The organism is Streptomyces sp. NPDC036813 (assembly GCF_055609245.1).
Genome location: NZ_JBVJPV010000002.1, coordinates 167,865 through 224,232 on the forward strand (window position 1 = coordinate 167,865; position 56,368 = coordinate 224,232).

Consider the following 56,368-nt stretch of genomic DNA (forward strand, 5'->3'; position numbering starts at 1 on the left):
GAGCGGCCGGCGAGGTGCAGGACGTCGAACAGGACGAGGTGGACGGGCTGTTCGGCCGCCTTGCGCGCCGCGCGTGCCGGGGCGTGGGCGAGCCCCATCCGGGACTGCAGCAGCTGGAAGTCCGCCCGGCCCCGCGCGTCCAGGGCCAGCACCTCTCCGTCCAGCACGGCCGGAGTGCCGCCGAGCGCGTCGCCCAGCGCGTGCAGCTCCGGGTAGGCGGCGGTGATGACCTCACCGGAGCGGGCCCGCAGCACCACGGTGCCGTCCCCGGCCAGGTATGCCACGACACGCTGCCCGTCCTGCTTCGTTTCGTACGCCCACCGGGAGTCCTGGGAGGCGGGCGGCAGGGTGCCGGGTGTGGCGAGCATGGGAATGATCAGTGGCAGGGTCACGTCCTGAAAGGTGGACGCGGGGACCGGGCGTCACGCGCGGGGCGCGGCGGATTCGCCTGAACGGGTCGGCGGGCGGCTCCCCGGAGCGCAGGGAGCCGGCCCGGCTGGGAATTACTTGAGTTACGCAACGATATGGTAGCGTGGGTCCATGGCAACATCACCGCTTCCCGCCGCCCCCGCTGCCTCCCCGGAAGTCGCCGAGATCGAGCGCGCTCTGAACCGGATCACCTACCTCAGCACCCGGGCGCGGCAGCACGAGCGGCTGATGGCCCTGGCGGGCGTCCCGCTGGACCGGGCCGCGGTGGCCCTGCTGCGCCAGGTCGCCGACTCCGAGCCCCTGCGCTCCGGGGAGCTGGCCAACCGGCTCGGCGTGGAAGCCTCGCACGTCACGCGTACCGTGCAGCAGCTGCAGAAGTCCGGGTACGTCACGCGCGTGCCCGATCCCGACGACGGGCGCGCGCAGCGTATTCAGCTGACGGAGGCGGGGCGCAGTGCGGTGGACGCCGTCCGGGACGCGGGGGCGCGCGGTATGCAGCTCGCGTTGGCCGAGTGGTCCACGGAGGATCTGCGACAGCTCGCCACGCTGTTTCATCGCATGGTGGACGACTTTCTGGCGCGGGCCGCAGTGGTGGAGGCGGAGGGGGACGGCGCCTGACCTGTGCCTGCGGGCGGCTTGGGCGGGTGCGCCTGCGGCGGCGTGTGCGGGCGGCGCCGCGGCTGGTCGCGACCACGGGGCGGAGCCGCAGATCGACGCAGCCCCGCGCCCCTTGAATGCCCGCGGCGGCCCGTACGGCTGAACGGTGGGCTGGCCCGTGCGGCTGAACGGTGGGCGGGTGCAGCGCCTGCGGTCCGTGGTGGAGCGGGCCCCGGTGGAGGCTGTTCGCGCGGCCCTACTAACCAGTAATATCGCGCGTCTGGTCACCCTCAGGAGGAACCGTGCCCGAACGTTCACCCCTGCTGCTCGCCGGGCTGCTGGCCGCGGCGGGTGTCGCCCACTTCGCCGCGCCCCGTTCGTTCGACGCGACCATCCCGCGTGCGCTGCCCGGACGGCCGCGCACCTGGACGTACGCCAGTGGCGCCGCCGAACTGGTCCTCGCGGCGGGTCTGGCCGTTCCGCGCACCCGGCGGACCGCCGCGCTGGCGGCGGCCGGGTTCTTCGTCGGGGTGTTCCCGGCGAATGTGAAGATGGCCGTCGACTGGCGTCGGCGTCCGGCACCGCAGCGGACCGCGGCCCTGGCGCGGCTGCCCCTTCAGGTGCCGCTCGTGCTGTGGGCGCGTGGTGTCGCGCGCGCCGCGGAGGTGCGGCCGTGATCACCGTGGGGGACCGGGTCGAGGACTTCGCCTTGCCCGATGAGACGGGCACTGTCCGGCGGCTCACCGGGCTTCTCGCCGACGGGCCGGTCGTGCTCTTCTTCTACCCGGCCGCTCTCACCCCCGGCTGCACCGCCGAGGCCTGTCACTTCCGGGATCTCGCCGCCGAGTTCGCCGCCGTCGGGGCCCGTGCGGTCGGGATCAGCGGTGACGCCGTGGACCGGCAGCAGGAGTTCGCCGCACGTCATGCGTTGGGTGTGCCGCTGCTCGCCGACGTCGACGGTGCCGTGCGGGAGCGCTTCGGCGTGAAGCGCGGGTTCTCCCTCGCGCCCACCAAACGGGTCACCTTCGTCATCGCCGAGGACCGTACCGTTCTCGAGGTCGTCCGCAGCGAACTGCGGATGAACACGCACGCGGACCGGGCGCTGGCCGCGCTGCGCAAGCACCGGGAATGACGGCTCACCCGTCCGCGGCGACCTGGGCGAGTGTCCGGCCCGTGCGGACCGAGCGGGCGCGGCGCGGATCGGGTGTGCCGCGGCCGGCCGCTGGGCGTCCGGCCTTGACCAGCAGCCAGTCGCCGTCCCGGAACCGGGTGAGCGCGTACTCGCCGCGCAGCTTGCTCCCCTTCAGCCGGAACGTGGCGTGCCCGCGCTCCAGCGACTCCGCGAAGTCGACGGGACGGCCGCGGCGGTCGTGGCTCAGGGGTTCGTAGGTCCCGGCGTCCCAGACGATCACCGTGCCGCCGCCGTACTCGCCCTTGGGGATCACTCCCTCGAAGTCCTCGTACTCCAGCGGGTGGTCCTCGGTGGGCACGGCCAGCCGCTTGTCGTGCGGGTCGCCGGACGGCCCCTTCGGCACCGACCAGGACTTCAGCACGTCGCCGACCTGCAACCGGAAGTCGAAGTGCATCCGCCGCGCGTCGTGGATCTGGACCACGAACCGGGGCTCGTCGCTCGCGGCCGAGGTGCGGCCCTGCGGCTCCGCGGTGCGGGCGAAGTCCCGTTTGGCGTGGTACTCCCGCAAGCGCTCCACGGGTTCCTCCTTCCGACGGGAGCGACGGGTACCCCGCGCGGCGGCTCAGAACTCCTCGTGGGTCTCCGGGTCGCCGCCGAGCCGGCGCGGGCCGTGGTGGTGTCCCACGGCCTCCATCTCCTCGGCGTCCAGCTCGAAGCCGAAGACGTCCAGGTTGTCCCGCCGGCGCTCGTGGTCGGCGGACTTGGGGATCGGCAGTGCGCCGAGCTGGACGTGCCAGCGCAGGACGACCTGGCCGGGCGACACCCCGTACTTCCGGGCGATGCCGGCGATCCTCGGGTCGTCCAGCAGATGGCTGCCCCTGCCGAGTGGGCTCCAGCTCTCGGTCACGATGTTCTGCTCGGCGTGGAAGGCGCGCAGCTCGCGTTGCGGGAAGAGGGGATGCAGCTCGATCTGGTTCACGCTGGGCAGGACGCCGGTCTCCTTGTGCAGGCGTGCGATGTGCTCCGGGGTGAAGTTGGAGACGCCGATCGAGCGGACCAGGCCGTCCTCCCGCAGTTTGATCATCGCCCGCCAGGAGTCGACGTACTTGTCGAGGCGGGGGAGCGGCCAGTGGATCAGATAGAGGTCCACGTGGTCGAGACCGAGACGCCGGCGGGACTCCTCGAAGGAGGCGAGGGTCTCCTCGTAGCCGTGGTGGCGGCCCGGCAGCTTCGTCGTCACCACCACGTCCTCGCGTGGCACGTCGCTGCCCGCGATGCCCCGGCCCACGCCGGTCTCGTTGCCGTAGTTCGCCGCCGTGTCCACCAGGCGGTAGCCCAGGGCGAGTGCGCCGCGCACGGCCTGCTCGGCCAGTGCGTCGTCCATCGGCCAGGTGCCGAGCCCGAGGGCCGGGATCACCATGCCGTCGTTGAGGGTGTACGTCGGGATCTCGCTCACGGGTCGGACCTTCCCCTCGGCTGTGTCGTCCTACCAGCGTCACGGATAGGGTGAGCAGTGATCAACCGGACCGGGTGGGGATGAGGGCAGCGCACGGCATGGGCGGCACCGAGGAACAGCGCCCCGCGGGCACGCGCGCCACGTCACGCGACGTGGCACGGCTCGCCGGGGTGTCGCACACCGCGGTCTCCTTCGTCTTCAACGGCCGGGCCGAGGGCAACCTCTCGCCGGCCACCCAGGAACGCATCCGGCAGGCCGCCGCCCAGCTCGGCTACCGGCCCGACCCCGTCGCCCGCGGCCTGCGCCGCCGCCGTACGGCCGTGATCGGACTGGTCACCGACGAGATCGCGTCCTCGCCGTTCGCCGGGCGGCTGCTGCGCGGCGCCATGGAGACCGCGTGGGACCGCGAGCACCTGGTCCTCACCGTCGACTCCGGCGGCGACCCGGCCAAGGAGGACGCGGCCGTCGCCGAGCTGCTCGACCGGCGCGTGGACGGCATCATCTACGCGGCGATGTCCCTGCGCCGCGTCCGCGTCCCCGAGGGCCTGCACCGGACGCACTCGGTGCTGGCCAACTGCCTGCCCGAGGACGACTCCCTGCCCGCCGTCATCCCCGCCGAACGTGCCGGCGGCCGCACGGCGGCCCGGCTGCTGCTCGACCAGGGCCACCGGCGCCTCGCGCACATCGGCGGCCTCGACGACATCGCCTCCGTCGAGCGGCTGCGCGGCTTCCGCGACACGCTGCGCGCCGAGGGCATCACGGTCCCCAAGGAGTGGGTGGTGCGCACCGGCGGGGAGATCGCCGGCGGCTACGAGGGCGCCGTCCGGCTGCTCGAGGGCGCTGCGGCCGACCGCCGCCCCACCGGGATCTTCGCCTACAACGACCGGGTCGCGGCGGGCATCCTGCACGCCGCGACCCGGCTCGGGATCGACGTCCCCGCCGACCTGTCCGTCGTCGGTTACGACGACCAGGAGCACATGGCCGCCTTCCTCACCCCCGCCCTGACGAGTGTCGCCCTGCCGCACCGGGAGATGGGCGAGGCCGCCGCCACGTTGCTGCTGGACGCGATCGGCACGGGCCGTACCCCGGCCGCGACGGTACGGCGGATCGCGTGCCCGGTGGTCAGCCGTGCGTCGGTGGGACCAGCGCCCATCCGGTGACCGTCGCCGCTTCGCCGGTGACGACCAGCTCGGGCACATCGCCGGGCCGCCGGTAGACGCGCTCGGTGACCATGGCGCGGTCGTCGGCGAACAGCTCCAGCAGGGAACCGTCGACCAGCACGCGGACCGTACGGGCCGGGGTCCGGACCACGAGGGGTGCCGAGCCCTCCCGGCCCGCACGGGGCCAGGCGGAGCGGTCGAGGGTCACGGTGCCCGCGCCGGGGTCCAGCCGGACGGTCAGCTCCTCACCGGACGGCGACCGCAGCAGCGACACGGTGACCGGCGCGCCCGCGGTGACCTCCAGGTCGTACGCCTGCGGCAGCGGTGCCCGGGCCGGAGACGTCACGAACGGCTCGGGGGCGCGCAGGACGGCCAGCTCCGGAGCGGGGGACAGGCACAGGGATCCGTCCCCGGCCACGTCGAGGACCCGGGGGGCGGTGAGCACGCCGGCCCAGCCCGCGCGCTCGGCCTCGGCCGGGTCCCGCGCCTCCCAGGACCAGCCCCACATCAGGGCGCGGCCCGGTTCCTGGAGCACGGCGGGTGCGTAGAAGTCGCGGCCGTGGTCGAGGCGGCCGCCCGCGCGGGCCTCGAACCGCAGGCCGCCCTCGGCGTCGCCCACCAGACATCCCGTCAGGTAGCCGGTGGTGCAGGGGTCGCCGTCCCACAGCGACAGCACCAGGATCCACGCGCCGTCCGGCGTGAGCGCGAGCTGCGGGCACTCCCAGCCCACCGCCTTGTCACCGAACGCGTCCGCCGCGACCGGGTCGTTGCCGTCCAGCAGCACGCCCGCGAACCGCCACGCCGTCAGGTCGTCGCAGTCGTACAGCAGGACCGAGGGCGTACCGTCGGCGTGGCCCGCGCCGACCAGCGCCCAGCGCCGGCCGGCGTGGCGGAAGACGAACGGGTCGCGGAACATCACCACGTCCAGGCCCTCGGGCGGGCCGGACAGCACCGGCTCCGGCAGGGCCCTCCACTCGGTGAGCCCGGGGTCGTCCGGGTCGGCGGCGCGGGCCAGACAGATGGCACCGAGGCCGGTGTGGTGGTGGTCGATCCCGGTGTACACGGCGGTCGGCACGCCGTCGTCGTCGACCAGGCACCCCGACCAGCAGCCCGCCTCGTCGGGGCCGCCGGGAGTGGGCGTCAGCGCGATCGGGTGGGGCGTCCAACGGGCCAGGTCGCCACTGGAGGCGTGCCCCCAGTGGATGTTGCCGTGCACCGGAGCCTCGGGGTTGTACTGGTAGAAGAGGTGGTACCGGCCGCGCCAGCGGAACGGCCCGTTGGGGTCGTTGACCCAATGGGCGGGCGGGCGGACCCGGAAGCGCGGGGCATGGGCGAGGCTCAACGGTTGACTCCTGCGGAGGTGATGCCCTCACGGAGAGGGCGCTGGCCGACGAGGAACACGGCGACGGCCGGGATCATGGAGAGCACGACTCCGGCGAGGACGACGGAGATCGAACCGGTGCCGAGGTTGCCCTGGAGGGAGACCAGGCCCAGCGGCAGCGTGTAGTTCTGGTTGGAGGTCTCCAGGATCAGCGGCCGGAAGAACTCGTTCCAGTGGTAGTTGAAGGCGAGGACGCCGACGATGGCGAGTCCGGGCGCGGCCAGGGGCGCGTAGACGGAGCGGAAGGTCCGCCACGGTCCCGCGCCGTCCAGCATCGCCGCCTCGCCCAGGTCCTTCGGCATGCCGAGGAAGTACTGGCGCATCAGGAAGGTGCCGAACGCGGTCGGGAAGGCCGGGACGATCAGGCCGAGCAGGGTGTCGGTCAGACCCATCGACTTCAGCACCAGGAAGACCGGCACGATCGTCACCTGGAGCGGCACCATCATCGTCGCCAGGACCAGGGCGAACAGCGGCTTCTTGAAGCGGAACTCCAGGCGCGCGAAGGCGTAGCCCGCCAGGCCCGCGGTGATCATCTGGCCGGCCGCGACCAGCGCGGTCACCAGCGTGGAGTTCAGCGCCAGCAGCCACACGTCGATCTGGTCGAACACCCCGCGGTACGCCTCGGCCGTGGGGTGGGCCGGAATGATCCGCGGCGGCAGGTCGAAGGACTCGGCGGGGGTGCGCAGCGAGGTGGACAGGGTCCAGATCACCGGGCCGAGCGTCAGCAGCGCGCACACCGTCAGACCGGCGATGCGCGCCCAGGGCGCGAGGGAGTGGCGGGTACGGCTCAGGGTCGGGGTCGCTTGGCTCATGTCGCTCACCGGGCTCACTGGTAGTGGACGAAACGCCGGCTGAGCCGGAACTGGAGGGCGGTGACGGCCATGATCAGCACGAACAGCAGCACGCCGACCGCGGACGCCTCACCGAAGCGCAGCTGCTCGAACGCGGTCTCGTAGATGACCATCACCACGGTGCGGGTGGAGTCGCCGGGCCCACCGTTCGTCAGCACATACGGCTGCTCGAAGACCTGGAGGGCGTTGATGATGCCCACCACGGACGCGACCAGCAGCGTCGGCGACAGCAGGGGCAGCGTGATGGCGAGGTGCTTGCGCAGGCCGGTCGCCCCGTCGAGCGAGGCCGCCTCGTGGACCTCTTTCGGGATGTTGTTCAGACCGCCCACGAACAGCAGGAACGAGAAGCCGAACTGCTGCCAGACGTAGACGAGGATCACCGCCGCCATCGCCGCGTGCTCCGACGTCAGCCACGGCACCGGGGCGATCCCGATCAGCCCGAGCGCCCAGTTCACGACACCGAAGTCCTGGTTGAACAGGTACTTCATCACCACCGAGATCGAGGCCGCGGACAGCACCAGCGGGAAGAAGAACGCCGAGCGGAACACCGAGCGCAGCCAGACGGGCATCCGGCCGTTCACCACGATCGCCAGTGCCAGCGCGATCAGCAGTTGCAGGGCGACGGCCAGCACCATGAACACCAGCGTGTTGCGGAAGGAGACCAGCACGGTGGAGTCGCCGAACACCTCCCGGTAGTTGGCCACGCCGGCGAAGCCGGGGGAGTCGATGACGTTCCAGTGGAACAGGCTCAGCACCACCGAGCCGACGATCGGCACGACCGTGAAGACGACGATGCCGACGATCGTGGGCGCGAGGAACAGCGTGGCCAGCAGCCGGGTGCCGCGCTCGCGCGGGCCCGGCCGGCCCGGGGTGACGGGCGGCGCTTTCGGGCGCGTGGCGCGCGCCGGCGGGACCTGGGTGTTCGTCATATCGCACGCTCCATGGCCTTCTCCAGGTCGCCCTGCATCCGGCGCAGTGCCGGGCGCACCGCTCGCGGGGCTGACAGGGCCGTGCCGGTGTGCTTCAGCAGCACCTGCTCCACCTCGGCGACCTGCGGCGGCGCCGGGATCGGCCCGGTGTCGGGGAACCGGTCGAGGGTGTCGTAGAAGACCCGCCAGTGCGCCGGGCCGGTCTCCCGGTAGCGGTCGGCCGTCAGCATCGAGCGGCGGGCCGGAGTCGTCTGGTTGGTGCTGAACAGCTCGGTCAGGGTGTCGCGACGGGCGGAGTACTTGATGAACTCCCACGCCTCGTCCTGCCGCCGGGAGGTGCGCAGCATGGCGTAGCCGGCCGCGCCGTACTGCATGCGGTGGGTGCGCCAGCGCGGGAAGTACTGCGTGTCGTAGCCGTCCCGCTCCACCCCGGCCAGATGCAGGCCGCCCGCCCAGAAGCCGCCCGCGGGCGTGACGCCGACCCGGCCGGTGGAGAACACACCGATCAGGTTCTGCCCGTTGCCTCCCTCGGGGCGGCTGCACAGCCCGTCGCGGACCAGGGAGGCGAGGTAGTCGTACGTCTCCTCGACCCGGTCGGAGGTGGCCTGCGGGGTTCTCCAGCGGAAGCCGCCGCCGCGCCCGCGCCGCTGTCCGGCCGGGTAGAAAGCGTTCCACAGCCAGTCGCCGCCCGGTGCCTTGGACTCGGACAGCAGGTTGGTGTCGTTCGCGAACAGCCAGGGCACGACACCGCCCCACAGCCGGTTGGTCCAGAAGTACGGCGTGAAGTGGGAGTCGCTCGCCTGCTTCATCCGGCGCAGCAGCGCGGTGAAGTCGTCCCGGGTCCATTCCGCGTCCGGGAAGTCGGCGCCGGCCCGCCGCAGCACCTGCGTGCTGAGGTACATGTCGGCGGCGTTGAACTCGACCGGCAGCTGGTACAGGCTCCCCTCGTACATCATCGACTCGACCAGCGAGGGGTGGACGTCGGCGAAGTACTCGCGCAGCTCGGCCGCGTCCCGCTTCACCCACCTGTCCAGCGCCACACCGAGGCGCTGCGCGAACAACTGCACGCCCTCGGTGGCCACATAGACCAGGTCCGGGGCGGTGCCCGCGGCGATCTGGGTGAGGATCTTGGCGAAGAAGTCCGACCAGTCCACGGCCTGTACGGCGTTGATGCGGACCTTGATGTCGGGGTGCAGCCTGCGGAAGCCGTCCAGCAGGGTGCGCACGCCGTCCGGGGAGAACGCGGAGCCGAGGGTCGCGACGACGAGAGAGCCGTCGTCGCGGCCGGGGATGTCGGCTCCGGTGAGCCGGTCCCAGCTCGCGGCGGTACCGGCGACGGCAGCGGCGGCCGTGCCGTAGGCGCCGTACCGCAGCAGTGTGCGGCGTGGGAGGTGCGGGTCGGTCATCGAGGGGCCTAACTCGTGTTAGTCGAGCAGTGATGCCCCAGATGATGAGAACCCGGTCACGCCCGTGTCAAGACTGTTGCGCGCCTTGACCTTTAACGAGTTAGGTCTACAGTCCTGGTCCACGTGAGCCGCCGTTTTTCCGACGAGAGGAACGAAGAGTGATGCGTGGCATGTCCAGAAGGGCCCTGTTCGCCGGTTCGGCCGCGGGGGCGACGGTGGCGATCCTGCCGGCCGCGGCCCCGGCGGCGGCGCGGCCGAGGCCCGCGGCGGGCTGTGCGAGCTACCGTGCCCGCTACCACTTCACCGTGCCGGACCAGTGGAAGAACGACCCGCAGCGCCCGGTCTGGATCGACGGCGAGTACCGCTACTACTACCTGTACAACGCGGACTACACCACCGGCGCCGTCGGCACGGCCTGGCGCCTGGCCACCAGCTCCGACCTGGTCTCCTTCACCGACCGGGGCGTCGCCGTGCCCAAGGACACCACCCCCAACGGTGACGTCTGGTCGGGCTCGGCGGTCGTGGACACCGACGGCACGGCGGGCTTCGGCAAGGGCGCGGTGGTCGTCCTGGTGACCATGTCACCCGACGACGGCCCGACGTCCCAGGCCCAGTTCCTCTACTTCTCGACCGACGGTGGCCGCACCTTCCGGCCGCACGGCACCACGCCCGTTCTGCCCAACCCGGGAGTGCGCGACTTCCGCGACCCGAAGGTGATCCGCGACGAGGAGCGCGGCCGCTGGGTGATGGTGCTCGCCGAGGGGGACAAGCTCGGCTTCCACCACTCACCGGACCTGCGCAGCTGGACATCCGCCGGCTCCTTCACGCACGACGGCATCGGCGTGCTGGAGTGCCCAGACCTGTTCCGCATCACCGCCGACGACGGCACACCCAAGTGGGTCCTGGGCGCGAGCGCCAACGGCAAGGGCGCGGGCCTGCCGAACACGTACGCCTACTGGACGGGAGCCTTCGACGGCGCGCACTTCACCCCCGACGCGACCGAACCGCAGTGGCTCGACCACGGCTGGGACTGGTACGCGGCGGTCACCTTCGACAAGCGCGACGCCCAGGGCACCCTCGACGAGCGGGCGCGCCACGCGCTGGGCTGGCTGAACAACTGGGACTACGCGCACACCACGCCCACCATCGACTGCGACGGCTTCAACGGCACGGACTCGATCGTCCGCGAGATCCGCCTGGTACGCGCCGGGTCGGGCGGCTACTACCTGGCCTCCAGCCCGGTGCCGGCGCTCGACCGGTACGTCTCCCGGACGGTGCGGCTGGGCGATGTGCCGGTCGACGGCACCCGGCTCCTGGACTACCGGGGCACGTCCTACGAGATCAGCTGCCGGATCACCTGGGACCGGCTCACCGGCGCCGGCCTGCAACTGCGCCGCTCACCCGACGGCGTCCGCCACATCGACGCCGGGGTCTACGGCGACCACGCCTTCCTCAACCGCCGCCCCACCGTGAACCCCGACGCCTCGTCCCGCTGGCAGGAGAGCCACAGCCCCTTCGACCCGGCGGCGCGCTCGGTACGGCTGCGCATCCTGGTGGACCGCACGAGCGTGGAGATGTTCGTCGACGACGGCCGCCACGTGCATTCGTCGTCCGTCTTCCCCTACCTTATCGACTCGGGCCTGGCCCTGTTCACGATCGGCGGCCCCGCGGTGTTCCGCGACGTGGTCGTCCGGGAGTTCACGGTGTGAGGCCGGCGTCCGGCCGCGCCTTCGGCGACCTCTGCCGGATCTCCGGCAGCCGCGCTCTCGCCCCCGTGGGCGTTCCCTGTCACGATCTTTGATGACGGGAACGCCCACGAGCACCGGAGTGCGTATGACGGCGGACAGCACGGGGACGGACGGGACGACGCCGGTGGCCGGTGTTCAGGTGCAGCCGGTCGCCGGGTACATCGGGGCCGAGATCAGCGGGGTCGATCTGGCCGGGGAACTGGACGAGGCGGTGGTCGCGGCGATCCGGGCGGCCGTGCTGCGCTGGAAAGTGGTGTTCTTCCGCGGACAGCGCCTCGACCACGCCACCCATGTCGCGTTCGCGCGCCGGTTCGGGGAGCCGGTGCTGCTCCGCAGGCGGGGCAGTGCCTCCCCGGCCGGCGCACCCGAGATCGAGACCACCGCGGACCGGCTGGAACTGGGCGGCCGGTTCGGCATGGAGCACGAAGAGTGGCTGCAGCGCCGCCGCCACACCCTGGTGCGCGGCTGGCACTGCGACCACGGCGCCCGCGTCGACCCGCCGGCCGCGACGATCCTGCGCGCCGAGACGGTACCGCCGTACGGCGGCGACACCACCTGGTCCAATCTGGCCGCCGCGTACGCAGGACTGTCCGCGCCCGTGCGGGAGTTCGTGGACGGGCTGCGGGCCGAGCACCGCCTCGGCGTCGGATACCAGCCGCGGCCCGGCGACGACGCCTACGTCCGCCACCTGCTCGACCACCAGACCGCGACCGTGCATCCGCTGGTGCGGGTCCACCCGGAGACGGGTGAGCGGATCCTCTTCGTCAACGGTTACTACGTCGAGCAGATCACCGGGCTCTCCCGCCACGAGAGCCGGGCCGTCCTCGACATGCTCCTGGAGCAGGCGGTCCGCCCCGAGTACACGGTGCGCCTGCGCTGGGAGCCGGGCACCGTCGCCTTCTGGGACAACCGGGCCACCATCCACCTCGCGCCCGGCGACAGCGCCCACCTCGGCTTCTCGCGGATCATGCATCGGGTGATGCTCGCCGGGGACGTGCCCACCGGGGTCGACGGCCGGCCCTCGGAGGCGATCACCGGGAGCGAGCCCGGCCGCTGGTAGGTCGTCAGCCCGCGGGCCGCCACCCCAGGGCCGGTCCCAGCCTGGTCGCCGTGTCGGTGAGGATCTGCACGTAGTCCTCGTGCCCGAAGGTGAACGGCAGCGCGAACGCCACCTCGTCCACCTCACGGAACGCGGGGTCGGCGTGCAGACGCGCGGCGATCTCCTCGGACGTGCCGACGAGATCCGGGGCGAACAGCAGCCGCCCGGGTCCCTGCGGGGACGCCGTACGCGGCAGCCGCGCGGCCGCGTACGCCTCGTACCGGGCACGCTGCTCGGGTGTGGCGGAGTCCGTCGGGACGACGACCAGCCCCTGCGAGACCCGGGCGGCCTCGCCGTCCGGGTGGGCCGCCCGGAAGGCGAGGATCAGGTCCCGCTGGATCCGCGCGAAGTCCCACGGCCCCTGCGCCTCCTCGGCCTTGACGACGCTGCTGGTCAGCAGGTTCATTCCGTGCTCACCGGCCCACCGGGCCGACCGCAGGCTGCCCCCGCCGTACCAGAACCGGCCGCCGAGGCCGGGGGAGTGCGGCTGGACCCGGTCCGAGTAGGTCTCGATCCCTTCGCGCCCGCTGAAGTCGGTGACCGGCTTGCCCCGCACCGCGTCCAGCAGCCGTTCCAGGCGCCCGTAACCAAAGTCCTCCACCTCGGCGCTGTCCGGGTACAGAGCGCCCTTGACCTGGTCGTAGTGGGTCGGCGGCCCCACACTCACGCCCGGGTTGAGGCGGCCGCCGGACAGGACGTCCACCGTCGCCAGGTCCTCCGCCAGCCGCAGCGGGTTCTCCCAGCCCAGCGGGATCACCGCGGTGCCCAGCTCGATCCGCCGGGTGCGCTGAGAGGCCGCCGCCAGCACGGCGACCGGTGACGAGATGCCGTACTGCAGATGCCGGTGCCGCACCCAGGCACTGTCGAACCCGAGCCGTTCACCGAGCTCGATCAGGTCCAGCGTCGACGCGTGACCGCGGCCCGGATCGGCCTCGTCGAACAGGCCGATCGTCAGAAAGCCGAGCTTGCGCAGGGGGCGTGCGGCGGGTGGCACGGGCACCTCCGTCGTCCGGGCACCTGGGTGTCGTCCAGGACCTCGCGACGATCCTACGATCCGAACATTGCGGCGATATGAACGGTTCCGTGCGGGGTCAGTCCAGCGGATCCAGCGTCAGATACGCCTGCTGCGGTGCGCCGTCGTGCACCAGCGACTCGTGGTGCCCCACGTCGTCGAAGGCGAAGGCGTACGCCGTGCCGTCGGCCATGCGGTCGTGGATGATCCGGGCGTAGTGGTTGGTCACCGCGTCCTGGTAGAAACCGGCGGCCGAGGTGTCCGGCTGACTGGGGTTGGTCAGCAGCGTGGTGCGGTTGAAGCCCGCGCACAGCGTGCGCGAGATCGGGCCGCGCACCGCGTCGTTGGGGGCGTCCAGCAGCTTGTGGCAGCCGAAGACGCTGTCCGCGTCCGGCTTGCCGAACGACGTGACGACCGCGCCCGTGCCGTCGGTGAAGTTCATGACGCCACCGGAGACCCTGCCGTAGAACTTCTTGCCGGGCTGGTCGGCGAACGGGGTCACGGTCAGTGTGGCGCCCGCGTACTTCTGCCAGACCCGGTTGATGTAGTCGTCCATGACGGACGCCGGCAGTGCTCCGCTCTCCAGCCCGTGCCCCGGGGACAGCGCGCGCAGCGCCGTACCGTCGGACCGGGTCTGGATCAGGTTGCCCCAGCCCCCCGGCTGGGCGCGCAGCGCGTCGAACACGGCGCGGTACCCGCCGGCCTTCAGGTGCCCGGTGCTCACCGTGCTGCCGTCGGACCGTCGCACCCCGACGGCGTACGGCGCGGAGAACATGTCCACCTGCGTGCTGTTGAGCCACAGGCCGCCGTCGTTGAGCGTGTACTCCGACCAGTTGAAGAGGATGTCCCGGTTGGGGTCGCTCGGGTTCTGCACGGCCGGCTGCACCAGCCCCCCGGTCGCCAGCCGGAAGTCCAGCTTGCGGCCGTAGGAGAAGTAGATCCGGCCGGACAGCTTCGGGATGCGGATCGTCTTCGACTGCCCGGCGGCCGGCCCCGGGATCGAGGCGTCCGGCGCGGGTACGGGCGGTATGCCGCCGGCCGGCCAGGGGTGGAAGGCGCCGTTGGCGTCCGCCCAACCCTGCTGACCGGTCGTCAGCAGCGTCCCCAGTGTGTAGACGTACACGGACTCCGAGCGACCGGAGTTGTTCTTCAGTGTGAGCGGGATCGTGTCCGGCACCGAGGCGTGCGCCGTCGACGGCGCCTGCACGGCGACGACGCCACCGATCAGGGCTGCCGTCGCCGTCGCGGCGAGGACCCGGTGCTTCAGGCGTGCGAGCACGCTGCACCTCCGTACGGTGTGGGGGAGTGGCGGCCGCGGACTTGGTCCGGACCGTCTTGAGAGCGCTCTCAGAGTTGCGTCGAGACGCGTTCATGTCAACAACTCGCACAGAGAAAGACGCCTGTGCCGCCAGGCTCTGTCGTTTGGATCAGGCTGGCCAAGAGGCGCGGCACCTCTTGGCCGACCCGAGCGGGGTCTGGTGCGTGCAGCTGCAAGGCGGAGGAGGGCGCCAACGCGGAGCGTTGGCAACCGACGACAACGCGGCAGATGCGCGTGCCAGACCCCGCGACGCCGGCATGATCCAAACGACAGGGCCTAGGGCGACGGGCGTCCCGCCGGGATCACCGTTCGCCGAACGTGCGCTCCAGAAGGCCGAACAGCGCGACCCAGTGCCGCTCCGCGCCCTCTTTCTGATACGCGGCGGTGTCGGCCTGGGTGTACCCGTGCGGCGCGTCCGGATAGACCTCGCAACGGTGCCGGACGCCCGCCGCGGTGAGCGCGTCCTCCAGGCGCCGCATCTGCTCGGGGTCCATGGACGGGTCCTGGTCGGCGTGCCCGAAGTAGAGCTCTGCCTTCACCCGGTCCGCCACCAGGTGGGGGCTGTCCGGGGCGTCGGTCGCGAGCCGCCCGCCGTGGAAGCCGGCCGCCGCGGCCACCCGGTCCGGATACGCCCCGGCCGTGCGCAGCGCGAGCCGCGCGCCCATGCAGTACCCGGTGATCGCCACGGGCCCCTCGGCCACGTACGGAGATGCGGCAAGCCACTCCAGGTAGGCGCCGGCGTCCCGCATCGAGCGCTCGGCGGTCAGCGACTGCATGATCGGACGCAGCTGCTGCCACATCCCCGGACGCGCGGCCGGGTCGATGAAGTCGGGCAGCTCCACGACGGGCGCCCGCCCGTGCCGGTAGAAGACGTTGGGCACCAGCACGGTGTACCCGGCGCCGGCGATCCGGTCGGCCATGGACCTCAGGTGCGGGCGCAGCCCGAAGGCGTCCTGGTAGAGCAGGACGGCCGGACGCGGTCGCCCGTCGGCGGGGCGGGCCAGGTAGGCGTCGGCGGTGCCGTCGGGGGCCGGGATCTCGACGTCGGTTCCCTGAACGGAGGTCATGGTGCGGTACCTCATCACGATCGGCGGGTCCTGGATCCGGAAGACCGGAACCCCCACATCGTTGCACACACCACGGACTTGCCCGCCCGGCCCTCCTACTCGAAGCGGCTGACGTCCCCGGCGCCGCGCCGTACGATCTCGGCCTCGCCACCGGAGAAGTCGACGACGGTCGTCGGCTCGGTGCCGCAGTCCCCGGAGTCGAGCACCGCGTCCAGCACGTGGTCGAGACGGTCCTTGATCTCCCACCCCTGCGTCATCGGCTCCTCCTCACCGGGCAGCAGCAGCGTGCTCGACACCAGCGGCTCCCCGAGTTCGGCGACCAGCGCCTGGGTGACGGTGTGGTCGGGGATGCGCACGCCGACGGTCTTCTTCTTGGGGTGCTGCAGCATGCGCGGCACCTCCCTGGTCGCCGGGAGGATGAAGGTGTAACTCCCGGGCGTCGAGGCCTTGATCGCCCGGAACACGTCGTTGTCCACCCGCACGAACTGGCCGAGCTGCGCGAAGTCCTGGCACACCAGGGTGAAGTGGTGCCGGTCGTCCAGCTGCCGGATGGAACGAATCCGCTCCATGCCGTCACGGCTGCCGAGCCGGCAGCCCAGCGCGTAACAGGAGTCCGTCGGATACGCGACGAGCGCGTCGTCGTTCCGGATACTCGCGGCGACCTGCGCGATGGTGCGGGGCTGGGGGTTGTCGGGGTGCACGTCGAAGTACTTCGCCATCCGCCGAGCTTATGCCCCCGGCGGCCCTGCCGCCGACCACGGCCAGGGTGTGTGGGCCGGGGTCCAGTGGCACGAGGTCGGTGCACCCGCGTACGGCGGAAGGGGCCGGGTGGGGGGTGTCCGCTCGCAGCGGCCGGCACCGGCGGACGGTGCCGGCGGCGGAAACGGGCGGCCGGACCGAGGACGGACACCCCCCGCCCCGGCCCACCCACCGGCCGCAGGCGACGCACGCCACGATACGACCGCAACGGGCCGCCGCAGGCAAAAAAAGGGGCGCGAGCAACCACCATGCACCCGCAGACGAACAACATCTCACCCGTGCGGCAAAATCACCGCCCGCCCCTGCACCCGCCCCTCATGCAACCGCTCATACGCCGCCGGCGCGTCATCCAGCGAGAACGTCTCCGTGTGCACCGACACCAGCCCGTCCCGAGCCAGCGCCAGCACCTCGATCAGCTCGCTCCGCGTGCCCCAGTACGGCGCACACACGGACACCTCGAACGGCAGGCTGCCGAACCCGACCGGCAGCGCACCACCCCCGATCCCGACGATCGTGACGTCACCCTCGACGGCGACGACCGTCCCCGCCGTCCGCACGGTCGGCTCCGCGCCCACGAAGTCGAACACGGCTTCCGCCCCCACCCCACCGGTGAGTTCCCGCACGGCGTCAGCGGCCCGCGCATCCGACAACACCGCCTCGTGCGCGCCCACCTGCCGCGCCAGCCGCAGCTTGTCCTCGCTCACGTCGAGCGCGACGACCCGAGCCGGCGACAGCGCCCGCAGCAGCTGGATCGCCACGTGCCCCAGCCCACCCGCACCGATCACCACCGCAGTCGACCCCGCCACCAGCTTCGGCAGCGACCGCTTGATCGCGTGATACGGCGTCAGCCCCGCGTCGGTCAGCGGCACCGCCGCCACCGGGTCAAGCCCGTCCAGCGGCACCAGGTGCCGTGGGTCGTCGACCAGCAGATACTCCGCCATCGAGCCCGGCGCCCCCAGCCCCGGCGGATGGATGCCGAGCTCGGCGGCGCGCAGGCAGTAGTTCTCCTTGCCCTCGGCGCACTTGGCGCACGTCCCGCACCCCCAGGGCCCGTAGACGGCGACCGGGTCGCCTTCCTTCACCCCGGTCACACCCGCTCCGAGCGCGGCGACGGTACCGACGCCCTCATGCCCGAGGGTGAGCGGCAGCTGATACGGGAAGCCCTCGGCGGGCCAGCTCATCACCGCGATGTCGGAGTGGCAGACACCCGCGGCGGTGACCTTCAACAGCACCTGCCCGGGCCCGGGTTCGGGATCCGGGACGGTGACGACCTCCGGCGGCCGGCCGATCGTGCGGTACTGCAGTGCCTTCATCATGCGGCTCCTCTCAGGCCTTGGAACAGCTCGCGGTTCAGACGGCGGTGTAGGCGCCGTCGACCAGGTGGTAGCCGCCGTGCACGAAGGACGCGCGGTCCGACAGCAGGAAGACGATCAGCTCGGCCACCTCCTCCGCCCTCCCGAGGCGACCGGCCGGATGCAGGTTCACCAGTCCGTCGTAGGCGGCGCGGTCCATGTCCGCCAGCAGCGGGGTCTCGATGAAGCCGGGGCCGACGGCGTTGACGCGAACCCCCTTGGCCGCGTACTCGGCGGCCACCGTCCTGGTCAGCCCCACCACGCCGTGCTTCGCGGCGACGTACGCGGGCGAACCCGCGAAGCCGACGGAGCCGAGGATGGAGGCGACGTTCACGATCGCACCGCCCTTGCCGCCCGCCTCGATCGCGGGCAGCTCGTAGCGCAGGGAGTAGAAGACGCCGTCCAGGTTGGTGCGGACGACCCGGTCGTAGGCGGCGATGTCGTACGACCCGGTCGGCGCGCTCGGGCCACCGATGCCCGCGTTGTTCACCGCGAGGTCCAGGCCGCCGAAGCTGTCGACGGTGAAGCGCACCGCCGCCTCGACGGACTCCGGACGGGTGACGTCCAGCTCGACGGCGACGGCCTTGATGCCGTCCGCCGTCAGGTCCGCGGCGGCCCGCTCGGCGCCGTCGGCGTTGTGGTCGGCGATGACAACGTTGGTGCCGCCGGTCCCCAGACGCCGGGCGGTGGCCAGCCCGATGCCGGAGGCCGCGCCGGTGACCAGGGCGGTCTTTCCGGCGAACTCGGTGGCGTAATCGGGGACCGGGATGGTGGTGCTCATGGTGTTCTCACTCTTCGGTAGTGCCGGACGGGACCGCAACCGCGGCCTCGTCGATCAGGGCGTCGTAGGCCCGCTCCACCAGGGCGGCGAGGTCTGCGGCTCCCAAGTCGTGACCGGCCGTGCCGCGCGCCCACAGGCGCAGCGCGGCCGTCAGGACGCCGGCGGCGGCGTCGACCACGACGGCCGGACGCACGTCCCCGGCGTCGTCGGTGCCGAGCCGCTCGGCGACGATCCGGACCGACTCCTCCTGGGCGTCTACACGGATGCGCTGGTAGGCGGCGAACAGCGCCGGCTCGCGGTCCAGCAGGGCCAGCAGGCGCCGCATCTGCGGGCGCAGGTGCCACGCCGGGTTGTCGCGGTCGGCCAGCCAGTCGCGCACCGCCCGCCGGTAGGCGAGCAGCGGCGGCTCGTCGGCGGGACGGGCGCTCAGCAGGGCGTTGATCCGGGCGCCGTCCCCGCGGACGAAGTCGAGGGCGGCGTCCTCCTTGCCGGCGAAGTGGCGGCTGAAGGTGCGCCGGGTCACGTCGGCGCGCTCGGCGATCGCCTCGACCGTGGTGGCGGCCAGGCCGCGCTCCAGGATCAGCTCCAGCGCGGCCGCGGCGAGCGCCTCACGTGTCTGCCGGGCCTTGCGCTGCCGTCGGTCCTCCGGGGGCGGGGGCTGCGTTGCCGTCATGTCGTCCAGCGTACCCCTGATGTGTCCCAATGGGACATGTGACCCGTCGAGTCATAAGTCTCATGGGGACGTCAGGCTCAGAGTGCGACGTGTGCCGGGACGACGGGCGGGTACCCGCCCGTCGCACTGACGGCAACCGCTGATTCGGACGGAGGGTGCCCGCATGACCAGCAACACGGAGACCGGCGGCGTCACCGGCACGCAGGACAAGGACTACAACCTGATCTGGTACGTCGAGGCGTGCCTGAGCAACGCGCTCCGGCTGGAGAACTACATCCAGGACGCCGAGCGCGAGAAGGACACCGAGGTCGCCGACCTGTTCCGCAAGGCCCAGGCGGACAGCCGCAAGGGCGCCGAGCTGGGCAAGGAGCTGCTGCGTGCGCGGCTGAGCGGCAGCTGAACCCCGCGGACGAGTAGGGGCCCGTATCCGGAGAAGGGTGCGGGCCTTTTCGTGTACCGCGACCCGCCCGTGGCGGTGTGGTCGAAACCACGCCGCCGACGGGGACCGGGGCGGCGGGGGCACGGGCTACCGTTTTGTGCATTCCCTTCCCCCCAGCGGCTTCGGACGGCCCCGCAGTGCACGCAGACCTCTCCCCGCTCATCGCGGCGACCTCCCAATGGCTGACCAGCGCCTACCCGGCGTGCGGCGGCGCGCTCTCCTCCGTCCTGTGCGAGGTCCAGGCCCGGCAGGCCGTGACGGTCGCCGCCTGGCTGCGCTACCCGACGCTGATGGACGCCGCCCTGGTCGGGATGGCCGGGCCCGGTGGCTCCGGCCGGCTCGACTGGATCACCGGCGCGGACGGTGCCGTAGCGGCGGACGGCGAGGACGCATGGCGCACCTGGGTCGACGAGGTCGTCGCCAGCTGGGCGGCCTGCCTGCTCATGAACGAAGAACTGGCCGCGCTGGCGGTGGCCGCGCTCATGGAGGGCGACCACGCCACCGACCTGCCGGTGGAGTTCCGCCGCCTGGTCACCCCCGACGACGGCGACCGCCGCGCAGCAGCACTCCTGCGCCACCCGGATCTGCTGGCCCCCGTGGCCGAACTGCACCACGCCCCGCTACTGGACCTGCTGCGACCGGGCCAGGCCCTCACAGCCTGAGCTGGGAAGCGACGACGGCCGGCACCCGCGTACGGCGGGAAGGGGCCGGGGTGGGGGGTGTCCGCCCGCAGTGGCCGGCACCGGCACGGGTTGCCGTATGAGGCGACGGGCGGCCGGACCGAGGACGGACACCTCCCACCCCGGCCGCGACCCACAACGATCCGTTGGCGCGACACGAGCCCACCACGCACCCGCACGGGCTGCCGCAGGCACAAAAAGGGGCGCGGGGAACGGCGCGACCAGCCCCCACCGGCCCGCAGCCGAACCACGACCCGCCGCCGCAGGCAAAGGCGCCCAGCCACAACGACCCCGTACAGGCGCCGCAGGCAAAGGCGCCCAGCCACAACGACCCCGTACAGGCGCCGCAGGCAAAGGCGCCCAGCCACAACGATCCCGCACAGGCGCCGCAGGCCCCCGCCGCCAAGCCGCCGGCAGGCAACCGTCAAGCCGCCGTGCTCAGAGCCTCCCGCCCCGTCAGGTCCCCCTCCTGCGGTCGAAGGGCCACCGGCGTGCCCGCACGGCGGTCACGCAGCAGCAGCCCCGCACCGATCGTGCCCGCGATGAGAAGGCCGCCCGCGACGAGGGCACCGCGCGCGCCCGCCCACTCCATCAGCAGCCCGAGCGCCGGCGGACCGCCGAGACCCCACACCGTTCCGATGCTGCCCCACACGCCCAGTACCCGGCCGCGCAGATGGGCCGGCGGGTCCGTCTGGAGCACGGCCGTGCCCGCGGTGTCGGAGACGGACTCCACCACGGCCATCGGCAGCACCATCACCAGCAGCACCGCCAGCGACGGCGACAGCCCGGCGACCACCTGCAGCAGCCCGCCCGCGGCGGCCAGCATGCCGACCAGCCGCACCGACGGCCGGTGCAGCCGCGCGCCGAGGACCGCGCCGAGCATGCCGCCGACGGCGAGCACGGTGGAGACGGTGCCGAAGGAAGCCGCGCCGCCCGCGAGGGGGCCGGTGACCAGGACGGCGAGCGTCAGCTGGTAGTTGCGGCCGAAGATCGCGCTGATGCCGGTGATGCCGGCGAGCGCCAGCAGCCGGGGCCGGCGGGCGAAGAAGGCGAGCCCCTGCCGCACGGTCATGTCCTGTCCCTGCTCGCGGCGCGGCGCCGTGGCCAGGCGCGCGGCACCTTCGCCGCGCCCGGGCGCCCCGGGTGCGGGCCGCAGGAAGGGGATCACGGCGGCGACGAACAGGAACGACAGCCCGTTCCCGGCGTACGCGGCGGCCGTCCCGAGGAATCCGACGGTGACGCCCGCCAGGGCCGCGCCGGTGAGCCGGCCGGCGTTGTGCACGAGGGCGCCCACGCCGATCGCGGAGGGGAGGTCCTCCACCGGCACGAGGTCGTTGCCGAGCAGGGCGCAGGCCGGGCCGTCGACCGTGGCGACGATGCCCGTGACGGCCGCGAGGATCATCAGCGAGGTCATGTCCAGCCGGTCCAGCGCCACGAGCAGAGCCGTGACGAAGGCGACGGCCCCGAGCAGCGCCTGGCTGACGGTCGCGGTCAGCTTCCGCGGCCAGCGGTCCACGACCGCGCCGCCCAGCAGGCTCATGAACAGCGCGGGCGCGGCCTGCACCGACATCGACAGGCCGGTCGCGGCGGCGGACCCGGTGATCTGCAGGACCAGCAGGTTCTGCACCGTGAGCTGCATCCAGGTGCCGGCGTTGGAGACGAAGTTCGCCAGCGACCACCAGCGCATGCTGCGGTGACGCAGGGCGCGCCAGGGCGAGCGGGACACGCGGGCGTGCGGCGCGGCGGTGGTGGGGGCAGGACTGGGCAGGGCGGAGTCGGGCGAGGAAGACACAGTGCGGCACTCGAAGACGAGTCGGGGCCCCTGAGGGGCGCGTCGGCGGTCACGGGGAACGCCGGCTGCGCTGCACGGTCGTTCGGATGCCGGATCACGGCGCCGACCATCGTGGCAGAAGGGGGTGCGTAGTGCTGGCCGCCGTCCGCCCGGTGACCTTGCCGGAGTCCCCAAAGCTCCGGGCGCGCAGCGCGGTTGAGGGCTGAGTGGGTTTGCTCACAGAGATCGAAGGGCCGCCTGGAGGGGCCTCGTCCGACGTGGCGGCCGTCACCCGGGTGCGCCTGCCCCAAACCCACCCGCCCCCTCCGCATCAGACGTCAGAGCATGAAAGCGACTCGCAGGGGCACCCGGGAGCGGCCCTCAGCACAGGAGCACGCACCACCAGGGAAGGAAGGTCCTTCTCATGACGTCGGCACCCACGCTCGGCCCTCCGCTCCCGTGGCGCCGGGCCCTGGTCACGGGCGGGGCGGGATTCCTCGGCTCGCACCTGGTGACGCATCTGCTGGATTCAGGGGTCGAAGTCGACTGCCTCGACGATCTCTCGACGGGCCGCCCGGAGAATGTCGCGCCCGTGGCGGACCGCCCCGGTTTCCGCTTCCTCGAGCTGGACGTGGCCGACCCCGGTTGCCTCGACGTCCTGACCGGCCCTTACGACCTGGTTCTGCATCTCGCCGGGCCCGCCTCGCCCGCCGACTGCCGGCGCCGCCCGCTGGAAACGCTGGACGCGGGCAGCCTCGGTACCCGCCACGCGCTCGCCGTGGCCGACCGGGACGGGGCCCGCTTCCTGCTGGCCTCCGCGTGCGAGGCCTGCGAACTCGCCGGCGGCGCCCCCGGAGCCCCGAGCACCGGCGACGGGCACGCCTATGCCGACCCGGTCGATCCGTGCGGCGCCTACGCCGAGACCAAGCGCTTCTCCGAGGCGCTGGTCGCCGCCCATGCGGGCGCCCGCGGCAGCAACGCCGGCATCGTGCGGGTCTTCGACACCTACGGTCCGCGGATGCGCCTCGACGACGAACGGCCGTTCTCCCGGGTGCTCGCCCAGGCCGAGCACGGCGAGCCCGTCACCGTGGCCGGTGACGTCGGCCGGACCGTGTCGCTGTGCTACGTCGACGACGCCGTGGACGGGCTGCTGCGGGTGGCCGCCGGCCGCTCGGTACGGCCCCTCGACATCGGCGGCGAGGAGCAGGTGCCCCTTGGTGAGCTGGCCCGCCGGGTGATCGAGCTGACCGGCTCCGACGCGCCGCTGGAGTTCGCGGCCGGCACGGCCGGCGCGCCCGGTCCGCACCGGCCGGACACCGGTTTCGCGCGGGAACTCTTCGGCTGGCGGCCCAGGGTCTCCTGGCAGGAAGGTCTCGAGCGCACCCTCGCCGCAGCGCGGCCGGCGCCCACTCCCGTGATCGTGGGCGCCGGCGGCAGCGGGTGGCTGTCGTGACGGCACTCGTCGTACGGCTCGACGGATTCGACGGCGTCCTGCTCGCGGGGCCTGCCGTGCGCGCGGTGGCCGCCCGCAGCGGTGACGTCACGATGCTGTGCAGCCACGCCGGCGCACCGGCGGCCCGGCTGCTGCCGCACGTGGACGACGTCGTCGTATGGGAGGCGGAGGCACCGCGGGGTGCGGAAGAGCGGGGGGAGGAGCTGCTGCGGCGGCTGCGGGCGACGGCGTACGACACCGCGGTGGTCCTCACCCCGCCCGGGCACAGCCCGCTGCCGGTCGCCCGGCTGCTGCGCTCGGTGCGCGGTGCGGCCCGGATCGGGGCCGACGGGGACGAGCCCGCCGGTGTCCTCGACGTCTGCCACCGGCGCGAGCCCGGCCGCCATGAGGCCGAGGCGGCCCTCGACACGGCCGCCGCCATGGGGTTCCGGCCCCGGACCGGCGACGACGGCCGGCTGCGGGTCCTGCCCGCGCCGGACACCTCTCAGCTCACCGGTGGCAATGGTCCCTACGTCGTGCTGCACCCCGGCGCCGCGGCGCAGTCCCCCGAGTGGGGCGCCGAGCGCTGTGCGCGGACCGCCGCCCTCCTCGCGGACGCCGGGCACCGGGTCGCCGTGACCGGGACCGGGCAGGAGGCCGCCGTCACCCGGGGGGTCGCCGCCGAAACGGCCGTCGACCTGGGCGGGCGGACCTCGCCGCGCACGCTCGGCGGAGTGCTGCGCAACGCCGACTGCGTCGTCGCCGGGGACGCGGACACCGCGCACCTCGCGGCGGCCGTCGGCACGCCCGTCGTCTCACTGCCCTCGAAGGCGGCACCGGTGGGGGACCGGGCGCCGTACAGGGTCCCCGCGGTCCTCTTCGGGGACGACACCTGCGCCGGGGCGGAGCGGGAGGCCACGCCGGGGGATGTGGTCCACGCCGTGCGGCGGCTGCTGACCGGGGGCGGGTGAGGAAACCCGCGAGGGGCGCCCGCGCACGTCGTATGCCTCCCTGGCGCGGGCCCTCCGGCACTGCCCTCCATGACGCGGGTGCCCCGGCACGGGGAAGGGCCCGCCGTCCCCGAAGCGGCGGGCCCTTCGACATGCGAGGTCGGGCGTGCTTGAAGATGCGACGTCAGGCGTGCTTGCCGCGTCCGGACAGCGCGTCGCGGATCCGGTCCACCAGGCCCGCGCCGGGTGCCAGCATCTTGTTGGCCGGCGGCTTGTCCGGTGCCATGGGGTGCGGGCGGGTCGGGGCCGTCTTCTTCGCCTGGCGCACCTTGTCGCCCAGCTGGTCCAGCGCCTCCGGGGAGCACGCGGCGCGCAGTTTGGGGAAGAGGTTGGCCTCCTCGTCGGCCACGTGCGAACGGATCTCGGTCATGAGCCTGCCGATGAGGCGGTCGAACTCCGGGTCGGTCGCGTCGCAGCCCTCCAGGTCCTTCATGATCTGCTCGGCCTCGGCGTGGTCCTCGAGCTCCTTGTCGGCGATGGCGTCACCGCCGGGCACGTGCTCGCGCACGGCCGGGTAGAGGTAGGCCTCCTCTGCCACCGAGTGCCGCACCAGTTCCATCGTCACCTTGTCGGCGATGAGCTTGCGGTCCTTGCTGCCGGGCGGCAGCGCCTCCATCTGGCCGAACATCTCCTCGACTTCCCGGTGATCGGTCACCAGTTCGTCGATGACGTTTCCTCCATGGCCAGCCATGTTCTTTCACCTCCGGGGCAGGGCGCGCGGCGGTCCCGGCCGGAACCGCCGTCCGCCACGAGTGCCCCGGCGCTCCCGTGGCTAACGCGCCGCCGAGGCGCGTGGCCCGTCCGGCCGTGCGGCCGTCCATTGGACACAGCGGCGTACCGGGAGGGGGTGGTGCGGGACATTGCGTCGAGTGCGCCGCCTGCCGTCCCCCCGGAGAATGACCGCCGCACGTCCCACGCCCCGCCCCGGGCGCGATGAGCGCCCGTTCCGAAAGGAAGGCCGATGCCGCACAGCGCAGCAGCCCGCAGCCCGCTGGCCGGAGTCCTCGTCGCCGACTTCGGACGCGTCCTGGCCGCCCCGTACGCCACGATGCTGCTGGCCGACCTCGGTGCCGACGTGATCAAGGTGGAGCATCCGGACACCGGCGACGACACCCGGGCCTGGGGCCCGCCGCACGCCTACGGCGAAGCCACGTACTACCTGTCCGTCAACCGCAACAAGCGCTCCGTCGGACTCGATCTGCGCGACGACGGCGACCGCGCACGCGCCCGCGAGCTGGTGCGCCGCGCCGACGTCCTGTTCGAGAACTTCCGCCCCGGCACGATGGACAAGTACGGCCTCGGGCCGGGACCGGCGCTGGAGCTCAACCCGGGCCTGGTGTACTGCTCGGTGACCGGTTTCGGCGACGGACCGGGAGCGGCCCTGCCCGGATATGACCTGCTCGTACAGGCGGTGGGCGGGCTGATGAGCGTCACCGGAGCCGAGCCCGGGCAGCCCGTGAAGACGGGCGTGGCCGTCGTCGACGTCCTGACCGGGCTGCACGCGGCCGTCGGGGTGCTCTCCGCCCTGCGCCACCGCGACGCCACCGGCGAGGGGCAGCACGTCCAGGTCAATCTGTTGTCCTGTCTGCTCTCCAGCCTCGTCAACCAGGCCGGCGGCTACACCCTCGCCGGCAGTGTGCCGGGCATCCTCGGCAACCGGCACCCCTCGATCGCGCCGTACGAGGTGTTCCGGGCGAAGGACCGGCCGTTCGTCGTCGCCGTCGGCAACGACCGTCAGTTCGCGGCGCTGTGCCGGGGCCTGGACGCCCCGCACGTCGCGGCCGACCCGCGCTTCACGGGCAACGCCGACCGGGTGGCCCACGTCGACGCACTCGCCGGGCTGCTGGGCACGCTGCTGGCCGAGCGCACCGCGGCCGACTGGTTCGACCGGCTCACCCCGCTCGGCGTTCCGTGCGGGCCGGTCAACGACGTGGCCCAGGCGTTCGACCTGGCCGACACGCTCGGCCTGCGTCCCCGCGCGACGGTCACCGGGCCCGGCGGAACCCCGATGGACCTGGTCGCCAACCCGATCGGCCTCTCGCGCACCCCGCCCCGTTACGACCGCCGCCCGCCCCGGCTGGGCGAACACACGGACGACATCCGGGCATGGCTGGACAGCTGACAGCCGGTCCCCGGCCGGGGATCAAGCAGACCCGTCTCCGCCGGACCGCCACAGCCGCCCGGTCAGCCCCACCGGGTTGCCGGCCGGGATCAGACGGCTGCCGACGACCCGCCGCGCCAGGGGCTCCAGCAGGGCCGCGAGGCGCAGCGCCGCGTCCTCGCCGAGGGCCTGCCACGGCTGGTGGGCGGCCGCGTCGGTGCGGGCCTCCACCGCCGCGCGCAGTGCCGTGCCCTCGGCTGTGAGGGCGCCCGCCGGGTCCAGCACGCCGCGCAGGCGCAGTTCTTCCTCTGTGGCCTGCCAGGTCGCGAGGTCCCACTTGCGGCCCTCCCGCAGCAGCGCGGCGTCCGACTCGCCGGCCGCGGCCTTGAGGACCATCGCCGCGACCGGTCCCAGCCCGCTGGTGACCAGCGCGGCGACATGGCCGTCACCGCGGTGTTCGCGGAGCGTGGTCAGCGCCTGCCACAGCCGTACGTGCGGCAGCCGGGGCGCGGGCAGGGCCTGGTTCGCGGCGCCGAGCACCCGGCCGGCCGTGTCCGCGCCCGCCGCCGCGGCCCAGGCCAGCTCCGCCGCCTCGGCCATCTCGGGCGAGGCCACGGTGTCCGCGCCCAGCACCCGGGTCATCGCCGCGTCCATGGCTTCCTCCCGCGCCGCGAGCACGGCCTCAGGAGCGGCGTACCGCCACGCGTCCGGCAGCGCCCGTGCCACCCGGTCGGCGTGGAAGACGTAGAAACTGCTGGTCACGACGGGGGCGGCCACGGGTCCGAGGGGGGCGGCGCGCAGCGCGAAGTAGCCCATCCAAAAGCCCCGCAGACCGAGGCCGTCGGTGGCCTGCCGGGCTTCGGGGGCGAAGTAGAGCAGGTCGTGCACCGGTTCGTACCGCTCCCACATCACCCGCGCCAGTCCGTCGCTCACGCCGTCCTCCCGTCCCTCGGCTCTCGTCCGCCGGCACCCGCGGTGCCGTGCTCCCTCACTGACAGCAGCATCCGTCATGACAGCCGTCATAACAAGCGTTGCCGCCGCGGGGCCGTCGGCGCTCTGTCGGCCGGGCGGCGCCGGCCGTACACTCCCAAAGCGCCCACATGCGGGCGTAGTTGACGGGGGGAGCCGCCATGTCCGGGTACCCGTACGGCCCGAGCGGGCCGCAGGCCGTGCCGCCACCGCCGCCCATGCCCCCGCGGCCGCCCGCCCCGCCGCCCGCGCCCGCGGACGGTCTGCGGGCCGCCGCCGTGGCCCTGCTCAACCTCAGCGGTCTCGGGCTCGGCTACGCGCTGCTGCGCCGATGGCTGCCCATGACCGTCTGCTGGGTGGCGACCGCCGCGCTGCTCCTGGTGGCGCTGCCCGCCGACGCGGACGGTGTGCCGGGCGCCGCCCTCGTCCTGTACGCCGCATTCCTGGTGGCCGCCGCCGTCCATGGCGCCCTCGCCGGGCTGCGCACCCCGCTCGCCCGGCCGCCCCGCGCACCCGTCGCCCTGCTGCTCGGCCTGGTGCTGCTCGCCGTACCGGCGGGGGGAGCGGTGCTGTACGAGCGCGCCCGCGACGAGGCCGTGGAGCGGATGCTGCTGGACCGGCTGGCGGAGGCCGACCGGCTCGTGCGGGCCGGCGGCACGCAGTCCTTCACCGCCGCCGAGTCCGGTTACCGTCAGGCCCTGACCGCCTACGACGACCTCGACGCGAACCACCCCGGCTCCCGCGCCGCCCGCAAGGTGCCGGAACGGCTGCGCACCTACTACGCGACGATCGGCGCGCCGTACGACCGCAAGGACTACTGCGGGGCGATCGCCCCTCTGACCTACCTGCGCACGGTGCCGCAGACGATGTCCGCCAAGAGCGTCGGCACGCTGGCCGCCTGGCCCGACGACCGGCTGGCCACCTCGCTGTACGAGTGCGGGGCGACCGCGCTCGCGGGCGGCGACGGCACCTGGGCGGACCGGTTCGGGGATCTGCTGAGCGCCTTCTCCGGCTCCCCGCAGGCCGCCCGTGTGGAACCGGCGGTGCGGGACGCCGTGGGCCGGGCCGAGCAGGACGTGCGCGGCACCGACCCGTGCGCGGCCGTCGAGCGGTTGCGCGGTCTCGGCACCCGCATCGCCGATCTGTCCGACCGGAGCGCGGGCGCGCGTGAGGCGCTGACCAAGGACGCCGGGCGGGCCTCCACCAGCGCGGACGCGGGTGCGTACCCCTGCGGCGTCGACCAGTACAAGGACGGTGACTTCGCGGCGGCGCAGAAGACCATGGAGGACTTCGCCGCCGGGCACCGCGGCGACCGCAACCGTGCCCTCGCCGAGAAGATCGCCATCGCCGCAGAGGTCGCCCAGACCCTGCCCGCGGCCGGCAAGCACCTGCCCACCACCGCCGGCGGCGGCAGTGTCTCGGTGACCGTCAAGAACGACAGCCCCGACGACATCAGGGTGCTGTACACCGGCCCGGTCACCGGCTCCTTCACCCTCAAGGGCTGCGGCAGCTGCACCGCGTACTCCTGGGGCAGCACCCTCAACCCGGCGTTCAAACCGTGCGACGACAGCGGCAAGGACTATCCGCAGCGCACCCTCCAACTGCCGCCCGGCACCACCTGGTTCGTCCACAAGCCGGTCGGCGGGACCACCACCGCGGGCTCGGACACGGCCAAGCTGTCCTCCGACTACATCTACACGGAGTGCGCCTACACGACGCAGGGCCTGGGAACCGGCACCACGTCCTGAGATCCGGTCGCGAGCCGGGGTCGGCTCCGCCGTGAGATCCGGACCCGGCACTCCTAGGAGGTCACACAGGGTGGGGCGTACGGCAGTGGGACAACGTAGCGGCTCCATTGCTGCCGGCTCAGGGCACCGGAGCTCGCGGCGCAGATACGGCTGATGGCGGACTCGACCTTCAGGTCCCAGAGCGTGGCCACGCCGTCGTCGGTGGTGGCGGCCAGGGTGTGGCCGTCCGGGCTGAACGCCAGGACGTCGACGAATCCGGTCTCCACGGTCAGCGGCAGGCCGATGGGGGCGGGATGGTCGGGATCGGTGACGTTCCACAAGGTGATGGTGCCGTTGTCGGTGTGGCCGGCCGCTGCGAGGGTGCGCCCGTCCGGGCTGAACGCCACCGACCCCAGGCTGCCGCCGGGTACGGTCAGGGGACTGCCCCTGCGCATGAGGTGGTTGGGGTCGGTGGCATCCCACAGGGTCACGGTGCCGCGGCTGTTCCCGGTGGCGAGCGTGCGGCCGTCCGGGCTGAACGCCACCCAGGTGCTGGTTCCGGTCGGCTGGGAGACCGGCTGCCCGATGCGGACCCCGGGGTCCGTCGTACTCCACAGGCCGACCTCGCCTTTGCTGCTGCTGTCGCCGCCGGCCGCGAGCACCGTGCCGTCGCGGCTGAATGCCAGGGACAGGACGGATTTGGTGTGGTCGTTGGAGATGCCGGGGCGGGCGACGGGGTGTGCGGGGTCGCTGACGTCCCACAGGGCGATGCTGCCGCGCCATTGGTCGTCGCCGGCCGCGGCCAGGGTGCGGCCGTCCGGGCTGAACGCCAGGGCGAAGACGGGCCCGTCCGCCCCGGTGAGGGTCTCACGGAGGCGAACGGGGTGGCTGGAGTCGGAGGTGTTCCACAGCGTGACGGTGCCCCCCTTGTCGCCCGCGGCCAGGGTGCGCCCGTCCGGGCTGAACGCCACGGAGTGGACCGGCTCCCTGGGGCCGGTGAGCGGATCACCGCGGGGAGCGGGGTGGTCGGGGTCGGCGGTGTTCCACAGCGAGATGGTGTCGTTCTGGTTTCCGGCGGCCAGGGTGTGCCCGTCAGGGCTGAACGCCACGGAGGCGACATTGCCGCCGGCGCCGGTGATCCGGGTGGGCGGCAGATTCCACAGATCGACGTTGCCGTCGGTGTTCCCCGCGGCGAGGGTGCGGCTGTCCGGGCTGAACACCAGATCGGTCACCGTGTCGCCGGGGCCCGTCAGCGGCCGGCCCAGAGGGCCGATGGTCCCGGGGTGGGTGACGTTCCACAGATGGACGGTGTGGTCGGCGCTGCCGGCCGCCAGGGTGTGACCGTCCGGGCTGAACGCCACCGACGTGACGGCCTGGGCAGGACCCTTCAGCGGCTTGCCCAGGGGGGCGGGGCGGCCGGGGTCCGCGACGTTCCACAGGTGGACCGTGTTGTCCCTGGATCCGGCGGCCAGCGTGCGGCTGTCAGGGCTGAACGCGAGGGAGTTGACATGCTGTCCCGCCTTCAGGGAACGGCCGCGGGCGGGGTGGGCCGGGTCGGACGTGTTCCACAGTCCGACAATGCCGGCGTCGTCGTCGCACGCGGCGGCCAGGGTGCGTCCGGTGGGGCTGAACGCGATGCGACCGGAGAAGACGCCGGGGCAGTCGAGGTTCAGGGGCGCCCCCGCGGGTTTGACGTCGTCGGGCCGGGTGACGTCCCACAGGCTGACGAGTCCGGCGTGCCAGCCTGCGGCCAGGGTACGGCCGTCGGGGCTGAACGCCAGCGATTCGATGGCGGACGCGGCGTCCCAGTCCTGAACGGCGGACGCCTTCGGCCGGCCGAGCAGGACCGGGTGGCTGGGGCTGGTCAGGCTCCACAGGTCGACGAATCCCCCGGAACCGGCGTCACCGTTGTGGCTGGTGTGGCCGCCGACGGCCAGCACCCGGCCGTCCGGGCTGAACGCGAGCGACAGGATCGAATTGACGGAACGGTCCTCGGGCACGGGCCGGCCCAGCGCCACCGGACGGCTGGGATCGGAGACGTCCCACAACCGGACGAGGTTCTGGTCGACGTTCCCGGCCGCCAGCATGTGCCCGTCGGGGCTGTAAGCCACGGTGTACACCGCGCCGCGCGGGCCGGGGAGCCGGGTGTCGAGCGGAGTGTTCTCGGTCGAGATGAGCCGGGACGCCGCCTCGGGGGTCGGGTCCATGCGATAGGCGGTCAGCGCGAGTTGAGCGGACAGCGAGGGGTCGGTCGGCGCCAGTTGCACGGACTCGGAGGTGACGGCGGCGTTGATGGCCTGGTCACGGGCTTGCAGGGCCCGAGAGGCGGCTGCCCGGGCGTGGGACTCCTGCCGGAAGGCGAACACCGCGGCCAGCGAGGCGACCACGGCCAGGACGGTGATGGTGGCGACCGCGGCGCGCCGGAGCCGTTGCCCGCGCCGCTGGTGGTGGCGGGCGGCTGTCAGGAACGCCCCGGCGGCGCCGCTGAGTTCCGGCCCGTGCGTGTCGGCCCAGGCGAGGGCGGTCTCCAGACGGTTGCCGCGGTACAGCGCGGCTGCCTCCCGGCCGGCCTGTTCCCAGAGCGCGGCCGCCTCTTCCAGATCCTGGCGTACGAGGTTGCCGTTGCGGTCCTGCTCGATCCAGTCCCGCAGCCGGGGCCAGGCACGGATGAGCACCTCATGTGTCATCACCACCGTGTCCTGGTCCCGGGTCAGCAGCCGGCCACGGGTGAAGTCGTCCAGGACCCTGCCGGCCGCTTCCCGGTCCGGCGCATGCCGCAGCAACTCGTCGTACCGGACGCGCCGGCGGCTGTCGTCGGCGTCGCGTCCCACGATGACGAGCCGCAGGAACACCCACCGTGCGGCCTCCCGCGAGGGTGGCGGCAGGGTGTCGTAGAGCCTGTTCGCCGTGGTGGCGATGGCGCCCTGGATGCCGCCGGTGACGCGGTATCCGTCCACGGTGAGCGTGTGGCCGTGGCGCTGCTGCCAGGTGGCCCGCAGCGCGTGTGCGAGCAGCGGCAGCCGCCCCGTGGTGCCCGCACCGGCCGGCCCCCCGACCGCGCCCAGGTCCGCCAGCAGCAGCTCGACCAGACCGTCTTCGACGTCGAGCCCCACGTTGCCGGCCGGGCGGCGGATCGCGTCCTTGAGTTCGTCCTCCGTCATCGGCTCCAGCAGGACCGGTCCGGCCTGCAGCGCTGCCCGGAGCCACGGATGGGCCGTACACGCGGCATAGAAGTCCGCGCGCACTCCCAGCACCACCACCGCACCGCCCGTGGGCCGGGCCAGACGGTCGAGCAGGTCGATGAACCACTGCCGTTCGGTCTCGTCACCGCAGGCCGTGAAGACCTCCTCGAACTGGTCGACCACGACGACCAGGCCGGCGGAGGGGGACTCCCCGAGGGGCGCCGGATCGCCGGCTCCGGCGATCTCGCGCAGTTCGGCAAGGCACCCGGCCGGATCGGCCCGCCACGCCGGTGCCGTGCGCCGGGCGGTCTCGGCGTCGAGCCCGGCGGCGGCAGCCAGTGCCAGGGCCGGGGACGCCGTCGGGGTCAGCAGCAACCGCGGCCAGGTGCTCGAGCCCGCCACCGGAAGCCGGCCCTCGTCCAGAGCCGGCAGTACCCCGGCCGCGAGCAGGGAGGACTTCCCGGCCCCCGAGGGGCCGATCAGCACCAGCGGGCCGCCCTCACGCAACCGGACGTCCATCCGCTCGCACACGAGGTGAACCATGCGCTCACGGCCGTAGAACCACTGCTTGTGCCGCGCGCCGAACGGGGACAGGCCCGGGTAGGGGCACAGCACTTGGTCGGCGCCGGGGCCGGGCAGGGTTCTTCGCCCCTCGTCGCCGAGGCGGACGTGCAGATCGCGGCCGGCCTGGAAGACGCTGCCCCCGCCGGTCGCGCTCGCCTCCAGCCGTTTCGGCTGCCACAGGGGCGGCCCGTCGGGGGGCGGGGCACCGGTGCTGCGTTCCGTCACGCCTGTCCGCCTCTGGTGACGGTCATGTCCCGGCCGGCCTGGAACGCGTTCCCGCCGAAGACGTGTGCCTCCTGCGCCATCGAGCCGGTGATCTGCTGTTCCCGGGTTCCGGCAGCGCGCAGTTCCGCGCCGAGCAGAGCGCGCAGCTCGTCGACGATGTCCGGCCGCGTCGCCATCAGCCGGAGGAGGCGGGCCTGCCACTCGGAGACCAGCAGCCCCTGGAGCTCCTGGCCGTCGCCGGCCCGCCGTTCCTGCAGCAACTCGCGTCGTGCGTCGCTGAGTTCCGCCTCGACGCGCTCCGGGTGCGCGGACCGCCACAGCGACAGGACCGAGGACTTGACCGCCGCCCAGCCGTCCGTCGCCAGCAGATCGATCAGGCGCGCCGCGGCCGCCGATGCCAGGCCGGCGAGTTCCACGCTCGTCTCCATGTCTTCTCCTTGTCCCTTACCGCCCGTGGGCCGCGATCGCGGTCAGTGTCAGGTGGGAGGCGATGAACACGCGGTCGCCGCCCACCGTCCACCGGAATCCCACGTCCGGCTGCCCGGGGTCGCTGTATCTCCACCGGGCCCTGCCGGTGGCCGCGTCGATGGCCCAGAGCGTCTTGGCGGCGTCGGTGGCGAAGACGGTGTCGGCCGAACACTGCGCGCTCTTGCCGGAGATCCTGAGGGAGGCGTTGAACATGTTGGAACCGCCCATGTCGTTGGCCCCGTCGAGCGTCGCGACCCACTGGGGCGTGCCGTCGGCCGCGGCCAGGGCGACCAGGTCGGCGCCGACCGGTACGTAGACGGTCGCGCCGTCCAGTGCGGCGAACGGGGCGCCGATCTGGACCTGGTCGCCGCTCTTCGCGTCGAAGCGCTGATGCCACTTCTCGCTGCCCGTGGCCGCGTCGACGGCGAACAGCGTGTCGCCGTTGCCGCCGGCGAACACGAACAGTCCGGCGGCGTAGCACGTCAGCGGCCAGCCGGCGGTGAAGTAGTACGCGGCGTGCGGGACGGACACGTTCCAGCCGCGGGCGCCTTTCCTGCCGGCGTCGATCATCTGGACCCGGCCCGGCTTGTCGCCCGGGACGGCCGAGGTGGCCAGCAGGTGAGAACCGGAGGGCGGCACGAGCACGTTGTTGATGTCCGTGCCCTTGACCCGCCACAGCCCCTTGCCGGTCGCGGCGTCGAACGCACGGATGTAGCCGGTGCTCGCAGACTCGGCCGAGAACGACCGGGACGTGTCGAGCAACGTCCCGCATACGTACACCGTGTGCCCCGCGACGGCCACGTAGTGGCTCAGGTACATCGCCGCACGCGTGCCGCCGCCACGGTCGGCGTCGGCCATCTTCGTCGCCCACTTCACCTTCCCGCTGGCGGCGTCGAACGCCGCCAGCAGACCTGACCGACTCGGTGTGTCGCAGAGCAGGTAGAACACTCCGTCCGCATACGCCGTCGGGTACCTGTCCATGCTCGTGCCGAAGCCGTTGGTGGTGTTCAGCTGGGGGAACACGGATTTACCGGTCGCGGTGTCCAGGAAAGACGTGGCGGTGTCCGTGACCACCATGACCACCTTGTCGGATGCTTCCAGGCAGGTGGGGGCGTGCTTTCCGGCGCCCGACCATGCCTTGGCGGCGTCGGGTCCGGCCAGCACGATCGGTTGCGGTGCGGCGGTCGATGACGGCGACGCGGAGGGGGACGGCATGGGGTGCCCGGCTGACGCGGAGGCGGGCCGCCTGGCGGATCCGGGCCCGCCGGCCCGGCCCCCGGGAGCCGGCGACGAGTCGCCGGAGAAGGCGAGCGCCGCCGCGGCTCCCCCGAGTACGGCCGCGCCCCCGACGAGACCGATGATCAGCTTCCGGCGGCTGACACGCGAGCCGGGAGCGCTCGCCGGCGGCGTAGCCGACAGGTCCCGGCCGCCACCCCCGGCGGACACCGATCCCAGGGCAGCGGTCGCGGCGGCCATGTCGGCGGTCACCGCCGACGGCAGCCAACTGCCCGTCAGGGCAGGAAGGTTCTGGCGCCGCAGGTAGTCGACGAGTTGCTCGGCGGTGGGACGGTCCGCCGGTTCCGGGTACAGGCAGCCGCCGATCACCTCGCGCAGCGACACGGGGAGGGCGCTCGTGTCCGGCTCGCCCCCGGAAGCCGCGAACAGCACGGTCGACCCGAGGTCGAACATGTCGTCCGTCGGTGAGGGTGCTGGTCTGCCGGTGGCTCCCACGATCCCCAGGGCGCAGATGCGGGGCCCGTCCATGGTCAGCAGCACCGAGTCCGGGCTCACCTCACCGTGGACCGTGCCGGCCGTGTGGAGTGCGGCCAGCGCTCGGCCGAGGCCGTCGGCGAGCACCCGCAGAGCCGGTTCGGACAGCGGGCCGTGCCGGTCCACCGCCTGCCGCAGCGGCATTCCGGCGGTGAACCCGCTCGCCAGCCAAGGCATCGGCACGTCGGCGGCGGCATCGACCACCGGTGCGAGGAAGGCACCGGACAGCGTCCGTGCCGCCTCCACGGCGGCTCGGAACCGGTCCCGGAACCCCGGGTCCGCCGCGAGCTCGGGCTTCACGACGGTGACCGTGACGAGGAGTCCCTCGTCCGTGCGGGCGGCGAAGACCTCGCCCCCGCGGACGCTGCTCTGCCGTCCGAGCAGCGCATACGGCCCGATCCGACGAGCACCGTCTGCTCCGGGATGATCCATCGTCCGCCCCTCACGCCAGTCTGATCGTCTGGTCACGGGCCGCCTGGTAGGCGCTGCCACCGCCGGACACATGGGCCGTCATGGTGATCGACGGCTCCAGGACGGTGGCCGGCGCCTTGCCCTGCCCGGGTTCGGCAGCGGGGCCGGTATCGGTATCGGACAGGAGGGCGGTCACCGCGTCGCCCAAGTGCTCAAGGCCGGCCGGCAGATGGGTCTCCGGAACCCGGAGGAACTGCAGACGCGCCAGGTCCGCGATCTCGGCCGGCAGCGCCGAGGCGTCGGGCAGCATCGTCGCGTCACCCAAGAGGACCGGGACGACGCGGTTCCCCGCCCGCAGGGCCGTCGCGATCTCCACGCGGACCCAGTCGTGAGGCCGGTCCAGGAGCCGCCCTCCGTCCTCGGCTCTCGCCTCGAGCCACCCCGGCCCGATCAGGACGCACATGAGTTCGCACTCGGCGGCCTGCCGCCGCAGGATCTCGGCGAAATCCGCCCCGGGCGATATCGACCGGCCGGACTTGAAGATCTCGTCGGCACCCAGGCGGTCGGACAGCGCGCGGTAGACGCGGTCCCGCATCCACCGGGAGTCCGGTTTGCGAAAGCTGAGGAAGACGCGCGGCACAAGTGCCCCCTCTCCGGCAGGCGTTGACGTCAGACATCGTGCTCACCCTAGGGGCGCAGTACACGCCCGGTGGCTATTCACCGGGGATTGAATAGCGCCCGCAAGGCTCCGTACGCTGGCCGGTATGGAACCGGCGGACAGTGCGGCAGGGACGGTCCCGGCAGGGAGATCGAACAGCACGCGTCTTCCGCCGGGCGACTTCGGTGTCGTCCTGGCCGCGCTCCGGGCACGCCGGGGGTGGAGCGTGCGCGAGTTCGCCCGGCGTGCGAACGTCTCCGAAGGGCAGATCTGCAATCTGGAGAGCGGATCGCGCAACCCGACGCCCGCTGTGGCGGCGGCGTGCGACGCGGCCTTGGGCACCGGCGGGGAACTCGTCGAGCTGGCCGGGGCGGGCCGCCGCGACACCCGGACCGAGAGCCTCGTCGAGGCCGGGCCCGTGGCCGCCGGATACGAGCGGATCCTGCGGGAGCTCAAGGACATCGGCAGATCCACCGGACCGAGGCTCGTCACCGCTTCGCTGAAGTCGATCACGCGGACCCTGGCCGACGCAGCCCCGCTCGCCGTGGGTGAGCAGCGTGCCGAGATCTGGCTGCTGGCCTCGAAGTTCGCCGAATACACGGGGTGGATGGCACAAGAGGCGGGAAACCCCGCGCAGGCGTTGCGCTGGACCGATCTTGCTGTCCGCTGGGGCGCACAGGGCGGGGACGAAACGGTGGCCGCGTACGCCCTGGTCCGCAGGGCGGTCATCGCCCAGCACCGCGGTGACACCCATGCGGCGATGAATTTCGCCGACCAGGCGGGCGGGCACCCGGCGGCCAACGCGGTGATCCGCGCGCACGCCGCGCGCCGCGCGGCCCAGGGACACGCGCGCCGCGGGGATGCGGGGGCCTGCCGGGAGGCACTGGAGCGGTTCGGGAGCCATGCCGCCGAGGTCATCGGCGACCGGACCCCTCACTGGGGCCCGCGTATCGAGAACGGCAACCCCCGGCTCATCGAGGCGTCCTGCATGCTCGGCCTCCGCCGCTTCGAACTGGCCGCCGACCTGTTCACCGCCGAGCGCCGGCGCCGACCGGCCGTCCCGGCGGACAGCAACTCCCAGGCACGCTTCGCGGTTCGGCAGGCGACGGCCCTGGCCGGTGCCGGCCGCCTCGACGACGCCTGTCAGATCGTCGACGCCACGCTGCCCGTGATCAAGCGCGTCGACTCTGCCACCGTCCGCGCGGAGCTGGGCCGTTTCGTGGAACAGGCCCGGACCGGGAGGGCCCGCCCGGGCCAGCTCGCCCTGATCGACGCATCGGCCGCCCTCGCGATCGGCTGACCGCCGCGATCGGCCGGCAGTACGGACAGATCCAGCGCGGGCCTGCTCGGTTCCGGGGCCGCGTGATGCGTGGGAGGTGCAGAGGCCGTGGACGGAGACGAGGCTGGCGTGGTGGTGCCGGCCCCTGCGGGTACGGCCCCTGCTGCCGCGAGGTCCGGTCGGTTGCGCCGGAACTAGCTCTGCGCAGCCGTAATCAGACGCTGAGTCAAATTACTGAACCGTAACCTACCTGCCAGTACCGACGGTAACCCCCTGCCGGGTAGCGTCCGGGCACCAGCGGCGGCTCGGGGGCGGTTCGTGGGACGACGGACGCCCGTGCGCCGTCGCCTCCGGGTGTCCGGGCGACGCGCGGTGCCCAGCACACCGGAGGCTTCCTGCCGGCCGCTTCACAGGAGGTTCCCCCATGCCCGCATCCAGACGGCTCCTGGCCGTGGCGGTCACCACCGCCGCCTGCCTCGGTGCCCAGGCCCTCGGGGCCACAGCCGCCACGGCGTCGGACCCGGTCGTCTCCCGGGGCGTCACCATCCCCGCCTTCTACACGCCGCCCACCGCCCTGCCCCACGCGGACGGCGCCCTCGTGCGCAGCGAACCGCTCCCGCTGGCCCTGAGGCTGCCGAGCCTGCACGGACCGCTGCCCGGGACGGCGACGCGGCTCATGTACAAGTCGACCGACGCCAACGGGCAACCCATGGCCGTCACCGGTGCCTACATCGAGCCCACGGCCGCCTGGAAGGGCGACGGGCCCCGCCCGCTCGTCGTGGTCGCGCCCGGCACGATGGGCCAAGGCGACCAGTGCGCCGCCTCCCTCGGCCTGGAGCACCCCCTGCGGTTCAACGGCCGCACGGTCTCCGTCGGCTACGAGGACGTGTCCGTATACCGCCTGCTGGCCTCCGGCACCGCCGTCGTCGTCACCGACTACGCGGGCCTCGGCGCCACCGACCGGCTGCACACCTACGTCAACCGGGTGGACGAGGCCCACGCCGTCCTGGACGCCGCCCGCGCCGCCCGCTCGGTGCGCGGCGCCTCGGTCACCGCCGCCTCCCGCGTCGGCCTGTTCGGCTACAGCCAGGGCGGCGGGGCCACCGCAGCGGCCGCCGAACTGCAGCCCGCGTACGCCCCCGACGTGCACCTCGCCGGAACCTACGCCGGAGCGCCGCCCGCCGATCTGACCGAGGTCACCAAGGGGATCGACGGCACGGAGCTGACCGGCGCGCTCGGCTGGTCCCTGAACGGCTTCCTGCAGTCCGACCCGTCCCTGAAGCCCCTGGCCGACGCGCACCTCAACTCCGCCGGCCGGGCGGCCCTCGCCGACCTGTCCACCATGTGCGTCGGCGACGCCATCTTCCGCTACGGATATCGGCGCAGCACCCGCTGGACCACCGACGGCTCCTCGCTCGGCGACATCATCGCCGCCACGCCCAGGCTGCAGGCGTTCCTGGACACGCAGCGGATCGGCAAGCTGAAGCCGGCCGGTCCGGTGCGGGTGGCGACCGGTGTCAACGACAACCTCGTGCCGCACGCCCAGGCGCGCCGGCTCGCCGTCGACTGGTGCGCCCTGGGCGCCGACGTGACCTACCGGCCGGTCAACCTGCCGAACCTGGTCAGCCCGCTGATCAACCACTTCGGACCGCTGCTGGCCGACCAGGGCGACGCCGTGTCCTGGCTGACGGACCGGCTCTCGGGCCTGCCCGCCCAGAACACCTGCGCGAATCTGCCGGGGCAGCGCTGAAAAGCGCGGGAGGGGATGCGCGGCGGCCATGGGCGGGTGATCCTTGACCCATGTCCGCGCAGCGTCCCGTGATCGTGCACCCGCCGTCCCCGACGGGCGGACGGCGCGTGCGGGTGGACGGCGAGATCCTGGGTCTCGCGCACAGCCAGGCGGACGTCGTGGAGTTCCTGCGCCGGGCGGGCCTGGAGATCGAGGCCGACGAACTGGCCGACTCCCCGCTGATCGACTGGCGCGGCGTGGGCCCCGACGACTGGGGCACCGACCGCCCGTGAGCCCGGCCCGGCAGGTGTGCCGCGACCTCTTCGGCGGGCGCGCGGAGGCGTCGCGTGCGCTCAGCCGGGCCTGCGCCGGTCCAGCCGTGCCGTCAGCTGCGCCCGGACCTCCGCGGGCAGGGCGCCCGTCCGGCCCCAGGCGACGACCAGTTCGGCCACCCGGCGCAGCTTGATGTTCGTGCACATCGACGTCTCGCGCAGTGCGTCCCACGCCTCGGCCGGTGGCACGCGGCCGACAGCGACGACGACACCGATCGCCTGGTCGATCACGGCGTGCGAGGTCACGGCCTGCTTCAGCTGCGCGACCGTCTCCGTCAGCTCACGGATGCGTTCGGCTGCGTTCTCCGGCCGGCTGTGCCCGGCTGCGTTCTCCGGCTCCCGGAGCACACCGGGGAGCCGCTCGGCGTGGACGTCCACATGGCCTCCGCGGTCATCGGGAAGGATGTCTGTGGCCCAGTGCCAAGCGCCTGCCCCGAAGGGCGCGGGGTAAGCGCGTCGGCGTCGGACACCGCCGAACGCCGCACCCCCAAGGCGGTCGGGCCTCCTCCACCGTCACACCAGCGGCCGCACTCGGCAACAGCGGCGCCCCGGAACGGTGGAGGCGGGGATGTTTTCACAACTCTTTGCCCATGGCTGATTCCTGACGACCGCGGGCCGAGGCTGAGCCTCCGCAGGCTTTCGCGAACGTAAAGCGCGGCTGAAAACCCGAGGTCGCCCGGGATGTGCGGGCGAGGGCGGCGTTGACCGATGCCTGATCGATGACGCACGGTCGGAAGGTAGATGGTTCGTACAACTGGTTCACCGGGGCAACCGAGCTGATCGCGAACGCACAGGTCGGCGCGGTGCCACGGCGGACCGGAAGCAGGAGGCAAGGACATGTGCGGCATCACCGGCTGGGTCTCCTTCGACCGTGACCTCGGCGCCGAGCGCACCTCTTTGGACGCGATGACCGAGACGATGGCCTGCCGCGGCCCCGACGACGCCGGCACCTGGGCCCAGGGGCCGGCCGCGCTGGGCCACCGCAGGCTCGCGATCATCGACCTGCCCGGCGGGCGCCAGCCGATGACCGCCGGCACACCCGAGGGCACCGTCGCCCTCGTCTACTCCGGCGAGGCATACAACTACACCGAGCTGCGCCGCGAACTCACCGGCCGTGGGCACCGGTTCACCACCGACTCCGACACCGAGGTCGTCCTGCGCGGCTACCTGGAATGGGGCGAGGGCCTCCCCGAACGGCTCAACGGCATGTACGCCTTCGCCGTGTGGGACGCCCGCCACGACAGGCTCGTGATGGTCCGCGACCGCATGGGCATCAAGCCCTTCTACTACCACCCCACCTCCGACGGCGTCCTGTTCGGCTCCGAGCCCAAGGCCATCCTCGCCAACCCGATCGCCGCCGCCCGGGTGCGCCTGGACGGACTGCGCGAGCTCTTCACCGCGATCAAGACACCCGGGCACGCCGTCTGGGACGGCATGCGCGAGGTCGAGCCGGGCACCGTCGTCACCGTCGACCGCACCGGCCTGCGCACCCGCGCCTACTGGCGCCTGGAGACCCGGCCGCACACCGACGACCGTGACACCACCATCGCGACCGTGCGCACCCTGCTCGAGGACATCGTGCGCCGCCAGCTCGTCGCCGACGTGCCCCGCTGCACCCTGCTCTCCGGCGGTCTCGACTCCTCCGCCATGACCGCGCTCGCCGCCCGCCGGCTCGCCGAGCACGGCGAGAAGGTGCGCAGTTTCGCCGTCGACTTCGCCGGCCAGAGCGAGAACTTCGTCGCCGACGAACTGCGCGGCACCCCCGACACCCCCTTCGTGCACGACGTGGCCCGCACCGCGCACACCGAGCACCAGGACATCGTGCTCGACGCGCAGGCCCTCGCCGACCCCGCAGTGCGGGCCGAAGTGATCCGCGCCCGCGACCTGCCCGCGGGCCTCGGCGACATGGACGCCTCCCTCTACCTGCTGTTCCGCTCGATCCGCGAGCACTCCACCGTCGCCCTGTCCGGCGAGTCCGCCGACGAGGTCTTCGGCGGCTATCTGCAGTTCTTCGACGAGGAGGCGCGCCGCGCCGACACCTTCCCCTGGCTGGTGCGCATGGGCCGCCACTTCGGCGAGGACACCGGGGTGCTGCGCCCCGACCTGCTGCGCTCCCTCGACCTGTCCGGTTACGTCGCCGACGGCTACCGCACGGCCGTCGCCGGGGTCGAACGCCTCACCGGCGAGAGCGACTTCGAGTACCGGATGCGGCAGATCTGCCACCTGCACCTCACCCGGTTCGTCCGCGTACTCCTCGACCGCAAGGACCGCACCAGCATGGCCGTCGGCCTCGAGGTGCGCGTACCGTTCTGCGACCACCGGCTCGTCGAGTACGTCTACAACACGCCGTGGGCGCTGAAGTCCTTCGACGGCCGGGAGAAGAGCCTGCTGCGGGAGGCCACCGCCGACCTGCTGCCCAAGTCCGTCTACGACCGGGTCAAGAGCCCGTATCCGTCCACCCAGGACCCGAAGTACGCGGCCGCCCTCCAGGAGCACGCCAAGGACCTGCTCAGCCGCCCCTCGCACCGCGTGTTCGACCTCGTCGACCGCGACCGGGTGCGCCGGATGGCCGAGCGCGCCGAGCCGGTGAACACCCAGGCCGAGCGGCGCGGCCTGGAGCGCACCCTCGATCTGGCGATGTGGCTGGACATGTACAACCCCGAGATCGTGCTGAGCTGACGGCCGGTCAGTTCAGCCAGAAGCCGGTCCGCCGCAGCCACAGGTCGAGCAGCGGACGATCGCCACGGAACCCGAGGCGGTCGTGGACGGGCCGGCCGTACACGAGCAGCAGCAGGTCGGCGAGCGGTCCGCGCACGGTCACCGCCGCCGGCCTGTCAGCGTGCTCCCAGCGCGGGCCGTCCGGACCGAGGTCGACGAACCAGCCCCCTCCGGGCTGCTCGCTCGACGTGAAGCACAGGCTGCGCCCCTCGCCCAGCAGCGGCCCGGCGCCGTCGCCGCCCTCGTACACCTCGGGCAGCAGTCCGAAGCCCATCCACACGTCGAGGCCGTGCCGCGCGACGGCCGGGTCCAGGGCGTAACGCGCACCGACGGTCCAGGCCGCGTCGGCACGGTGCACGACCGTTTCGAACAGCGCGTGCCGCGCCCAGAAGGACACCGGCCGGCCGGGCATCGCCGTCCACACACGCACGTCCTCACCGGCCTCCGTGAACGCCTCCACCAGCTCCCGGGCCCCGTCGGCCAGCCAGCCGCCGAGGACCGCGGGGTCGCGGTCGTCGTAGTGGAAGACGTCGTCGACCAGGTCGTGCGGCACCTCGTCGGTGGCCCGGGTGCGCACGACCGTCTCCACCCACCGGTGCGCCCCACCCACGTGCCGCACCAGCTGGCCGAGGTTCCAGGCGGGGCAGGTGGGTACGCGGGCGGTGACGTCGGCGCCCTCCAGGAGCGCGCGCAACCGGTCGGTCTGGTCGAGGATCGCGCAGCAGTAGCGGTCGAGGCTCCAGTGCGTCATCCGCTCACCCTAGAACGGGTCGTGCGGCGACGGGTCCGGTCACGGCACCTCGTGCGTCACCCCCACCGGCTCGAAGGCGATCCGGGTACGCGCCCCGTCCCCGGCCCACACCACCTCGACCTGCCGGCCCGTCACCGTCACGTCCGCCACCGCGTCCCCCAGGCCGACGCCGTCCCCCGCGGTGAGCGCGGCCAGGCACACGTGCAGGGACGTGCCCCCGGCCGCACCGGTGAGCCGCGGCACCTCGGCCCAGCGCGTGTACGCCGTGCCCTGCGGGGCGCGGACGGCTCCGGCCGCGCCGTCGAAACCGTACAGCGGGTGGAGTGCGGAGACGAGGCCCTCCTCCGGGCCGGTGGCCCATCCCGTCTGGGTGACGCCCGCCCCGGCCGGCGCGCCGACCACCCGGTGCACCCGCAGCTCGTAGGGTCCCCTGGCCACGGTCACGCTCTCCACCCGCAGCCCCGGCACCATCGGCGCTCCGCCCGCGAACACCGGCCGGTGCCAGGACGCCGCCCAGCCCCAGCCGTCGCCGTGCCCGGCGCCCAGCGGCCGCAGCCGGCGCCGCACGCTGCTGCGGCCGCCGACCCGCACCGACAGATGGTTGTCCGCGACGTTGTCCGGCGCGCTCGGCCCGGTCCGTGTCGAGTACGCCTGCCGCCCGTAGTGCGGATCGGCCTCGGCCGCCGTCTCACCCTCGTGCGGACGCACATGGTCGCTGCCGTGGTTGTGCAGCCGTACGATTCCGTCGGCGCGCGTCGCCTGCACCAGCAGCCCCGGCGCGGGCAGCGCCAGCACCCGGTCGGCCTCCTCGACCGGCGCTGGCTCCTCCCGCGCGGTCCACAGCGCGTGCTCCGCCGGAGCGAGCAGCGCGACGAACGCCTTGGAGGCCCAGTACGGGGAGGCGGGGCCGGAGTACGACTGCAGGCTCGCCTCGTGCGGCCCGTGCCAGCCCAGCGTCAGCAGCCCGTCCTCGCTCAGCGCGCCGCGCTCGAGGAAGTACCTGAGGCTGCCGCTCGCCAGCCGCCGTGAGACCCCGGGGCCGAGCGGGGTGTGCCCGGTCAGCGCGCCCAGCGACACGGCCGCCGAGGCCGCGAAGCGGTACGTCAGCGAGCGGCCGAAGTGCAGCGGCGCCCCGTCGGCGCCGAACATCAGGGCGTAGCCGTCCAGGTGCTCGCGCAGCCGGGCGCCGTAGTGCTCCAGCAGCGCGCGGTCGCCGGACAGATGGGCGTCCAGCACCGGATACAGGTGCAGCGCCCAGCCGTTGTAGTGGTCGAAGGCCCGCCCGTCGCCGTCGGCGTACCAGCCGTCGCCCCGGTACCAGCTCTCCATCAGCTCCAGCGCCCGCTGCCGCGCCGCGGCGGTCTCCGCGTCCCCACGGCCCACCGACTCCAGGAACCCGGCGACGGTGTACGGGAACAGATACCAGTTGTTCGGCGCGGGCGTGTGCCGCAGCGCCCCGCGCAGCCACTCCTCCGCGCGGTCCTGCACCCCGGCGTCCAGCTGCTTCCACAGCCAGGGCGCGGTCAGTCGGAGGCCGAGGGCGACCGAGGCGGACTCCACCATCGGCTGGCCCTGCACATCGTGGTCGAGGATCAGCGGCCACGACTCGGTGTCGTCCCGCCCGGCGCTGCGGGTACCGGCGGTGAGCCCCTCGGCGTACCGCTCCAGCCAGCCGTGCGGGTCGTCGCCGCCCGCGCCGGCGACCCGGAAGGCGGCGGCGAGGAACGTGCGGGCGTACCCCTCGAGACCGTCGGAGCGCACCCCGGAACGGGAGGGGCGGCCGGGCAGGTCCAGCAGCGCGCCGCCCGGCGTGCGCCACCGCCAGGCCGCGGTGAGGAGCCCGTCCGCCACCGCTTCCCAGTGGGCGCGCGTGTACCCGGTGTGCGGGCTGGACGCCCGGTCCTCCGGCGGCAGTTCGAAGGGGATGCTCATGCGAGGAAGGCCAGCCTTTCGCGTCGTACGGGATGGAGGAAGCCGGCCCCGGAGGCCCAGCGGGCCGTCTCGGCTACGGCCAGATCGGCCAGGCGGCGCCACTCGTTGCCCTGGGAACCGGCGAGGTGCGGAGTGATCAACGCGTTCGCGCAGTCCCACAACGGATGGTCCGGCGGCAGCACTTCGGGCTCGGTGACGTCGAGGACGGCGCGGATACGGCCGGCCAGCACGGCGTCGGTGAGCGCGTCCTGGTCGATCACCGCGCCCCGGGCGGTGTTGATCAGGACCGCGTCGGGCCGCATCGAGTCGATCAGCGTACGGCTGACCAGGCCCCGCGTCGTGGGCAGCAGCGGCGTGTGCACGCTGACGGTGTCAGCGCGCCCGAACAGCTCGGCCAACTCGACCCTCTGCACGCCGAGTTCGCAGGCGTCGGCGTCGGTGACGCAGGGGTCGTGGAGCAGCACCTCGATGTCGTGCGGGCGCAGCAGTTCCACGACCCGGCGGCCGATGAGCGACGCCGAGAGGATGCCGACCGTGCGGTGGTGGTTGCCGACCGAGCGGGGCGTCGCCAGCGCGTCCATGCGGTGGCGCACCGCGCGGTACTCGCGGGCCCGCTCCAAGGCGCGCTTGCCGGTGAGCAGGATCATCGACAGTGTGTACTCGGCCACCGGCAGCGCGTTGGCGGCGGCCGCGGAGGACACCTCGACGCCGCGCTCCCAGCAGGCGTCGGTGACATGGCCGCGCACGCTGCCCGCGGTGTGCACGACGGCGCGCAGCCGGGGTGCCCCCTCGAGGACCGCCTCGTCCAGCGGCGGGCAGCCCCAGCCCGTGACCAGCACCTCGGCGTCGGCGAGCAGGGTCCGAGCCCGGTCGGTGGTCAGGTCGTCCAGCACGGGCGGGGGAGCGAGGTCACAGACCTGGCCGAGCGCGGCCAGCGAGTCGGGGTCCAGGACGGCCGCGGCGGCGGCCCGGGACATGGCGAGGACGGCGCGCGGGCGGTAGCCGGGGCCCGGCGATGACACGGTCATGGATCTCCTGTCGTGCGCGGCTTACTTGACGGCGCCGGCGGTCAGACCGCTGCGCCAGAAACGCTGGAGGAGGACGAAGGCGAGGATGAGGGGCAGGACGGCGAGCAGCGAACCCATGATCACCACCGGGTAGTACTCCGGCGACACCGACGCGGAGCTGTTCCACGTGTACAGGCCGAGGCTCACCGGATACAGGTCCTGGTCGGACAGCATGACCATGGGCAGGAAGAAGTTGTTCCAGATCGCCGTGAGCTGGAACAGGAACACGGTGACCAGCCCCGGCCCGAGCATCCTGAACGCCACCCGCGCATACGTCGTCAGCTCGCCCGCCCCGTCGATGCGGGCCGCCTCCAGCACCTCGTCGGGCACATAGCCCTGCGCGAAGATCCGGCCCAGGTAGACGCCGAACGGGTTGAACAGCACCGGCACGAACACCGCCCAGAAGGTGTTGACCAGCCCGGCCTTGGACGCCATCAGGTACAGCGGCAGCGCGAGCACCGTCTGCGGCACCATCACCGCGGCGAGCACCAGCCCGAACAGCTTCTCCCTGTGCCGGAAGCGGTACTTGTCGAAGGCGTACCCGCAGGCCACGCTCACCAGCGAGCCGATCGCGGCGCCGAGCACCGCGTACAGCAGGCTGTTGAGGTACCAGCGGCCGTACTGGCCGTCGTCCATCGTGAACAGGTCGCGCAGGTTGTCGCCGAAGGAGAAACCGCTCGGCGACAGCAGATCGCTGCCGGACAGCGCGTCGCGGTTCTTCGCGGCGGCCAGCACCAGCCACAGCACCGGCAGCAGCGTGTACAGGACGGACACGCCGACGACGACGTTGACGGTGGCCCTGCCCAGCAGCCTCGGGCGCGGCAGGGTGCTGTCGGGGGCGCTCATCGGGCCTCCTTCGCGTCGGCGCGGCTCGTGAAGCGGGTGACGCCGTAGGACAGGGCGATCGTGCAGGCCAGCAGCACCACCGACGCGGCCGCCGCCAGGCCGTAGTTGTTGCGGGTGAAGGCGGCGTCGTAGATGTACATGCTGGGCGAGAAGCGGGAGCTGATCATCGGGGAGGACTGGCTGAGCAGCATCGGCTCGGTGAACAGCTGCAACGCCCAGATCAGCGTGAACATCGCCACCGTCACCAGCGAGGCGCGGATCAGCGGCGTCTTCACCTGGAGCGCGGTGCGCACGGGTCCGGCGCCGTCGACCACGGACGCCTCGATCACCTCGCGGGGCACGGCCTGCAGGGCGGCGTAGAAGACCACCATGTTGTAGCCGAGGTTGGACCACAGGGCGATGTTCACGATGGACGGCAGCACGGTGTGCAGGCCGAGGAAGTCGATGTGCCAGTCAGCCTTCGCGAACAGGTCGATGACGGGGCTGATGCCCGGGGTGTACAGGTACAGCCAGATCAGCGCCGCGATGATGCCGGGCACCGCGTGCGGCAGGAACAGCCCGAGCTGCGCCCAGGCCCGCAGCCGTACGACGCCGGAGTCCAGCAGCAGGGCCAGGGCGAGCGCGCCGGCGACCATGAGCGGGATGTAGATCAGGCAGTACAGGGCGACCGTGCCGAGGCCCGCGAGGAAGGTGGGGTCGGTCAGGACGGCGGTGTAGCTGCGCAGGCCCACGAAGACCTGCCGTTCCGGGCCGAAGCCGAGGCCGGGCTGGTCGTCGCTGAAGAAGCTGAGGTAGAGGGCCGTCCCCACCGGGATCAGGAAGACGGTGACCAGCAGTGCGAAGAACGGCGTCATCAGTACGCCGCGCGCTGCTCGTTGCCGGCGCTTGGCCGCCCGGCGGGCGCGCGCGGCGGGCGCGGGTGCGCCGGCGGTCGTCGTGCGCTGCGGGGTCGCGGTCAGGGCCATGGGTTCTCACCTGCCTTTCGGGCGGCTTCAGGTGGTGTGCTCGGTGGTGGACAGGCCGAGGGCCTTGAGGTCGGGCATGGTGCCGTCCTGGGCCGTGCGCAGGGAGTCGACCAGGGTGCCCTGGCCGGCGCCGACCCGGGCGAAGGAGTCCTGCATGACCTTCTGCGTGGCGGTCATCCGCGGGCCCCACACCCAGCCGTCGCGGATCTTGGCGGCCTCCTGCTCGAAGAGGCGGTAGATGTCCTGGCCGCCGTAGTAGGAGCGGTCGAAGGCCTCCCGGCCGACGGCGACCAGTGCGGTCGCCGCCGGGTACTGGCTGGATGTGCCGCTGGACAGACGGGCGCGCAGCGCGTCGGGGTGGGAGACCTGCCATTCGATGAACTCCATCGCGGCCTCCGGGTGGCGGCTGTCCTTGGTGACGGCGAAGGTCGAGCCGCCGTGCGTGCCCACGTACGGCCGGGCGGTGTCCCACTGCGGCAGCGGGGCGATGCGCCACAGGCTCTTCTGGCCGGGGCGCGCCTTCATCTGCGCGCCCGCGTCCCAGGCGCCGCTGAGCCGGGTGAGCACGAGCCCGTTGGCGATCTGGGCGTCCGCCTGGCGGCTCTCGACCGCGTTCACGAACACGTCGTCGCGGTCGATGAGGCCCTGCCAGAAGCCGGCGACCCGGCGGGACGGCGCGTCGGCGAGGGAGACGTTCCAGGCGCCGCCCCGGGTGTCGAACCAGTGCGCGCCGGCCTGCCAGGCGTACGCCGCGAACTGGGTTCCGCCGTCGGTCGGGAACAGCACCAGGCGCCGGCCGGGAGCCTTGCGCCGGACGGTCGCGGCCAGCTCGGCGAACTCCTCCCAGGTGCGCGGGGGCCGCAGTCCGTACTGCTGGAACAGGTCGGCGCGGTAGTGCATGACCATCGGCTCGACGTCCAGCGGGACGCTGAACACACGGCCCTCGAACGTCGTCAGCCCCAGCGCCTGGGGCAGCAGCTTTTCCCGCAGGGCGTCGCTGACCAGACCGGTGATGTCCCGTGCGACGCCGTCGATGGCGAAGCCCGGCACCTGGGGATACTCGATGGTGGCGACGTCCGGCGCGTTGCCCGCCCGGGCGGCGTTGCTGAGTTTGGCGTAGCCGCCCTGCCCGCCGGAGGGGATCTGCTGGAACTCCACCTGGACGGTGCGGTGTGTGCGGTTGAACGCGTCGACGACCTCCTTGCTGCCGCGCAGCGCGGACCAGAAGGTGATGCGTGTGACGGTACCGGTGCGCGATCGCGCGTCACCTGCGCTGCTGCACGCGCTCACGCCTGCGGCGAGCGGCGCGGCGGTCAGTGCGGCGAGCACGGACCGACGGCTGGGTCGACGGCTCGGTCGACCGGGCATGGTGCCTCCCGCGGCTCCTGCGTGTCCGGGACACGGCTGTTCGGGGACACCGGCATCCTCGGGCGGCCGACCGTAAACGGTCAATAGATCGATCAGAAGAAAATTAAACGTTCAAACGCTCATCGGGCGGGCCGGCCGGCCGGAGCCCGGGTCGAGCCGCGCACCATCAGGGAGGGCAGCAGCTCGACGCGCTGCACCGCGCCGGCCGCCGACCCGCCGGTGCGGCCCAGGCGGCGCAGCAGCAGCTCGGCGGCCACCCGGCCTACCTCCGCCTTCGGCGGGGCCACCGCTGTCAGCGGGATGCTGCCGAGGGCGGCGACCACGTCGTCGTACGCCACGACCGAGCAGTCCTCCGGCACCCGCACCCCGTCGTCCGCCAGCCGCTGGACCAGCATCAGCGCGTCCACGTCGCCGTGCAGGACGGCGCCCGTCGCCCCCACCTTGCGCAGGGTCGCCGCCAGTTCCGCGGTCTCCTGCCCGGTGTACGGCCCGTCCTGCCCCGCCTCCGGGGCGCTGAGCAGCCACGCCCACTCCTCGACGAGCGGGTGGGCCTCGGCGATCTCCCGGAAGGCGGCCCGCAGCGAGCGTGCGGTCGGGCTGTCGTCGCGGGTGGCGAACACCAGGCGTCGGTGACCCAGTCCCACCAGGTGCTCGACGGCGAGCCGGGCGCCATGGACATGGTCGGAGCAGACGGAATCCATCGCCTGCAGCGCGCTGTCGGGGCGGGGACGCCGTTCCATCAGCACGGCCGGCACCTCCAGGGCGGCCAGCCACGCGTAGTCGGCCTCCTCCACGGCCCGGCTGCGCCAGCGCGGTGCCAGCAGCAGCCCGCGCGCGCCGTCCGCGAGGGCCCGCTCCACCAGCGGCCGCTCGGCGCCCGCCACCTGCGGCGCGATGTGCAGCGCGATGCGCAGCCCGGCCTCCTCCAGCACCGTGCGGGCGCCGTGCAGGGTCTCGGAGAGATACGAATGCCGCTCGGGTACGACCACGGCGACCGCGTCCCCCTCGGCGGCGCCCCCCGCGGGCTCCTCCTGCGCCGCCAGCGCCGAGCGCACGACACCGTGCCCGCGCCGCAGCCTGCCCTCGCGGGTCAGCTCCTCCACGTCCCGGCGCACCGTCACCACCGACACCTGGAGCTCCGCCGCGAGGTCGCGCACCCGGGCGGCTCCGCGGGCCTGCACCGCGGCGAGGATGCGCTGACGCCTGAGATCGACCGGCTCCCGCACGTGTGCCTCCCCGTCCCGCGGATGTTCGTTTGAGCGATTTGGCTCATCATAACGATCGGCCACGGGGCGGGGAGGGGGTGGAACGGATTCTGTTCAGAGCGGTCCGGCCAGGGGCGGTCCGGTCAGGTGGTCCGGGGTGGGGGGCGGCGTCAGTCCCACAGGGGATAGGTCACGACCCGTTCGAATCCGCTCGGCCGGCCGTCGGTGTACGTCAGGATCATCCGGGTGTAGTGCTGCGTGCGCGGATGCTTCTTCCACGGCTTCGGGTGGTCGAGCCGCACCTTCACCGCGTAGGAGTGGAAGTGGCCGGCCGCGCAGTACGGCTTGCAGTCGTTGACCGCGTTGACGCCGTCGGCCACCGCAGCGCCGGAGTCCCACCGCTTCCAGTGCAGCGAGGCCAGGCGGCTGTTGCCGTCACCGCAGGCCAGGATGAAGTCGGCGGGGCGCGTCTGCGGATGCCACAGGCAGTCCACGAGCACGGGAACGGGCGCGCGCCGCGCGGCGGTGGCGGACGCCGAGGCCGACGACACCGGTGCCGTGGCCGCTGCGAGTGAAGCGGCGGCACAGAGAATCAAGGCCGCCCTCAGCGTGTGTGTGCGCATGGTCCGCTCCCGCTGTCGTCCGCACCGCGCCGGCCCGACCGGCACGGCGGTACGACCGTTTCATGCCGGGGCGACGACGTCTGGTCCGACGCTACGACCCCCGCGCGCAACGCACCACTCATCTGGAGCAACCAGCCCCTGATGGTGACATCCCCGTTATCATCACCTAAGCGCGAAAACAGATGATGTGTCCCTGAAGCGGGGCTTTCGTCCCGGCCGGAGTGATCATGTCCCGCAAGCGTCCGTCGGACGACGGCGATGAGCTGCTGGCCAGGCTCGGTGCCCTGACCGCGCAGGCGCGCGAGCGCGCGGAACTGCAGCGCTCGCAGGTCGAGCTCGCCATCGCCCTCCAGCGCGGCATGCTCCCGGCCCACCTGCCCGACGCACCCGGCTTCCATCTGGCCGTGCAGTACACGCCGGCCAACTCGGGGCTGAGCGTCGGCGGCGACTGGTACGACGCGTTCACCCTGCCCGACGGCCGCATCGGCCTGTCCATCGGCGACGTCCAGGGCCACAACATCGACGCCGCCGCCTTCATGGGCCAGGTCCGGGTCGCGCTGCGCGCGCTGGCCTCCGTCACCAGCCACCCGGGCGAACTGCTCACCCGGACGAACGACCTGCTGCTGTCCCTCGGTACGGATCTCTTCGCCACCTGCACCTTCATCCGGCTGGACCCGGCCACCGGGCTGCTGGAGAGCGCCCGGGCCGGCCACATACCGTTCGTCTGGGCCACCGCCGACGGCCGCTCCGGCATCGCCGAGGGGGAGGGAGGGCCGCCGCTGGGCGTCCTGGACGGCATCTCCTATCCGGTCGCCCGCCACCACCTCACCACCGGCGGGGTGTTCGTGCTCGTCACCGACGGCGTGGTCGAGGGCCCGGCGCTCGGCGTCGACGAAGGTCTTGACCAGGTGGTTCGCCTCGCCGGAGTAGCCGCGGTCGCGGGCCTGGAGGCCACGTCGCTGGCCGCGGCGGTGATCAGGGGCGCGGAGCGCGTCGGGCACGCGGACGATGCGGCGGTGCTTGTCGTGGGACATGACGGGGTGGTGCCTCGGGGGGAGTGACGGTGCCTTTGCCTGCGGCGCCTGTGCGGGGGCGTTGTGGCTGGGCGTGTTTGCCTGCGGCGCCTGTGCGGGAGCGTTGTGGCTGGGCGCCTTTGCCTGCGGCGGCGGGTCGTGGTTCGGCTGCGGGCCGGTGGGGGCTGGTCGCGCCGTTCCCCGCGCCCCTTTTTGTGCCTGCGGCAGCCCGTGGCGGTGCGTGGTGGGCTGGTGTCGCGCCTGCGGTGCGTCGTGGGTCGGGGCCGGGGCGGGGGGTGTCCGTCCTCGGTCCGGCCGCCCGTTCCCCGGAGCGGTGCTCTGTGCCGGTGCCGGACGCTGCGGGCGGACACCCCCACCCCGGCCCCTTCCCGCCGTACGCGGGTGCAGCAGCGCCGTGGTGTGCGTGGCTGCGGGCCGTCGCGTTGTGGAGCGTCGCTCGGCCATAGGGCGGGATCTCGGCGCGTCCCGTCTTGCCGAGTCCGGGTGGCGGTGTCTCATGGCGGTGTGGTGGCTTCCCGGGACCTGCGGCGACCGGCCGTGATCGTGCTTCAGGCGCTGGCCGTCGCCGCCTGCTACTACGCGGCCGGCCGGCTCGGCCTGATGCGGCAGCTCGTGGTCGAGAGCGCGGTCGTCACCCCCATCTTCCCCGCCTCCGGCGTCGCCGTGGCCGCGCTGCTGATCCTCGGTCTGCACGTGTGGCCCGGCGTCGCCGTGGGGACACTGCTGCTCATCGCGTCCATCGCCCCCGTCCATTTCGACGTGCTCGGCACCGTCGCGGGCAACACGCTCGCCCCCGTCTGCGCCTGCCTGCTGCTGCGCCGCGCCGGCTTCCGGCTCAGCCTGAGCCGGTTACGCGACGGGCTCGCGCTCGTGTTCCTCGGCGCCCTGACCGCCATGCTGGTGAGTTCCTTCGCGGGCGTCGGCCTGCTCGTCGGCACCGGCAAACTTCCCGCCGGCGACTTCTGGCCGGTCTGGCTGGCCTGGTGGGTCGGCGACGCCATGGGCGTACTGATCGTCACCCCGTTGCTGCTGATGCTGTACACCCTCGGCGGGCGGCCTCCCCTCACCCGCTGGAAGGAGGCCCTCCTTCTCGCCGTGATCGCCTGCGCCCTGATCCCGCTGGCCACCCACTCGACCCTCAGCGTGCTCTTCCTCGTCTACCCGCTGCTGATCTGGGCGGCCCTGCGCTTCCGCCTCGCGGGCAGCATGCTGTGCGCGCTGCTCACCTCCGTCCTGGCCACCGTCGCCGCCACCGACCGCGTCGGCCCCTTCGCACAGCTCACCCGGGTCGAGGTGATGGTGAAACTCCAGGCCTTCAACGGCTCCATGGCCCTGACCGCCCTCCTGCTGTCGGCCGTGATCACCGAGCAGCTCAACACCCGCCGCTCGGTGGAGAAGGCCTGCCAGGAACTCGTCGAGGTCCTCGAACACCTCACCGCCGGCGAGCCGCCGCCCCCGCGCGACCGCACCGACCACTGACGCGGCCCCCCGGTGCCCACCCTCGCGGGATCTCCGTACGACCTGGAAAGATGAGCAGGGCAGGAACGATCTACCAGGGACCGAACCCAACCGGAGGAGCGGGCACACATGCAGCACGAGCGAGCGGGCAAGCAGGCCGGACCCGAGGACCTCGTCGACGTCGCCCGGCTGGTCACCGCGTACTACACACTGCACCCCGACCCGGCCGAACCGGCCCAGCGCGTGGCCTTCGGCACGTCCGGTCACCGCGGCTCGTCCCTGGCGACGGCCTTCAACGAGGACCACATCGCCGCCACCAGCCAGGCGATCTGCGAGTACCGCCACGCCCAGGGCATCGACGGGCCCCTCTTCCTCGGCGCCGACACCCACGCGCTGTCCGAGCCCGCCAAGGCCACCGCCCTGGAGGTGTTCGCCGCCAACGACGTCACCGTGCTCATCGACAGCGCCGACGGCTACACCCCCACCCCGGCGCTGTCGCACGCCATCCTCGCCCACAACCGCGGCCGCACCTCCGGCCTCGCCGACGGCGTCGTCGTCACCCCGTCGCACAACCCGCCCGCCGACGGCGGCTTCAAGTACAACCCGCCCAGCGGCGGCCCCGCCGGCTCCGAAGCGACCTCCTGGATCCAGGACCGTGCCAACGACCTCATCCGCGACGGGCTGAAGGACGTCCGCCGCATCCCGTACGCGCGGGCTCTGGCCGCCGCGACCACGGGGCGGTACGACTACCTGGGCGCCTATGTGGCCGACCTGCCCAGCGTCCTCGACCTGGACGCCGTCCGCTCGGCCGGTGTCCGCATCGGCGCCGACCCGCTCGGCGGGGCGTCCGTGGCGTACTGGGGACGCATCGCCGAACAGCACGGCATCGACCTGACCGTGGTCAACCCGCTCACCGATCCCACCTGGCGCTTCATGACGCTGGACTGGGACGGCAAGATCCGCATGGACTGCTCCTCGCCCAACGCGATGGCCTCGCTCATCGCCCAGCGCGACCGGTTCCAGATCGCCACCGGCAACGACGCGGACGCCGACCGGCACGGCATCGTCACCCCGGACGCCGGGCTGATGAACCCCAACCACTACCTCGCCGTCGCCATCGACTACCTCTACCGTCACCGTGAGCAGTGGCCGGCCGGCGCCGGTGTCGGCAAGACCCTGGTGTCCTCCGCGATGATCGACCGGGTCGCCGAGGGCCTCGGCCGCCGTCTGGTCGAAGTACCGGTCGGCTTCAAGTGGTTCGTCGACGGACTGCTCGACGGCTCCCTCGGCTTCGGCGGCGAGGAGTCGGCCGGCGCGTCCTTCCTGCGCCGCGACGGCTCGGTGTGGACCACCGACAAGGACGGCATCCTGCTCGCCCTGCTGGCCTCCGAGATCACCGCGGTCACCGGCCGGACCCCCTCGCAGCACTACGCCGACCTGACCGCCCGCTACGGCGAGCCCGCCTACGCGCGCACCGACGCCCCCGCCACCCGCGAGGAGAAGGCGCTGCTCGGCAAGTTGTCCCCGGCCCAGGTCGGCGCCGACACCCTGGCCGGTGAGGCCGTCACCGGTGTCCTCACCGAGGCCCCCGGCAACGGCGCGGCCATCGGCGGCATCAAGGTGAGCACCGCCAACGCCTGGTTCGCGGCCCGCCCCTCCGGCACCGAGGACGTGTACAAGATCTACGCCGAGTCCTTCCTCGGCGCCGACCACCTCGGCCGGGTCCAGGAGGAGGCCAAGGGCGTGGTGCTGGCGGCCCTGGGCGGCTGACGCGGCGCGCCCGGGCCGGCCGACGCGGCGTGATCCCGCGTCGGCAGGCCCGGACGCGGCGATCAGATCCAGCCGTCGAGCGCCTTGAGGAACCCCTCCAGATCGTCGCGGTGGAGGGTGTGCCCGGCGCCCGGCACGGTCCGCACCTCGAAGCCGCGGCCACGCAGCCGCTCCGCGTCGCCCGGCCCCACCAGGAAGCTGGGCTCGGCGAGCGCCACCAGCGACGGGACCTCCGCGTGCCGGGGCAGGAAGCCCCGCAGGGGCGCGCCGCCCAGGAACTGCGCGGTCCGCGGATCCCAGTCGGCGAGGGTGGCCAGCTCCACGTCCACGTCCTCGTCGGCCCAGGCCGGGTTGAGCGCGGTGATCTGCTCACGGGTGGCGTTCTTGAAACCGATGAACACCGTCGGGTCCACGGCGGCCTGCGGGTCGGCGGTGGACCAGGCGGGGTCGGCGTACACGGCGCGGCCGGGCCGCAGCCGGTCCACGGCGAGCAGGAGCGACAGAGCGCCGAGCGAGTGCCCGACGGCGAGGTCGGCGCCCGCCGGGAGGGTGTCGACCAGGTCGTCGGCGAACAGTTCCGGGGAGTAGGCGGCGGCACGCGGCGAGCCGCCGTGCCCGCGCAGATCGACGGCGATCACGCGGTAACCGCGGTGGGCGAGCAGCGGGCCGACCCGGTGCCAGGTGCGGGCGTCGGACATGATGCCGTGGACCAGCAGAGCGGTCCGCTCGCCGGT

At 73.0% G+C, this 56,368-nt stretch carries 50 protein-coding genes (2 of these 50 only partly in view); 19 read left to right on the plus strand and 31 right to left on the minus strand.

Annotated features, from left to right (window positions below; genetic code table 11):
- On the minus strand, positions 1-392 hold the beginning of the coding sequence (locus ACZ67Q_RS04810; RefSeq protein ID WP_471176416.1) for an ATP-dependent DNA ligase. Its footprint begins 592 nt before the window's first position; 392 of the gene's 984 nt are visible here — the first part of the coding sequence; the start codon lies at positions 390-392; its stop codon lies beyond the left edge, outside the window.
- 148 nt (positions 393-540) lie between these two features.
- Here ACZ67Q_RS04810 and ACZ67Q_RS04815 point away from each other — a divergent pair, with 148 nt between their 5' ends.
- The 3 genes from ACZ67Q_RS04815 (at position 541) to ACZ67Q_RS04825 (ending at position 2,158) form a co-directional block, all read left to right on the plus strand.
- Positions 541-1,047, plus strand: coding sequence for a MarR family winged helix-turn-helix transcriptional regulator (locus tag ACZ67Q_RS04815; protein ID WP_471176419.1), 507 nt, complete (start codon positions 541-543; stop codon positions 1,045-1,047).
- Positions 1,048-1,328: 281 nt separating this feature from the next.
- Positions 1,329-1,703: a DoxX family protein gene (locus ACZ67Q_RS04820; RefSeq protein WP_471176421.1), complete on the plus strand. Its 375-nt coding sequence runs from the start codon at positions 1,329-1,331 to the stop codon at positions 1,701-1,703.
- Positions 1,703-2,158: a peroxiredoxin gene (locus ACZ67Q_RS04825; RefSeq protein WP_471177686.1), complete on the plus strand. Its 456-nt coding sequence runs from the start codon at positions 1,703-1,705 to the stop codon at positions 2,156-2,158. Before ACZ67Q_RS04820 ends, ACZ67Q_RS04825 begins: the two co-directional genes overlap by 1 nt.
- Positions 2,159-2,162: 4 nt before the next feature.
- Here ACZ67Q_RS04825 and ACZ67Q_RS04830 read toward each other — a convergent pair whose 3' ends face one another.
- Together ACZ67Q_RS04830 and ACZ67Q_RS04835 are read right to left on the minus strand one after the other, a co-directional pair.
- A complete protein-coding gene (locus ACZ67Q_RS04830) occupies positions 2,163-2,735 on the minus strand; it encodes a DNA polymerase ligase N-terminal domain-containing protein (protein WP_471176424.1) in 573 nt (190 codons plus the stop codon).
- 45 nt (positions 2,736-2,780) lie between these two features.
- Positions 2,781-3,614, minus strand: a complete 834-nt coding sequence (locus ACZ67Q_RS04835) for an aldo/keto reductase (protein WP_471176426.1) — start codon at positions 3,612-3,614, stop codon at positions 2,781-2,783.
- 98 nt (positions 3,615-3,712) lie between these two features.
- Between ACZ67Q_RS04835 and ACZ67Q_RS04840 the strand changes: the two genes are divergently transcribed.
- The gene (locus ACZ67Q_RS04840; protein ID WP_471177688.1) at positions 3,713-4,774 is read left to right on the plus strand and encodes a LacI family DNA-binding transcriptional regulator; all 1,062 of its coding nucleotides are present in this window, start codon (positions 3,713-3,715) and stop codon (positions 4,772-4,774) included.
- Here ACZ67Q_RS04840 and ACZ67Q_RS04845 read toward each other — a convergent pair.
- The 4 genes from ACZ67Q_RS04845 to ACZ67Q_RS04860 are packed head-to-tail and all read right to left on the minus strand — an operon-like array spanning position 4,737 to position 9,341.
- Positions 4,737-6,116: a glycoside hydrolase family 32 protein gene (locus tag ACZ67Q_RS04845; protein ID WP_471176429.1), complete on the minus strand. Its 1,380-nt coding sequence runs from the start codon at positions 6,114-6,116 to the stop codon at positions 4,737-4,739. The genes ACZ67Q_RS04840 and ACZ67Q_RS04845 overlap by 38 nt on opposite strands.
- Entirely contained in the window at positions 6,113-6,967 is an 855-nt protein-coding gene (locus ACZ67Q_RS04850; RefSeq protein WP_471176431.1) for a carbohydrate ABC transporter permease, read from the minus strand. The genes ACZ67Q_RS04845 and ACZ67Q_RS04850 overlap by 4 nt, the downstream gene beginning before the upstream one ends.
- Positions 6,968-6,981: 14 nt before the next feature.
- On the minus strand, positions 6,982-7,935 hold the full coding sequence (locus ACZ67Q_RS04855; RefSeq protein ID WP_471176433.1) for a carbohydrate ABC transporter permease: 954 nt from the start codon (positions 7,933-7,935) through the stop codon (positions 6,982-6,984).
- On the minus strand, positions 7,932-9,341 hold the full coding sequence (locus ACZ67Q_RS04860) for an extracellular solute-binding protein (RefSeq protein WP_471176436.1): 1,410 nt from the start codon (positions 9,339-9,341) through the stop codon (positions 7,932-7,934). Before ACZ67Q_RS04860 ends, ACZ67Q_RS04855 begins: the two co-directional genes overlap by 4 nt.
- Positions 9,342-9,502: 161 nt before the next feature.
- Here ACZ67Q_RS04860 and ACZ67Q_RS04865 point away from each other — a divergent pair, with 161 nt between their 5' ends.
- A complete protein-coding gene (locus tag ACZ67Q_RS04865; protein ID WP_471176438.1) occupies positions 9,503-11,050 on the plus strand; it encodes a glycoside hydrolase family 32 protein in 1,548 nt (515 codons plus the stop codon).
- A gap of 124 nt (positions 11,051-11,174) precedes the next feature.
- On the plus strand, positions 11,175-12,149 hold the full coding sequence (locus tag ACZ67Q_RS04870; protein ID WP_471176441.1) for a TauD/TfdA dioxygenase family protein: 975 nt from the start codon (positions 11,175-11,177) through the stop codon (positions 12,147-12,149).
- Positions 12,150-12,153: 4 nt separating this feature from the next.
- On the opposite strand, the gene ACZ67Q_RS04875 is transcribed toward ACZ67Q_RS04870, so the two are convergent.
- The 7 genes from ACZ67Q_RS04875 to ACZ67Q_RS04905 all read right to left on the minus strand — a co-directional run bounded on the left by ACZ67Q_RS04875 (position 12,154) and on the right by ACZ67Q_RS04905 (position 19,150).
- Positions 12,154-13,182: an LLM class flavin-dependent oxidoreductase gene (locus tag ACZ67Q_RS04875; protein WP_471176443.1), complete on the minus strand. Its 1,029-nt coding sequence runs from the start codon at positions 13,180-13,182 to the stop codon at positions 12,154-12,156.
- A gap of 97 nt (positions 13,183-13,279) precedes the next feature.
- Positions 13,280-14,479, minus strand: coding sequence for a glycoside hydrolase family 64 protein (locus ACZ67Q_RS04880; protein ID WP_471176445.1), 1,200 nt, complete (start codon positions 14,477-14,479; stop codon positions 13,280-13,282).
- Between the two features lie 341 nt (positions 14,480-14,820).
- Positions 14,821-15,585 carry a dienelactone hydrolase family protein gene (locus tag ACZ67Q_RS04885; protein ID WP_471176447.1) on the minus strand — a complete coding sequence of 255 codons (765 nt, stop codon included), beginning with the start codon at positions 15,583-15,585 and terminating at the stop codon, positions 14,821-14,823.
- Positions 15,586-15,680: 95 nt separating this feature from the next.
- The gene (locus ACZ67Q_RS04890) at positions 15,681-16,304 is read right to left on the minus strand and encodes an L-threonylcarbamoyladenylate synthase (protein ID WP_471176449.1); all 624 of its coding nucleotides are present in this window, start codon (positions 16,302-16,304) and stop codon (positions 15,681-15,683) included.
- Between the two features lie 312 nt (positions 16,305-16,616).
- Positions 16,617-17,657 carry an NAD(P)-dependent alcohol dehydrogenase gene (locus ACZ67Q_RS04895; protein ID WP_471177691.1) on the minus strand — a complete coding sequence of 347 codons (1,041 nt, stop codon included), beginning with the start codon at positions 17,655-17,657 and terminating at the stop codon, positions 16,617-16,619.
- 37 nt (positions 17,658-17,694) lie between these two features.
- Entirely contained in the window at positions 17,695-18,477 is a 783-nt protein-coding gene (locus tag ACZ67Q_RS04900) for an SDR family NAD(P)-dependent oxidoreductase (RefSeq protein WP_471176452.1), read from the minus strand.
- Positions 18,478-18,484: 7 nt separating this feature from the next.
- Positions 18,485-19,150 carry a TetR/AcrR family transcriptional regulator gene (locus ACZ67Q_RS04905; RefSeq protein ID WP_471176454.1) on the minus strand — a complete coding sequence of 222 codons (666 nt, stop codon included), beginning with the start codon at positions 19,148-19,150 and terminating at the stop codon, positions 18,485-18,487.
- A gap of 163 nt (positions 19,151-19,313) precedes the next feature.
- Here ACZ67Q_RS04905 and ACZ67Q_RS04910 point away from each other — a divergent pair, with 163 nt between their 5' ends.
- Together ACZ67Q_RS04910 and ACZ67Q_RS04915 are read left to right on the plus strand one after the other, a co-directional pair.
- Complete coding sequence (locus tag ACZ67Q_RS04910; protein WP_361632579.1) at positions 19,314-19,550, plus strand: hypothetical protein; 237 nt, start codon at positions 19,314-19,316, stop codon at positions 19,548-19,550.
- A 176-nt stretch (positions 19,551-19,726) separates the two neighbouring features.
- On the plus strand, positions 19,727-20,251 hold the full coding sequence (locus tag ACZ67Q_RS04915) for a hypothetical protein (protein ID WP_471176458.1): 525 nt from the start codon (positions 19,727-19,729) through the stop codon (positions 20,249-20,251).
- A gap of 442 nt (positions 20,252-20,693) precedes the next feature.
- Here the strand turns inward: ACZ67Q_RS04915 and ACZ67Q_RS04920 are convergent, their stop codons facing one another.
- A complete protein-coding gene (locus ACZ67Q_RS04920) occupies positions 20,694-21,956 on the minus strand; it encodes an MFS transporter (RefSeq protein ID WP_471177694.1) in 1,263 nt (420 codons plus the stop codon).
- A 508-nt stretch (positions 21,957-22,464) separates the two neighbouring features.
- On the opposite strand from ACZ67Q_RS04920, the gene ACZ67Q_RS04925 reads away from it, so the two are divergent.
- Complete coding sequence (locus ACZ67Q_RS04925) at positions 22,465-23,493, plus strand: NAD-dependent epimerase/dehydratase family protein (RefSeq protein WP_471176460.1); 1,029 nt, start codon at positions 22,465-22,467, stop codon at positions 23,491-23,493.
- Positions 23,490-24,443 (plus strand): glycosyltransferase family 9 protein, encoded by a 954-nt coding sequence (locus tag ACZ67Q_RS04930; protein ID WP_471176462.1) that lies wholly within the window; start codon positions 23,490-23,492, stop codon positions 24,441-24,443. Before ACZ67Q_RS04925 ends, ACZ67Q_RS04930 begins: the two co-directional genes overlap by 4 nt.
- Positions 24,444-24,606: 163 nt before the next feature.
- Here ACZ67Q_RS04930 and ACZ67Q_RS04935 read toward each other — a convergent pair whose 3' ends face one another.
- Positions 24,607-25,173 (minus strand): hemerythrin domain-containing protein, encoded by a 567-nt coding sequence (locus ACZ67Q_RS04935; protein ID WP_471176465.1) that lies wholly within the window; start codon positions 25,171-25,173, stop codon positions 24,607-24,609.
- Between the two features lie 270 nt (positions 25,174-25,443).
- On the opposite strand from ACZ67Q_RS04935, the gene ACZ67Q_RS04940 reads away from it, so the two are divergent.
- The gene (locus ACZ67Q_RS04940) at positions 25,444-26,604 is read left to right on the plus strand and encodes a CaiB/BaiF CoA transferase family protein (RefSeq protein WP_471176467.1); all 1,161 of its coding nucleotides are present in this window, start codon (positions 25,444-25,446) and stop codon (positions 26,602-26,604) included.
- Positions 26,605-26,625: 21 nt separating this feature from the next.
- On the opposite strand, the gene ACZ67Q_RS04945 is transcribed toward ACZ67Q_RS04940, so the two are convergent.
- The gene (locus ACZ67Q_RS04945; RefSeq protein ID WP_471176470.1) at positions 26,626-27,516 is read right to left on the minus strand and encodes an SCO6745 family protein; all 891 of its coding nucleotides are present in this window, start codon (positions 27,514-27,516) and stop codon (positions 26,626-26,628) included.
- A gap of 197 nt (positions 27,517-27,713) precedes the next feature.
- Between ACZ67Q_RS04945 and ACZ67Q_RS04950 the strand changes: the two genes are divergently transcribed.
- Positions 27,714-29,300 carry a hypothetical protein gene (locus ACZ67Q_RS04950; protein ID WP_471176473.1) on the plus strand — a complete coding sequence of 529 codons (1,587 nt, stop codon included), beginning with the start codon at positions 27,714-27,716 and terminating at the stop codon, positions 29,298-29,300.
- A gap of 53 nt (positions 29,301-29,353) precedes the next feature.
- On the opposite strand, the gene ACZ67Q_RS04955 is transcribed toward ACZ67Q_RS04950, so the two are convergent.
- From ACZ67Q_RS04955 to ACZ67Q_RS04970, 4 genes are read right to left on the minus strand one after another with little or no spacing between them, the layout of a single operon-like run.
- A complete protein-coding gene (locus ACZ67Q_RS04955; RefSeq protein ID WP_471176476.1) occupies positions 29,354-33,250 on the minus strand; it encodes an nSTAND1 domain-containing NTPase in 3,897 nt (1,298 codons plus the stop codon).
- Positions 33,247-33,678 (minus strand): hypothetical protein, encoded by a 432-nt coding sequence (locus ACZ67Q_RS04960; protein WP_471176479.1) that lies wholly within the window; start codon positions 33,676-33,678, stop codon positions 33,247-33,249. Before ACZ67Q_RS04960 ends, ACZ67Q_RS04955 begins: the two co-directional genes overlap by 4 nt.
- 16 nt (positions 33,679-33,694) lie before the next feature.
- Positions 33,695-35,920 carry an outer membrane protein assembly factor BamB family protein gene (locus ACZ67Q_RS04965; RefSeq protein ID WP_471176481.1) on the minus strand — a complete coding sequence of 742 codons (2,226 nt, stop codon included), beginning with the start codon at positions 35,918-35,920 and terminating at the stop codon, positions 33,695-33,697.
- 10 nt (positions 35,921-35,930) lie between these two features.
- On the minus strand, positions 35,931-36,539 hold the full coding sequence (locus ACZ67Q_RS04970) for a toll/interleukin-1 receptor domain-containing protein (RefSeq protein ID WP_471176484.1): 609 nt from the start codon (positions 36,537-36,539) through the stop codon (positions 35,931-35,933).
- 124 nt (positions 36,540-36,663) lie between these two features.
- Between ACZ67Q_RS04970 and ACZ67Q_RS04975 the strand changes: the two genes are divergently transcribed.
- From ACZ67Q_RS04975 to ACZ67Q_RS04985, 3 genes are all read left to right on the plus strand, one after another.
- Positions 36,664-37,857, plus strand: a complete 1,194-nt coding sequence (locus ACZ67Q_RS04975; RefSeq protein ID WP_471176486.1) for a helix-turn-helix domain-containing protein — start codon at positions 36,664-36,666, stop codon at positions 37,855-37,857.
- A gap of 403 nt (positions 37,858-38,260) precedes the next feature.
- Entirely contained in the window at positions 38,261-39,586 is a 1,326-nt protein-coding gene (locus ACZ67Q_RS04980; RefSeq protein WP_471176489.1) for a lipase family protein, read from the plus strand.
- Positions 39,587-39,636: 50 nt separating this feature from the next.
- Positions 39,637-39,858, plus strand: coding sequence for a hypothetical protein (locus tag ACZ67Q_RS04985; RefSeq protein ID WP_471176491.1), 222 nt, complete (start codon positions 39,637-39,639; stop codon positions 39,856-39,858).
- A gap of 60 nt (positions 39,859-39,918) precedes the next feature.
- Here ACZ67Q_RS04985 and ACZ67Q_RS04990 read toward each other — a convergent pair whose 3' ends face one another.
- Positions 39,919-40,275, minus strand: coding sequence for an ANTAR domain-containing protein (locus tag ACZ67Q_RS04990; RefSeq protein WP_471176494.1), 357 nt, complete (start codon positions 40,273-40,275; stop codon positions 39,919-39,921).
- A gap of 459 nt (positions 40,276-40,734) precedes the next feature.
- On the opposite strand from ACZ67Q_RS04990, the gene asnB reads away from it, so the two are divergent.
- Positions 40,735-42,576, plus strand: coding sequence for an asparagine synthase (glutamine-hydrolyzing) (gene asnB / locus ACZ67Q_RS04995; protein ID WP_471176497.1), 1,842 nt, complete (start codon positions 40,735-40,737; stop codon positions 42,574-42,576).
- A 7-nt stretch (positions 42,577-42,583) separates the two neighbouring features.
- On the opposite strand, the gene ACZ67Q_RS05000 is transcribed toward asnB, so the two are convergent.
- From ACZ67Q_RS05000 to ACZ67Q_RS05035, 8 genes are all read right to left on the minus strand, one after another.
- The gene (locus ACZ67Q_RS05000) at positions 42,584-43,366 is read right to left on the minus strand and encodes a maleylpyruvate isomerase family mycothiol-dependent enzyme (protein ID WP_471176499.1); all 783 of its coding nucleotides are present in this window, start codon (positions 43,364-43,366) and stop codon (positions 42,584-42,586) included.
- Positions 43,367-43,405: 39 nt separating this feature from the next.
- Positions 43,406-45,298 carry a DUF2264 domain-containing protein gene (locus ACZ67Q_RS05005; RefSeq protein ID WP_471176502.1) on the minus strand — a complete coding sequence of 631 codons (1,893 nt, stop codon included), beginning with the start codon at positions 45,296-45,298 and terminating at the stop codon, positions 43,406-43,408.
- A complete protein-coding gene (locus ACZ67Q_RS05010) occupies positions 45,295-46,326 on the minus strand; it encodes a hydroxyacid dehydrogenase (protein WP_471176504.1) in 1,032 nt (343 codons plus the stop codon). The genes ACZ67Q_RS05005 and ACZ67Q_RS05010 overlap by 4 nt, the downstream gene beginning before the upstream one ends.
- A gap of 21 nt (positions 46,327-46,347) precedes the next feature.
- Positions 46,348-47,211, minus strand: a complete 864-nt coding sequence (locus tag ACZ67Q_RS05015; protein ID WP_471176507.1) for a carbohydrate ABC transporter permease — start codon at positions 47,209-47,211, stop codon at positions 46,348-46,350.
- Positions 47,208-48,176: a carbohydrate ABC transporter permease gene (locus ACZ67Q_RS05020; protein WP_471176510.1), complete on the minus strand. Its 969-nt coding sequence runs from the start codon at positions 48,174-48,176 to the stop codon at positions 47,208-47,210. Before ACZ67Q_RS05020 ends, ACZ67Q_RS05015 begins: the two co-directional genes overlap by 4 nt.
- Before the next feature lie 27 nt (positions 48,177-48,203).
- Positions 48,204-49,544, minus strand: coding sequence for an ABC transporter substrate-binding protein (locus ACZ67Q_RS05025; protein ID WP_471176513.1), 1,341 nt, complete (start codon positions 49,542-49,544; stop codon positions 48,204-48,206).
- A 119-nt stretch (positions 49,545-49,663) separates the two neighbouring features.
- Positions 49,664-50,770, minus strand: coding sequence for a substrate-binding domain-containing protein (locus ACZ67Q_RS05030; protein ID WP_471176516.1), 1,107 nt, complete (start codon positions 50,768-50,770; stop codon positions 49,664-49,666).
- Positions 50,771-50,919: 149 nt separating this feature from the next.
- A complete protein-coding gene (locus ACZ67Q_RS05035) occupies positions 50,920-51,372 on the minus strand; it encodes a hypothetical protein (RefSeq protein WP_471176518.1) in 453 nt (150 codons plus the stop codon).
- A gap of 227 nt (positions 51,373-51,599) precedes the next feature.
- On the opposite strand from ACZ67Q_RS05035, the gene ACZ67Q_RS05040 reads away from it, so the two are divergent.
- From ACZ67Q_RS05040 to pgm, 3 genes are all read left to right on the plus strand, one after another.
- Complete coding sequence (locus tag ACZ67Q_RS05040; RefSeq protein ID WP_471176521.1) at positions 51,600-52,433, plus strand: PP2C family protein-serine/threonine phosphatase; 834 nt, start codon at positions 51,600-51,602, stop codon at positions 52,431-52,433.
- 477 nt (positions 52,434-52,910) lie between these two features.
- The gene (locus ACZ67Q_RS05045) at positions 52,911-53,885 is read left to right on the plus strand and encodes an MASE1 domain-containing protein (RefSeq protein ID WP_471176523.1); all 975 of its coding nucleotides are present in this window, start codon (positions 52,911-52,913) and stop codon (positions 53,883-53,885) included.
- A gap of 108 nt (positions 53,886-53,993) precedes the next feature.
- The gene (gene pgm, locus ACZ67Q_RS05050) at positions 53,994-55,634 is read left to right on the plus strand and encodes a phosphoglucomutase (alpha-D-glucose-1,6-bisphosphate-dependent) (RefSeq protein ID WP_471176526.1); all 1,641 of its coding nucleotides are present in this window, start codon (positions 53,994-53,996) and stop codon (positions 55,632-55,634) included.
- A gap of 62 nt (positions 55,635-55,696) precedes the next feature.
- On the opposite strand, the gene ACZ67Q_RS05055 is transcribed toward pgm, so the two are convergent.
- On the minus strand, positions 55,697-56,368 hold the 3' portion of the coding sequence (locus ACZ67Q_RS05055) for an alpha/beta fold hydrolase (protein ID WP_471176528.1). It continues 27 nt past the right edge of the window; only the last 672 of its 699 coding nucleotides appear in the window; the start codon falls outside the window, past its right edge — the gene reads right to left on this strand; it ends in the stop codon at positions 55,697-55,699.

Coding starts and splice junctions, on each gene's coding strand:
- ACZ67Q_RS04815 (WP_471176419.1), top strand. CDS start 541: ATGGCAACATCACCGCTTCCCGCCGCCCCCGCTGCCTCCCCGGAAGTC.
- ACZ67Q_RS04840 (WP_471177688.1), top strand. CDS start 3,713: ATGGGCGGCACCGAGGAACAGCGCCCCGCGGGCACGCGCGCCACGTCA.
- ACZ67Q_RS04850 (WP_471176431.1), bottom strand. CDS start 6,967: ATGAGCCAAGCGACCCCGACCCTGAGCCGTACCCGCCACTCCCTCGCG.
- ACZ67Q_RS04855 (WP_471176433.1), bottom strand. CDS start 7,935: ATGACGAACACCCAGGTCCCGCCGGCGCGCGCCACGCGCCCGAAAGCG.
- ACZ67Q_RS04860 (WP_471176436.1), bottom strand. CDS start 9,341: ATGACCGACCCGCACCTCCCACGCCGCACACTGCTGCGGTACGGCGCC.
- ACZ67Q_RS04865 (WP_471176438.1), top strand. CDS start 9,503: ATGCGTGGCATGTCCAGAAGGGCCCTGTTCGCCGGTTCGGCCGCGGGG.
- ACZ67Q_RS04870 (WP_471176441.1), top strand. CDS start 11,175: ATGACGGCGGACAGCACGGGGACGGACGGGACGACGCCGGTGGCCGGT.
- ACZ67Q_RS04885 (WP_471176447.1), bottom strand. CDS start 15,585: ATGACCTCCGTTCAGGGAACCGACGTCGAGATCCCGGCCCCCGACGGC.
- ACZ67Q_RS04890 (WP_471176449.1), bottom strand. CDS start 16,304: ATGGCGAAGTACTTCGACGTGCACCCCGACAACCCCCAGCCCCGCACC.
- ACZ67Q_RS04895 (WP_471177691.1), bottom strand. CDS start 17,657: ATGAAGGCACTGCAGTACCGCACGATCGGCCGGCCGCCGGAGGTCGTC.
- ACZ67Q_RS04900 (WP_471176452.1), bottom strand. CDS start 18,477: ATGAGCACCACCATCCCGGTCCCCGATTACGCCACCGAGTTCGCCGGA.
- ACZ67Q_RS04905 (WP_471176454.1), bottom strand. CDS start 19,150: ATGACGGCAACGCAGCCCCCGCCCCCGGAGGACCGACGGCAGCGCAAG.
- ACZ67Q_RS04910 (WP_361632579.1), top strand. CDS start 19,314: ATGACCAGCAACACGGAGACCGGCGGCGTCACCGGCACGCAGGACAAG.
- ACZ67Q_RS04920 (WP_471177694.1), bottom strand. CDS start 21,956: ATGCGCTGGTGGTCGCTGGCGAACTTCGTCTCCAACGCCGGCACCTGG.
- ACZ67Q_RS04925 (WP_471176460.1), top strand. CDS start 22,465: ATGACGTCGGCACCCACGCTCGGCCCTCCGCTCCCGTGGCGCCGGGCC.
- ACZ67Q_RS04935 (WP_471176465.1), bottom strand. CDS start 25,173: ATGGCTGGCCATGGAGGAAACGTCATCGACGAACTGGTGACCGATCAC.
- ACZ67Q_RS04940 (WP_471176467.1), top strand. CDS start 25,444: ATGCCGCACAGCGCAGCAGCCCGCAGCCCGCTGGCCGGAGTCCTCGTC.
- ACZ67Q_RS04950 (WP_471176473.1), top strand. CDS start 27,714: ATGTCCGGGTACCCGTACGGCCCGAGCGGGCCGCAGGCCGTGCCGCCA.
- ACZ67Q_RS04960 (WP_471176479.1), bottom strand. CDS start 33,678: ATGGAGACGAGCGTGGAACTCGCCGGCCTGGCATCGGCGGCCGCGGCG.
- ACZ67Q_RS04965 (WP_471176481.1), bottom strand. CDS start 35,920: ATGGATCATCCCGGAGCAGACGGTGCTCGTCGGATCGGGCCGTATGCG.
- ACZ67Q_RS04975 (WP_471176486.1), top strand. CDS start 36,664: ATGGAACCGGCGGACAGTGCGGCAGGGACGGTCCCGGCAGGGAGATCG.
- ACZ67Q_RS04980 (WP_471176489.1), top strand. CDS start 38,261: ATGCCCGCATCCAGACGGCTCCTGGCCGTGGCGGTCACCACCGCCGCC.
- ACZ67Q_RS04985 (WP_471176491.1), top strand. CDS start 39,637: ATGTCCGCGCAGCGTCCCGTGATCGTGCACCCGCCGTCCCCGACGGGC.
- asnB (WP_471176497.1), top strand. CDS start 40,735: ATGTGCGGCATCACCGGCTGGGTCTCCTTCGACCGTGACCTCGGCGCC.
- ACZ67Q_RS05000 (WP_471176499.1), bottom strand. CDS start 43,366: ATGACGCACTGGAGCCTCGACCGCTACTGCTGCGCGATCCTCGACCAG.
- ACZ67Q_RS05005 (WP_471176502.1), bottom strand. CDS start 45,298: ATGAGCATCCCCTTCGAACTGCCGCCGGAGGACCGGGCGTCCAGCCCG.
- ACZ67Q_RS05010 (WP_471176504.1), bottom strand. CDS start 46,326: ATGACCGTGTCATCGCCGGGCCCCGGCTACCGCCCGCGCGCCGTCCTC.
- ACZ67Q_RS05015 (WP_471176507.1), bottom strand. CDS start 47,211: ATGAGCGCCCCCGACAGCACCCTGCCGCGCCCGAGGCTGCTGGGCAGG.
- ACZ67Q_RS05020 (WP_471176510.1), bottom strand. CDS start 48,176: ATGGCCCTGACCGCGACCCCGCAGCGCACGACGACCGCCGGCGCACCC.
- ACZ67Q_RS05025 (WP_471176513.1), bottom strand. CDS start 49,544: ATGCCCGGTCGACCGAGCCGTCGACCCAGCCGTCGGTCCGTGCTCGCC.
- ACZ67Q_RS05035 (WP_471176518.1), bottom strand. CDS start 51,372: ATGCGCACACACACGCTGAGGGCGGCCTTGATTCTCTGTGCCGCCGCT.
- ACZ67Q_RS05040 (WP_471176521.1), top strand. CDS start 51,600: ATGTCCCGCAAGCGTCCGTCGGACGACGGCGATGAGCTGCTGGCCAGG.
- pgm (WP_471176526.1), top strand. CDS start 53,994: ATGCAGCACGAGCGAGCGGGCAAGCAGGCCGGACCCGAGGACCTCGTC.